Raw genomic sequence first — 48356 nt, 5'->3', positions numbered from 1 at the left:
TTGGTTGGGTTTTTTGTTTTTTTTTTCTCTCTCTTTCACCTCTATTGTGCGGGGGGGGGTCGGCCCCCACCCCGCGGGCGGCGGCCCCCCCCCCACCGCCATGTCATTGTCGACGAGCCGTCACCGACACGGACACGGAACGAATAGCGGCGCCTATGGAGAGCATCCAGACGGCAGCCCGGACGGTCGCCGTGATGCAGCAGGGGGCCTGCTCACCTCCAATGATCGACGGCCGCCCCGGTCTCGAATGTGATCCGGGTGCGTGAAGTCGAAAAGGCGGGGCAGGTGAATTCAAGGCGGTGCGCAGCACATCCGCCGAGCACGACGTACGGAACAAGGAGGATCGGCGGAGAAGTATTTCGCCGCCGATCCTCCATTGACCGGAGGAGTTGTTTTTCGCGTGACTGAGCATGCGTGGAGTTACAAGTCGACGTCGGGCTATCTGGCCGGCACCGATCTGACGGGCTACAAGGTCGAGGCGACCGACGGCAGCATCGGCAAGGTCGACAAGCACTCCGACGAGGTCGGTGACGCCTACCTGGTGGTCGACACCGGTGTCTGGATCTTCGGCAAGGAGGTCCTGCTGCCGGCGAGCACCGTGGTCAGCGTCGACTCGGAGGAGCGGAAGGTCTTCGTCGACCGGACCAGGGGCCAGATCAAGGACGCCCCCGAGTTCCACCGCGACAAGCACCTCGGCGACGCGGGCTACCGCGACGAACTGGGCACGTACTACGGCACCGGCGCCCCCTTCGGCGGCCGCCCCGCCTAATCCCGATCCCACACGACGACGCCGGTCCCGGCACCCCGAGGGGTGCCGGGACCGGCGTCTTGCGGGTCAGCCCTATTCGAGCTCGAAGACCTCCGCCAACGCGGTTTCCTGCGCCTCCACGTCGTCGGCACTCCTGGCGATCACCGCGTACCGCCAGGAACGGCCGTCGGGCGGCGCGTCCGCGTACAGGACCACGCCCTCGCCGCGATCCGGGTCGAACGCGAGGCGGGAAGCGCGCAGCCGGGCGAGCGCCTCGTCGAAGTCCATGGGAGTCCGCGTCCAACCCTTCGACACCGACCACGCCGGGTCGGCGTTGGCCGATCCCGCGGTCAGCCGAGTGACCATGGCGTGCGGAGTAGTGGTGGCCGTACGGCGGATGTTGCTCTCACTCGCGTACGCGACACCCTCGGTGTCCACCAGCGCGTCGAGCCCGAAGGGCCCGGCATAGCCGTGGTCGGCCAGGTGGCGGCCCAGGGCCGTCCCCCACTCCTCCAACTCGCTTGCCACGTGTGCGCAGGACAGTGGCAAGGGAGAGGCATATCCCGTGAAGGAACCCTGAACCGTACGCATCGCACCGCTGAAGAGCGGGCGTGTTCCGGAGCCGTTCACCTCCAGCTGGATACTGACCGACTGGGCCACGTCGAGGCACTCCTCCACCACCCAAAGGCCCTCGGGCCCACCCACCGTATCGAGCAGCAGGGCCGCCCCGCCCCTCAGGTCATCGCGGGACACGAAGCGCATTCCGTGTCCTCCGGCCGAACGGTCTGGCTTCACCACAACGCCTTCGTGGTCCCGCAGGAGCTCACGCGCCACACCTTCGGCTTCCGGGCGTCGGCACATCCGGCCCGTCGGCAGCCGCATGCCCAGCTGCTCGGCCGTCTCGCGGAAGCCGGTCTTCGTGTTGAGCAGCATGGTCATCTTCAGGGCGGCTTCCGCGGTCTCGACCGTGGGATACGGGTGGACGTCGATGCCGATGTCCCGGGCGAACGCGATCGCCGACGCGTCCAACGCCGTCGGCAGTAGCGCCGCACCCCGGTCCCCGGCGAGAGCCCGGACCTGCTGTAGGAGGCCAGCCTCGCGCACCGCCCGCGCCAGCGGGACGGCTCCGGCGGGGGGCACCTCGACGACCGCCACCGATTCCGGGGACACCCCGGTCAGGTCGTACACGTACCGCAGAAATTCCCGGCTCAACCGCACGGGAGTGACGAACACGTCGCCCGGGCGGAGCAGCCACGCCTTCCGCGGCGCCTGCTGGGCCCACGTCGTCAGGATCTGACCCTCATCGAGATCCACCGCCAAGTCCGAGAGGAAGTTCGCGAACACGACGATCGGGCCCGTCTCCGTCACCGCTCTGCTCCTCTGGTCGCCGCACGGCCGTCCACGGTCAGCAGCCTGAGATCCACCGCTCAGCCCATTCCGGGCGCGGCCGGGCCCAGGGGGGAGCCGCATACCCCGGCACATCCAAGCAGACCGGGGAGGCAGGTCAGGGAGGCATGTCAGGGGAACGGTTCCCACGCCTCGGGACCGGCCCCCCGCCACTCCACAAAGTCAGGGTCGGTGAGGTCGACATCCTCGGCGTTCTCCATACCGGCCGCGGCGAGAAAGGCGCGAACATCGGCAGGCCGATGAGCCACTCCGATGGCAACACCGTCGTAGCGGACACGTCGCCAGCCCTGCTGGTCGGGCGGGTAGATGATCAGCTTGGCGGCCATGAGCCAAGCCTCTGCCGCAGCAAGCTCATTAGCACCCCTTCACGTCCAAACGGGTGACCTTCACCGGGAAGCTGTCGCCCCGGCGCCGTCCGCGGTCGCTCCACGCCAAATCCCCACCTACAGGCTGGCCCCCGTCCACAAACTTCACGCATCTCATCCCGCTTGTGTATGCGTGAGGGCGGGTTGCCCCTCACTGCCGGCTGACCGATCAGCGGGTGACGAGCACAGAGTCGTCGAGGGCACCCGTGCCAGGCAGGTGGTGGCGGGCGGCGATCAGGGCGGCGTGCACGTCCGTCGTGCCGGTGGCCACACAGAGCGCCCGCTCGACGTCCTCGATCTCCCCGCGCACGGGAGAGTCGCCCTCCGCGGCGTCGAGGACGGACAGCGCCCAGTAACGGTCGACGAGGCCGGGGAGCACAGCCGGGTGAGCCATCAACATGGGTGGTTGCCTTTCGCCAGCAGATCCAACAGGTGGCCGTCGCCTACCCTCCCGATCACCGTTGAATCCCCGTCGCCGTCCGGCACGCTCCACTGCTGCGATCGCGATGCGTCAGGGGGCACCTCGCGGCTCCGTCAACATAAATCGGGCACGTACGTGACTCTGCGGCAGAGGCGCCGTTAAGGAGTCTGTCGTCGTCGGCCGACCCCCCGCTCGGCGCGCGACGGCTTCCCGGCGTTGGGGCCCTGCCCGGACACCCGCCGCCGGGACATCTCTCTCCAGCATTGCGCTGAAAACGCTGTCGAAGGGGTGGGCACTCGACGGCCACAGCCTGCCCCGAGACCGGGGTGGAAACGGCGCCCCGCATCCCGGTCGGGGCCCGTGGCGGCAGTCAGGTGGTCTGCGGCGCTCTGAGTGGGGCTCCGGCCGTGTGGAGGCTGGCGAGGGTCTGCCGGTAGGAATTGACCAGGCTGGTCTCCAGATTGCTGACGCCAAGCTCCTGGCAGCATCCGCGGACGATGATCTGGGCCCTGCGCAGGTGCGGGCTGGGCATGCTCGGGAAAAGGTGGTGCTCGATCTGGTAGTTGAGACCGCCCAGGACGATGTCCGTGAACCGGCCGCCGCGCACGTCCCGGGAGGTCAGGACCTGACGCCTGAGGAAGTCGGGCCGCTCCGAGCCCCGCAGGACCGGCATGCCCTTGTGGTTCGGGGCGAAGATCGAGCCGAGGTAGACGCCGAAGAGGCACTGGTGGACGAGGAGGAACACGACCGCCTTGCCCGGCGGCAGCACCAGGAACAGCGCGCCGAGGTAGGCGGCGATGTGAGCGGCGAGCAAGGCCCCCTCCCACACCCGGTGCCTGAGAGTACGGTCGAACAGCGACCGCACCCCGGACACGTGCAGGTTGAACCCTTCCAGCGTGAGCAGCGGGAAGAAGAGGAGCGCCTGCTACCGGCCGAGCAGCCGCGGCAGCCCCCTGGCCGTGCGGGCCTGGTCCTGCGTCCAGACGAGGATGTCCGGGTCGAGGTCGGGATCGAGGTCCTCGTGGTTGGGGTTGGCGTGGTGGCGGGTGTGCTTGTCCTGCCACCAGCCGTACCCCACGCCGATGTGCGCCCCGAGGGCGGCGGCGTCGAATGGGTCGTCGCCGACCACCAAGTCCTTCGCCAGGCCGACCCCCGCTGACCCCACTGGCGCTCCGCCTGTGCATCCAACAGCACCACTGCCTGGGCGGGACACACCGCCCGGACCCGATCGAGAGGAGCACGATGCAGAGTGCATTACGGCTCGCGGCCAGGCCCCGGTCTGTGATCATGCAGCCGACCACGAAGTGCCTGCCCATGGACTGCACGTACTGCTACCTGCCGTTCCGCAAGATGAACCACCTGATGCCGGTGACGGTTGCAGAGGCCGTGGCCGCGTCCGTCAATCCTTGGGCAGCCGACGATCCGGCGTTCGAGGTCGTGTGGCACGGCGGGGAGCCGCTGGCCACCGGCCGCAAGCACCTGGCCGCGCTCATGTCCCCCTTCAAGGGCGTGAAGCACAGCGTCCAGACGAACGCGGCTCTGGTGGATGACGCCTGGTGCGCGTTCCTGCTGGAGCGCGAGGTGCACGTCGGCGTCAGCGTCGACGGCCCCGAGGACATGAACACCCACCGCGTCACCCTCGCCGGCCACCCCGGATTCCGCGTCACCATGCGAGGCATCGAGCGCCTGCGTCGCCACGGCATCCCGTTCTCCGCCATCGCGGTCGTCTCCGACCCGGCCCCCGAGGACGCGGCCCGCTTCTACGACTTCTTCGCCGAGCTGGGCGTCACCACCCTCGGCGCTAACGTCGAAGAGGAAGAAGGGGTCAACCGCGGGACCAAGGATTCCGACCCCGTGCGCGCGACCGAGTTCTGGGCCGCCCTCGCGGATGCCTGGCGGGCCAATCCGGTGATCCGGCTGCGGGAGATCCAGCGCGTGCTCAACTTCGCCGGTGCCGTTCTCGGCAGCCACGACACCGCCCCCACGCCCACCTCTGCACCTTGGGATCCGATGCCCACCGTCGCCCACGACGGCGGGGTGGTCATGCTCTCCCCCGAGCTGGCGGGGTTCACCGACGCCCGGTTCGGCGACTTCACCACCGGCAACGTGCTCAAAGACGGCCTGGACGTCCTCGTGGCCGAGGCCGAGGAACGCACCTCCTGGATCACTGAGTTCTGGCAGGGCGTCGACGCGTGCCGCGCCACCTGCCCCGCCTTCGCCTTCTGTGGGGGCGCCCACGCCGCGAACCGGTATTTCGAGCACGCCGGCCGGTTCGACGGGACCAGGACCCGGTACTGCACCACCGCCAAGATCGCCCTACTCGAAGGAGTCACGCGGCATGTCCGTGCACACGCCCGCTGACGCCGCCACGCTCGTGATGGACTCGGCCAATGGATTTGAGTCCCTCCTGGAGGCCGCCGGCGCCGCCGCCGTCGCCCGCTGGGAGAACGCCTGGACCAACGCCACTTGGAGCAACCACCTCACCTCGGAAGCCGAGCACGCCAAGCCCCTCGCCACGTTCGACAACCGCCCGACCTGGGACAACCCCACGGCCACCTTCGACAACCGGCCCACCTGGGACAACTGGAAGAACAAGTAGCACCCCGCCGACAGCGGGCGGTCCCGCCGCCGCGCGGGGCCGCCCCGCCCCAACGACAAGGAGCACCATGGCCATCCGAACCTTCGGGCACACCACGATCACGCTGCCTGAACTGGACGAGCCCGGCCTCTACCTGAGCAACGTCGACAGCCTCGACAGCTCCCGCGGCACCGTCCAGGACTTCGCGTACGGGGACGTCGATCTCCGATCGCTCGACCTCGCGGAGACCCAGCTGGTCACCGGCCGAATCGCGGGCATCCGCGCGAAGCGGGCCGAGCTCGAGCAGGTCAACCTCCACGGTGTGGAGATCGGCGACAGCGAGCTCGGTTCGGCACACTGGACCGGCAGCAAGCTGACCCGCGTCCACTTCCGGGACTGCAAGCTGATGGGCATCTCCCTGGACGGTTTGGTCCTCGACGACGTGCTGTTCGAAGGTTGCAAGCTCGACTTCGCCACCTTCGAGAAGGTCCGCGTCACCGGCCCCGTGGCCTTCATCGGCTGCGTCCTCACAGAGGCCACGTTCACCGACTGTGAGCTGTCCGACGTCGTGTTCACCGATTGCACGCTCCGGCTCACCGAATTCGGCACGGGGCGCTACCGCAACACCGACCTTCGGGAGAACGACCTGTCGGCCATCCGCGGTGTCGCGAACCTCGCCAAGGTCCGCATCGACCCCGGGCAGCAGTCCGACCTTGCCGAGGCCTTGGTGCACGAACTCGACATCATCATCGGGGACGACTGACCGGGAGGACCTCGTGCCCCTGCACATCGCCTACGGCGCCCCGTCCGCCCTCCGTGCCCGCTGCGAGGTCGCCACCGTCCGGACCACCCGGCCCGACGAGGCCGCATACGAGCCCGGCGCGATCATCCCCGCCGGGCAGTGGCGCCCCATGAGGGAAGCGGACGTCAAGGCGGTCACGGCCCCTCGTCACCCCCTGGACAGCGCCCTCGTGGAGATCGTCCGGCCCACGTTTCAGGAAGGACTCCCGCTCGAAGACCTCACCGGCCGACTGGGCGACCCGGACGCGGTGTACCTCGGTCAAGCCCTCGCCAAGCCCGACATGACCACAACCACCGACAACTACGAGGACGGCCGACTGATCGGGCTGCACCTCGACAACTGGGACAAGCTCGCGTACGCCGACAGGCACACCGGACGCCGCAGGCTCTGCCTCAACCTCGGCCCCGGAGTGCGATACATCATTCTCGGTGCCATCGACGCCCAAGCGGTCTGCCGAGCCGTCCACCCCGACTACCACGCCGACCGCTACCCGCACACCCAGGACTACCGCGACTACGTCGCCAGCGGCCGCCCCATCCGCATCATCCGAATACGCCTCGCCCCGGGCGAAGGCTATGTGGCTCCCACCGAGTACCTGCTGCACGACGGCTCCACCGAGGCCCAGGACCGGCCCTCAGCCGCCGCATTCTGGCTCGGACACTGGCCCCGCGGCATCCTGCCCTCCCTCATCTGACCTCTCGTGCCGATGCCTTCCGTGGAACTCAGACTGATAGCAAGGCCACCCGGTAGGCCCTCGGCACCACGCGAACCGCATAGCTTCGCAGTCGTCAGGACATCCTCGGAAACAGCAGTGCGGGCCGCCGCTCCCCGGCAGCTGCGGCCCGCACTCCCCCATCGCCGGAGGCGGCCGAGAACGAATGCCCCTGCAAGCTGCGAGCGCTTGCGACAGCAGGTCGGCCAGGAAATCCGGAGAAGCCCAGGCCAAAGGTGCCGTATGGTGGAGGCATCGACGCGGGGTGGAGCAGCTCGGTAGCTCGCTGGGCTCATAACCCAGAGGTCGCAGGTTCAAATCCTGTCCCCGCTACTGCTCAGAAGGGCCCAGATCTCCGATAGAGATCTGGGCCCTTCTGCTGTAGTGACGTGCTGGCGTGGAACCGCCTGGGTCACAGGCTGTTCGCCGGGCACCTGGGCCGTGGCGCCCCGGACCTGCCGGCGCAGCGCCCCAACATGGCCAGACTGGTGTTCCTCGACAATCACACCCGCGGGACGACGTCCGTGGCCTGCAGGGCCGCCGCGAGGAACGAGGCCGACCCCGGCCCTGCCTTCTCCGGCCGCGGGGCAGAACTCGGTCGCTGATGTCGCGCCTCGTCCCACCCCCGCAGGCTGCCACCAGGGAGGAATCCCTCGTCCACCCGTTTGGCAGCACAGCGAGCCGCGCCCGCTGGCCTGGGGCGCCCCTAGGATGCCGACTGTGAGACCCAAACTCCCGAAGACCGAGGGCGGGGGCCGGGTACAGGGCCTCCTGCAACTCCTCGAGGACGGCATCCACCTCATTGTCGCGGCGCTCCTCGTACTGCTCGCGGGGATCCTGACCGTCGGGGTCGTCCACGACGTCGTCAGGTCGATCCAGGGGCCGTACGAGGAGGAGGCGGTCGTTCTGTCCGCCCTGGACAACAGCCTTGTGCTGTTCATCGTGGCCGAGCTGCTCCACACCGTCCGCCTGACCATCAGGAACCAGACCCTCGACGCGGAGCCGTTCCTCGTCGTCGGCCTGGTTGCCGGCATCCGCAAGGTGCTCATCGTGACGGCCGAGGCGGAGAAGTCCTTCCGGTGGAACGTCGAGGGTGTCGAACTGCTCGTCCTGGCAGGTCTGATCCTCGTGATGGCGACAGCGGGGTACGTGTGGCGTCGCTCGACGCGGCCGGGAGACTACTTCCCGCTCCAGGAGGCGCGGCGCGCTCCTCCGTCGCCGGAGCCGTCACCCACCCCGGTGGGCGGATCCTGATCCGTCACCTTCCGTCGCTGCGGCCGCCTGCACCCGTTGCTCTTCGCGAGCGGAGCCGACGTCCCGTTCCAGGGGTGTACGGCTCACGGCCGTCGCGAGGGCCTCCAAGGCCCGCTTCTGCATTGCCGCCCCGCGCCGCACCACCGGGCTCCCGTCCCCGGCGGCGGCGCCCTCCCACGCGTGGAGCGCCTCCTCCACGCGCGCCCAGTCCGGATTCCTGTGCTCGCGCACATCGACCGCCGCCTGCGCCGTGTCCGCCTCCAGAGCCTCGGCGAGCCGCTCCGCCTCGGGGACGGGACGGCTGTCGGCCCGCGGGACGTGGCTCTCCATGAGCATCGCCGCCCGGTCGAAGCCCTCGATCGCCTCCTGCGCCTCCTCCGCCTCGCGTGACGTCAGGCCCCTGGGGCGGACCGGTTCCTGCCTTGCCCGGTCGTACGCCTCCTGCCAGGCGGCGCGTGCCTCCCTGCTCGCCAGCAGTGCCCTGCGCAGGTCGGCGTGCTGTTCCCGGGTCGGTTCGGCGTAGCTGCGGAGCACAGCGGCCGCGTAACGGCCCTCGGCGGCGAGCCAGTCAGCAAGCCGGCCCGGCAGTCGGGGTGTCTCCCATGCGGGGAACACCACGTACGCCAGCATCGCGAGGGCCCCGCCGAGCAGGGTGAGCACCACCCGCTCGGGGACCGTCTGCTCCCACGCCTGGCCGCCCATGCCGAGCAGGAAGACGACGTATGCGGCAGTGAAGCACTGGGAGTAGGCGTAGCCGGTACGGTTCAGCATGAACGACAGGCCCGCCGAGACCACCGCCAGCAGGCCGAACACCTGGGCGTCCGGGCCCAGGGCCCGCACCATCCCGGTGGCGAGCGCGACCCCCGCCAGGGTCCCGGCGAGACGGGCCACCGCCCGCGCGTACGTCTGGTGGAAGTCCGGCCGCATCACCATCACCGAAGTGATGGGCACCCAATAGCCGTGGCCCACCGGAAGCCGGGCGGCGATCAGGTAGCCGAGCGTGGCCACCGCCGCCAGGCGGACGGCGTGCCGGAACACGGGCGAGTCCCGGCGGAGCTCACGTCGGACCGCCCGGACCACGACCGGGACCAGCCGGAACATGGTCGGGCGCACCAGGACCTGGGCGTCCTCGGGGACGGGCGGCGCGGGCGTCCTCCCGGGCGTGCCGCACCGGGCGATCTCCAAGGCCTCGCCAAGCAGTTCCACGAGCCGCTCGGCGGCCTGCCGCGCGGGGCCCTCCAGCACCTCGTGCTCCTCGTCGATGCACAGGGCGTCCGTGCTTCCGGGCGACACCTCGGCGGGAGTGCCGCGGCGGATCGAACGGGCGGCCGCATCCAGGACCTCGGCGGCGGCGTCGAGCAACTCCCTTGCCCGGTCCCGCCCGGGCCCCTCCGGCGGGGCGCCGACGCCCGGGTCGGCGAGTGCGGCGACGACGGGCCGAATGCGCTCGGCGAGTCCCCTGGGGCCGTGCAGGACGGAGGGACGGGTGCGGGCCTGCGACGGCGTCACGGCGGCCGCGTCCCGGGCCGTCATCAACGGTTCCGGGTCGAACGGGGCGGTCGGGTCGTGCCGCAGCCGGCGGGCGTAGTCCGCCACGGCGGCCAAGGCGTCGGCGAGCGCGTCACGATGCGCCCCCCAACGGCGGATCGGGAACAGCAGGATCAGCAGGGCCTGCGCCACGCCCCCGAGCGCGATGATCCCGGCGTGCTCCAGGGCCCGCCCGATGCTCGTGGGCAGGGTGACGGTCACCAGCATGCTGCCGACCGTCGTCGCCGCGACGATCCCGGCGGTCGATCCGACGGCCCACGCCATCCCTGCGGCAAAGGCCCATACGGCCAGCAGCGGGAGGAACGTCGCGAGTCGCCCGGCGGCCAGATACCCGAGGAAGGTGCCGAGTGCCAGACCTACGCCCGCGCCGAGCGCGATGACTTTGCGGGGACGCCAGGTGCGCTGGAACGTGGCTGCGCCCGCGGAGTAGGCGCCGAGGGCGGCGGACGCGGCGTACGCCGGGGAGGCCAGCCACAGCGCCGGCCCGATGACGAGCGCCACCCCCACAGCTGTGCGCAGCGCGAGCAGGGGCTCAAGTCGCGCCTCCTCGATCGTGAGCCCGGATCGCACGACTTCCCGGAGGGCCCGCAGCCACGTCACGGGCAGGAGCCTAGCCCGGCCCCGCTACCGGGTCGTGCCGGCCACGCCGCCGAGAACGTTGAGCGTGAGGCGGGGGTCTTCGTGGCCCTCGGGGGCCGCCGATCGACCGGCGATGTCGTCGGGCCCTGACGATCACCAACCAGCGACGCATCTCCGACTCAGGTCATCAGCTGGTCGCCTTGGAGCATGTGGCGACGTTGCTCTTCGCGCGTGGAGTAGGTGGCTGCGCGGATCGCCTCGTCGCTCTCCAAGCCCGATCCCAGCGCGCCGGCCACCGTGGCGACCGAAGCGACGAACCAGGACAACGTCAAGTACTCCGTGGCGTGCAGCGGGGTTCCTGTCGTGGAAGCGAACACCCGGTCGTTGAGGATGAACAGCGCCCACACCAAGTTGATGACCATCAATCCCACGTAGCAGACGAGCGCCCCGATACCGACGGTGAGGACCGTCGAGGTGTTGTAGAGCCGCGCCCTCTGCCTCGCCTCCGGCGATCCCTCCGTCGATCGGTGCCACAGCTCCCCGTCCACGATCAGCCAGCCGATCATGAGTCCGACGGACCCGACCATGGCGATCACGAGGCGTGGCGCGCTCAGGGCACCGGAGAGGCTCCAGGTGGTGGAGTCCAGGGTGGCGATGGCTCCCGTGGCGAGTGCGGCCGCCAGGGCTTTCGACAGGCCCGACACCAAGCGCCAAGGCCGGTTCGCGCGGACCATACCGACGAGCACCCGCAGGTAGCCGCGCGGCCCGCTGACGATGTACCGGAGATCGGCAGCCTCCTCGTCACCGACCTGGCCCCGGTGGACAGGCGCGAGACGACCGGCGAAAGGGCCCGGAAGCGGCTGACTGCGCGGAAGCCCCTCAGCCCCGGTGGACGGCGGACCGGCCAAGCCGAGCACGGCTTCTTCCACTGCCCGCCGGGCTCTCGTCTGCAGCCGCAAGCCCCCCAGGGAAGGAAAGGACAGCAGCGCCAAGCCGTGTTCGTGACTCAGATCCACAAGAATCCTGCGCCCGTGCGAGTGCAGCGGAAGGTCGGTGAGGGCCACCACGATGTCCCAGTTCTCCGCACTTGCGCGCTCCATGATCCGGCGCATCAAGGTGTGCGGGTCCTCGGTCCCCGAGGTGAAGGGCTCACTGACCACCTTGACGTCGAACCGACGCCCTTGGCCCGCCTTTTCAGCGAGCCGGTCAGGAAGCATCCGGGCGATGTGCCGCGCGACGTCCGTGGGCGCGTCCGGATCGGCCAGGAGAGCTACGACCGTGACGCCCTGCGACGACTCCCGCACGACCGGACCATCCTCCTCGGCTGTCCTCCGCGATTGCAAGGGTTCACAGGATGCCCCGGGGTGGAGGCGAAGCCGTGGTGACACGCTGTCCTTACGGGTGGGGCCATGTGTCGGGTCCGTCAGGGGCCGGGTCAGCGCGAGGACACGGGCCCGCCCGCTTCCGGCCGGCGTCCCTCGGGGCCGACGGTGACCAGGTTTCCCTTCCGTTCCCGGTGCTCGTGCACGAGGCGGATCGCCATGGCGCCTTCACCGGTCGCCGAGGCCACCCGTTTCACCGAGCCGCTCCTGACGTCGCCGGCGGCGAAGACCCCGGGCAGGGTGGTCTCCAGCAGCATCGGATCGCGGCCCAGCGAGGCCCACCGGTTCGTATCGGCCACCGCCCCGGCGTCGGCGCCGGTGAGGACGAAGCCCCTCTCGTCCAGGGCCAGCACGCCCCCCAGCCATTCCGTGCGGGGCCGGGCGCCGATGAACACGAACAGCGCCGCGGCCTGCAGCTCACGGCGCTCATGGCTTGCGTTGTCCTCCACCGTCAGCGACTCCAGCTTTTCCTTGCCGGCGACGCCCCGTACTTCGGTGTGGAGCAGCACCTCGATCTTGGGGTGCTGCTCCACCTGGTCCACCAGGTAGCGCGACATGTCCGCGTTGAGGTCGCTGCCCCGGACGAGGAGGTGGACCTCGGACGCGTGCTGGGCGAGGAACAGCGCCGCTTGTCCGGCGGAGTTCCCGCCGCCGACCACGGCGACCGGGTCGGCGCGGCAGAGGCCGGCCTCGTGGACCGTCGCCGCGTAGTAGACGCTGATCCCTTCCAGGAGGTCGATGCCGGGCACTTCGAGCCTGCGGTACCGCACGCCCGAGGCGAGCACCACGGCGCCGGCCCGGGCCCGGGAGCCGTCTGTGAACGTGACGATGTACTCATCGTCCTGCGGGGTGAGCGCGCTGACCTCCGCCGGCACCATCAGGCGGGCGCCGAACTTGTGCGCCTGGAGCACCGCACGCTCGATGAGTTCGCCCCCGGAGATGCCGGACGGGAAGCCGAGGTAGTTCTCGATGCGGGACGAGGTCGCTGCCTGGCCTCCCGTGGCCACGGCGTCGACGGTGACCGTGGTGAGGCCGTCGGAGGCGCCGTACACGGCGGCGGCGAGTCCTGCGGGGCCCGCACCGATCACCATGACCTCGCACCGTTCGTTCTCGGCCGAGGGGGCGGGGGCGGGCAGCCCGATGAGCCGGGCGAGTTCGGCGTTGCTCGGATTGCGCAGGAGCCGCTCGCCCTGCCACAGGACCACCGGTGTCTCCTCGGGACGGATGGCGAACCGGCGCAGCAGCGCCTCGGCCTCCTTGTCCCTCTCCAGATCCACCCAGCGGTGGGGCAGCCGGTTGCGGGCGGCGAACTCGCGCAGCCGCAGCGTGTCCCGTGAGTAGCACGACCCCAGGATCCGGAAGCCGGCGCCGAGGCCGATGAGCAGGTACCTGCGGCCCAGGTAGGCGCGGAGGATCAGGTCGCCGAGGACGGGGTCGCTGCCGACCAGGGCGCGTTGCCGCTCCACCGGTACGGCAAGGATCTCGCCGGCCTCGCGCACCACGGCGGTGTTGAACGCTGCCTGGCCTTCCAGCAGTCCGAGTTCGCCCAGGAACCTGCCGGGTCCGTGGACCGCGACCGTGCGCTCGTCGGGGCCGCCCTGGTCGCTGAGGATTTCGACGGTCCCGCTGAGGATCACGAGGAACTCCCGGAACGGCTCACCCTCGCGGTACAGCACCTCGCCCTCGGCGGTCCTGCGGCGCTCACCGTGCGCGCTCAGGTCCTCGAGCTGCTCCGGCGTGAGGCGCGGGAACGCCCCGTACCGGTCCGGTGTCTCGCGGACCGCACCCTTCTCGTGCTCGGCCGTGCTCATCAGACCAGCGCCTCGTGGACGAAGCACCAGCGCCAGTCCTCTCCCGGCTCGAAGGACTGCACGACGGGGTGACCGACGCTCCCCGCATGCCGCCTGGCGTGCTTGAGGGGGGAGGAATCGCAGCAGCCGACGTGCCCACAGGTGAGGCACAGGCGCAGGTGGAGCCATGGGGACTGCTCCCTGAGGCACTCCTCGCAGCCCTGCGGGGTACGCGGCGTCACTGGGCGAACCATCGCCAGGTGCGGGTCGGGAATCGTGGCCATGAGGGTTTTCCTTCCGTGAAGTGGGCCTGATCGGCCGCGGCCGGCGATGGTCTTCCTCAGCACCGTCGCCTTGACCCTCCCGCAGTGGTCTGCCGGCCCGCCACCGCCTGCTCGACCCAGGAGCGCAGGACGGGCGCGGGTGCCGCGCCGGCCTGCCGGGCGAGCGTCTCGCCCCGGTCCAGGACGAGCAGGGTCGGCACCGCCTGCACCTCGAACCGCCGACTGAGCCGTGGGTTCTGGTCGACGTCGACCTTGACGAGCTTGATCTGTCCGGCGAGGTCCCGGGCGACCTGTTCGAGGGCTGGGCTGACCATGCGGCAGGGGCCGCACCAGGTGGCCCAGAGGTCGACGACGACGGGCACCGTGGCGTTGTCGGCGACCTCGGCGAAGTCGCTGTCGCCCGCGTCGACGACCCAGGGCAGGGGCTGCTTGCAGTGGCCGCATCGGGGCCGTCCCTCGGCGGCCACGGGAATCCGGTTGCCGCGACCGCAGTTCGGGCAGGTCACCGTGGTCGTCCGGGTGGTGTTCACGCCGCCCTCGCTTCCCGGTCGTCCTCCTGCTGGTCGTAGGTGACCACCAGCTCTCCGTGCTCGGCGTCGACGCGCACCGTCGCACCGTCCTGGACGTCGCCGCGCAGGAGGGCGCGTCCGACCAGCGTCTCGACCTCGTGGGAGATGTAACGCCGCAGCGGCCGGGCCCCGTACACCGGGTCGTAGCCCTGATGGGCAATCACCACCCGTGCAGCGTCGGTGAGTTCGACGGTAATGCGGCGCTCGGCGAGCCGCCGCCGCAGCTCGTCGAATTGCAGCTCCACGATCCGCTCGATCTGCCGCTCACCGAGCGGCTTGAACAGCACGATGTCGTCGACGCGATTGAGGAACTCCGGGCGGAAGTGCCCGCGCAGCTCGCCCATCACCAGGGCGCGGGCATCGGGCTTGATCTCACCCTCGGCGGTGGCGCCGTCGAGGAGGTGCTCGGAGCCGATGTTGGACGTCATGATGATTACGGTGTTGCGGAAGTCGACGGTGCGGCCCTGCGCGTCGGTGATGCGACCGTCGTCGAGCATCTGGAGCAGCGTGTTGAAGACATCGGTGTGCGCCTTCTCGACCTCGTCGAACAGGACGACCGAGTACGGCTTGCGGCGCACGGCCTCGGTGAGCTGGCCGCCTTCCTCGTAGCCGACGTATCCGGGCGGTGCGCCCATGAGCCGGCTGACGGTGTGCCGCTCCTGGTACTCGCTCATGTCGAGGCGGACCATGTTGTCCTCGGAGTCGAACAGGGTCCGGGCGAGGGTCTTGGCCAGCTCGGTCTTCCCGACGCCGGTGGGGCCGAGGAAGATGAACGAGCCGATGGGACGGCGGGGGTCGCGGATGCCGGAGCGGGCACGGATGATGGCGTCGGTGACGAGCTTGACCGCCTCGTCCTGGCCGATGACGCGCTCGCGCAGGATCTCGTCGAGGCGCAGCAGCTTCTCGCGTTCGCCCTCCTGGAGGCGGGCGACCGGGACGCCGGTCCAGGCGGCGACGATCTCGGCGATCTCCTCCTCGGTGACGACCTCGCGCAGCAGCCGGTTCTGCCCTTGTTTGGCGGCCAGTTGCTCCTCCTCCGCGGCGAGTCGGCGCTCCAGGTCGCGGACGCGGCCGTAGCGCAGTTCGGCGGCGCGGTTGAGGTCGTAGGCGCGTTCGGCCTCCTCGGCCTCGTGGCGGACCTGTTCCAGTTCCTGGCGCAGTTCCTGCACGCGGCGGATCGCCTGCCGTTCGGCCTCCCACTGGGCGCGTTTGGCGTCGGCTTCACCGCGCAGGTCGCCCAGTTCCCTGCGCAGCTCCTCCAGGCGTGTTTTGCTGGCGGGGTCGGTCTCCTTGGACAGGGCGGCATCCTCGATCTCCAGCCGCGTGACACGACGGGTGATCTCGTCGAGTTCGGCGGGCATCGAGTCGATCTCGGTACGCAGCCTGGCGCACGCCTCGTCGACGAGGTCGATGGCCTTGTCGGGCAGGAACCGATCGGTGATGTAACGGTGGCTGAGGGTGGCCGCGGAGACCATCGCGGTGTCCTGAATCTTGACGCCGTGGAAGACCTCGAGGCGTTCGCGCAGTCCGCGCAGGATGGAGATGGTGTCCTCCACGCTGGGCTCCTCGACCAGGACCTGCTGGAAGCGGCGTTCGAGGGCGGCGTCCTTCTCGATGTGCTTGCGGTACTCGTCGAGGGTGGTGGCGCCGATCATGTGGAGTTCGCCGCGGGCCAGCATCGGCTTGAGCATGTTGCCCGCGTCCATGGCTCCTTCGGCGGCGCCTGCGCCGACGACGGTGTGGAGTTCGTCGACGAAGAGCAGGATGCGCCCTTCGGCGGCCTTCACCTCGGACAGTACGGCCTTCAGGCGTTCCTCGAACTCGCCGCGGTACTTGGCGCCGGCGACCAGGGAGCCCATGTCCAGGGCGAACACCGTCCTGTCGCGCAGGCCCTCGGGGACGTCGCCGCGAACGATGCGCTGGGCCAGGCCCTCGACGATGGCGGTCTTGCCGACGCCGGGGTCGCCGATGAGGACGGGGTTGTTCTTGGTCTTGCGGCTGAGGATCTGGGTGACGCGGCGGATCTCCGCGTCACGGCCGATGACCGGGTCCAGCCGACCGGACCGAGCCTCGAGGACGAGGTCGCGTCCGTACTTCTCCAGGGCCTCGTAGGCCACTTCGGGGTTCGCGGAGGTGACGCGCTGGTTGCCGCGGACCTGAGTGAGCGCGCTCAGGAACGAGTCCCTGGTGATGCCGGCCTGTTTGAGCAGTCGCCCGGCGGCGGTCGAAGAGCTCTCCTCGGCCAGGGCGAGCAGGAGGTGTTCCACGGACACGTACTCGTCCTTGAGGCGTTTGGCCTCCCGCTCGGCGGCGTCGAGCAGGTGGGCGAGGCGCTGGGTGACGAAGACCTGGCCGGGTGCCGCGCCGGGGCCGGTGACCTTCGGGCGGCGGGAGAGTTCCTCGCGCACGGCCTCGCGCAGTCCCTTCGGCTCCTTGCCGGCCTGCTCCAGCAACCGCGGGATCAGACCGTCCTCCTGATCGAGGAGTGCGAACAGCAGGTGTTCCCCGTCGACCTCGGTGTGCCCCATGCGGCCGGCCGCGGTCTGGGCCTCCTGGAGGGCTTCCTGGGACTTCTGGGTGAGACGGTTCATGTCCATGGGGGTGTTTCACTCCTCGTGCCGCGGCCGCGCAGGGCGGCTTCGAGCAGGCTGATGCGGTCGAGCAGATCGAGCACCAGGCCGATGGATGCGTAGTTGAGGCAGAGTCCGGTGCGCAGCCGCTGGATGCGGGCGAGGACCGCCGGGGCCGTGGGGTCGAACACCAGGTGTCCCGCGGCGTCGCGTCCGGCGTCGATCAGGCCGAGGGCGACGAACCGCCGGATCAGATCGGGGTGGAGGCCCGAGCGACGGGACACGGCGTCGAGGGAGAGCCTGGGGGCGGGCACGAGCGCGTACCGGACGGCCGTCGAGGCGGTGAGGTCGGCGCCCGTTCGTACCGGACGGTTGCCCGCGCCGGCCCGGCCGGGGCCTGACGCTCCCGCGGGTGGTTCGTTCATCACGTCCTCCTGGGGTCGTACGAGGAGGCGGCGGCGAGCTCCGCGAACAGTTCGCGCTCACGGTCGCCGAGAGTGGGTGGCACCACGATGCGGAGTTCGGCGTACAGGTCGCCGTTCGCGCCGCGCGGGTTCGGCATGCCCTCGCCGCGCAGCCGCAGCCGACGGCCGCTGGACGAGCCCGCGGGCACCGTGACCTTGGCCGTGCCGCCGCCGGGGGTGGGCACCGGCACGGTCGCACCCAGGGCCGCCTCCCAGGGGGCCACCGGGACCTGGACGTGCACGTCGCGGCCGTCCAACCGGAACCGGGGATGGGGCTGGATACGCACGCGCAGGTACAGGTCGCCCGCGGCGGCGTCACCACTGCCCCGGCCTCCCTCGCCCGCCAGTCGCAGGCGCTGCCCGTCGGTGACGCCCGGCGGCACGTCGACCTCGTACCGCCGCGGCTGCCCCGTGGGACCGGCGAGCGTGACGGTGCGACGGCCGCCTCGGTACGCCTCCTCGACGGTGAGCGACAGTTCGGCCTCCTGGTCCGCTCCGGGGACGCTCCCTCGGGCGGCTCCGGCTCCGAACATGGAGCCGAACAGGTCCTCGATGTCGATGCCCTCCGCTCCGAAGTCGTCTCCGAAGCCGGCGTACCGGACCCGAGGGCCGCCCCCGCCTGCGGTCGTCCGACCGCGGAAGCCGCCGCCCGCTCCCGCCGCGGCCCGTTCGTCGAAGTCCTCCGGGATCTTGCGGAAATCCTCGCCGAAGCGGTCGTAGCGGGCCCGGGTCTTGGGATCGGACAGGACGCTATATGCCTCGTTGAGGTCCTTGAAGCGCTCTTCCGCCCCGGGGTCCTTGTTGACGTCGGGGTGGTGCCTGCGGGCGAGCTTTCGATATGCCTGCTGGATCTCGTCCTGGCTCGCGGACCGCGACACCCCGAGCGCCTCGTAGTAGTCCTGCGCCATGACCGGTCACTCCCGCTTCGCTACGGTCACGGCGGCGGGCCTGAGCTGCCGCTCGCCGTCCCCGTAGCCGGGGCGCAGCACCTGGACGACCGTGCCCGGTGCGGCGTCGGGGTCCTGGACGACGCCGACCACCTCGTGCCGGGCGGGGTCGAAGGGGACGCCGGTCTCCGCGTGTCGCGGGTAGCCGAGCAGTTCGAGGACGTTCACCGCTTGGTCGCGTACGGCCAGGATGCCTTCCACGATCGCGCCCGGATCGGCGCCCGCGTGGGTCAGGGCGAGTTCGAGGTTGTCGAGGACGGGCAGGAACGCGGCCGCCGTGCGGGCGCGCTCCACCGCCCGTTCGCGCTCCAGTTCCCTGGCGTGACGCTTGCGGAGGTTGTCGAGGTCGGCGAGTGCGCGCCGCCAACGGTCCTCCAGTTCCTGGATCGCGGTCGTGTACTCGTCCTCGGCGGACGCGGGGCCGGCGGCATCGGGTCCCGGTTCGCCGTTCGCCGCTCCGTGCCGGGACGGGCCCGGTTGGGGCAGGTCCCCGCGAGGCGGGGGTCCGGCTCCTTCCGGGACCGGTTCGGCCGGATCCGGCGCGGCCCGGTCGGGTTCCTGGGGGTAGGTGGGCATGGCGCGCCTCAGCCCTTGTCGAACTCGGCGTCGATGACATCATCGTCACCGCCACCGCCACTCGTGGGACCGCCGGTGGCGGCGTCCTGGGCGGGACCTCCGCCCGTAGTGGCCGCGCCCTGGTGGGCCGCCAGCCCGGCGAGCACCTGCTGGAGTTCGGAGGTCAGGGGGCGCACACGTTCCACGCCCGCCTCGTCCTTGACCGCCGCCCGGGCGTCCGACACGAGCATCTCGCCGCGTGCCTTCTCGTGCGCGGGCGCTGCGTCGCCCAGTTCGGCGAGACGCTTCTCGACCTGGTACGCGACGGCGTCGAGTTCGTTGCGGGCGTCGACGGCCTCGCGAAGTGCCTTGTCCTGGCCCTGGTTGCTTTCGGCCTCCTGGACCATGCGTTCGACCTCGCTGCGGTCCAGGTTGGAGCTCTCGCTGATGGTGATGCCCTGTTCCTTGCCGGTGTCCCGGTCACGGGCCTTGACCTCGAGGATGCCGTTGGCGTCGATGTCGAAGGTGACCTCGATCTGTGCTTCGCCCCGCGGCGCCGGCCGGATGTCGGTGAGCTGGAACCGGCCCAGCACCCGGTTGTCGGCAGCCAGCTCGCGCTCGCCCTGGAGGACGACCACGTCGACGGCCGGCTGGTTGTCCTCGGCGGTGGAGAAAGTCTCGCTGCGGCGCACCGGGATGGTGGTGTTCCGCTCGATGATCTTCGTCATCACTCCGCCGCGTGTCTCCACGCCCAGCGACAAGGGGGTTACGTCGAGCAGCAGGACGTCCTTGACCTCACCCTTGAGCACACCTGCCTGGATCGCGGCACCGAGGGCCACGACCTCATCGGGGTTGACGCTCATGTTGGGTTCCTTGCCGCCGGTCAGTCGGCGGACCAGGGTCTGGACAGCGGGGATGCGGGTGGATCCGCCGACAAGGATGACCTCGTCGATGTCGCTCTCGCCGACCTTGGCGTCGGCGATGGCCTGCTGGACCGGTCCCAGGCAGCGTTCCACCAGGTCGCCGGTGATCTGCTCGAACGTGGACCGCATGATCGAGTCGGTGAGGTGCTTGGGCCCGGCGGCGTCGGCGGTGATGAACGGCAGGCTGACCTGCGTCTGCGTCACCGAACTCAGCTCGGTCTTGGCCTTCTCCGCCGCCTCGAACAAGCGTTGCAGCGCCTGCGCGTCCTGTCGCAGGTCGATGCCGTTCTCCTTCTGGAAGTCGTCCGCGAGGTGGTCCACCAGGCGCCGGTCGAAGTCGTCGCCGCCCAGGTGGCTGTCGCCTGCGGTGGAGCGCACCTCCACCACGCCGTCGCCGACGTCGAGGATGCTCACGTCGAAGGTGCCGCCGCCCAGGTCGAAGACGAGGACGGTCTCGTGCTCCTTCTTGTCCACGCCGTACGCGAGGGCAGCCGCCGTCGGCTCGTTGATGATCCGCAGCACTTCCAGTCCCGCGATCCGGCCTGCGTCCTTGGTGGCGGTGCGCTGGGCGTCGTTGAAGTAGGCGGGCACCGTGATGACCGCCTCCGTGACCCGCTCCCCGAGCTGCTTGGAGGCGTCGTCGGTGAGTTTGCGCAGCACCTGTGCGCTGATCTCCTCGGGCGCGTACAGCTTGTCGCGCACCTTGAAGCGGGCCGCCCCGCCGTCGCCCTCGACGACGTCGTACGCCACCGCCCTGGCCTCGTCGGAGATCTCGTCGAAATGCCGGCCGATGAACCGCTTGGCCGAGTAGATGGTGCCCTTGGGATTGAGGATCGCCTGGCGCCGGGCCAGCTGGCCCACCAGACGTTCCCCGGTATCGGTGAAGCCCACCACGGACGGTGTCGTGCGGTTGCCCTCGCTGTTGGGCACGACGGATGGCTCTCCGCCCTCCCACACGGCGATCACCGAGTTGGTGGTGCCCAGGTCGATGCCCACTGCCTTGGCCATGAGGAACTCCTCCCGGTACGGCGCCTGCGCCGACTGTCCGGATCACGTTCGTTCAGGTACGGGCGGGGACCTCTGCCAGTGGTCTGCAGCCCGCCGATCAGCCCTGCGGCCTCGTCGGAGACCTCCTCGACGAGGAGCAGGGCGGAGACGACGGGGTCGAGCCGGTTCACCGAGCCGAACAGCCGTCGAGCAGGACACCGGGGCCCTCTCCACGGGAAACCCGTGGCCCAAGAGGTGCTCAACGGCGTGTGCGGCTTCCCCGTACGTCGTGTACGAGGCAGCCGGCCTGCGGAGCTGCTCGGTCACCGCCCGGCGCTACCTACCGGTGCGCGGACGGTTTCGAACACTCCCCAGGGTGGCGTGCCCAGTGGCTCCGCGCCTGCGCCTGGCAAGTCGGAAAAGCACGGGTCCGGTCGCCCCGCGAGTACGAGAGGCAGAATCCGAACCTCTCGTATGAGCCGACCCGACCAGCACCGCCGCTCGGCTGTAGGCTCGAAGAGAACGGAGTGATCCCATGGCCAGCAGCCGGCCGCACCATCTGTACCGCCGCCGCTGCGACCGGGAGAGAAGCCTTCCGCGGGACAGCGGCGGGCAGCTCGCCATGGCCGCGCGGAGAGGGTCCGTCCCACCCCGCGGCAGCGGGTGGCGCCCCACCGCAGCGGGGCGAGGGCCCCGCCCGCCTGCTCCCACCCAGGCCGACCGTGTCCCCCACGCACTGATGAAGCTCTCCAGCGCCATGTTCGACACCCTGGACGAAGGCGAGATCCTGGGCCTGGCCATGGACCACGTAGCCGCCGCAGGGCCGTACGGCGCCGAGGCCGGATACCTCACGGTGGACGGCGCCCTGGTCCCCAGCCGGAGGAACGGGCAGGTCCACGCCCTGGCCGTGGACCGTAGGGTGCGGGAGCTGGCCGGGGAGGACGGCCCCGTGACCGTACCCGGCCTGCCCAGGGCCCGGGCCCTGGGGCTGCGCGGGCACGAGAGGCTCCACGGCTACCTCGTGGTGACGTCCCGCTCCCGGCCCACCGAGGCCGAGCGGTCCCTGCTCGCCACGCTGGTCCGGCACACCGCCGCCGCACTCTCGGTCGCCTTCGCACACCGGCGCCGACGCGAGGACGCACTGGAGCTGTACCGGCTCAGGAAGGAGCGGACAGCCCTCCAGGGGCAGCTGATCTCCGTCGTCGCCGAGCTGGGGTACCAGCGAGCCCTTCACGCGCTCATGGCCGACGTCGCCGCCTCGGGCGGCGGCGAGGAAGCCATCACGCGCGCACTGCACAGGCTCACCGGACTCCCCGCGCTGGTCGAGGACCGCTTCGGTCGGCTGCGGTCCTGGACCGGTCCCGATCGCCCCGACCCCTATCCCGAACCGGACCCCGTGCGCCAGGACGCAATGCTGTACGCCGTCGGCCGTCAGGCCGGGCCGGTGCGCGTGAAGGACCGGCTGGTCACCCTGGTCCGCCCGCACGGCGAGATCCTGGGCGTGCTGGCCCTGGTCGACGTCCGGCGCGAGGCCGACGATCACACCCTGCGCGCGCTGGAGGACGGCGCCGCGTCACTCGCCCCGGAGCTGGCGCACTCGCGCAATCTGGCCGAAGTGGAGTCGAAGCTGCACCGCGAGCTGGCCGACGACCTCCTGACAGGGACGGACGAGGCGAGCGCCTACGCCCGTTCCGAGGCAGTCGGACACGACCTGCACCGCCGCCACTACGTCGTCGTGGTGCAGTGGTCGAACCGGACCGCGGACGGTCCCTTCGCGCAGACGGTGGGCCGGGCGGCCTCTGCCGTGGGCATGCACTCGCTGCTGACCCGGCGTTCCGATCACGTGGTCCTGGTCACCGACGACAGGCCGCACGCCCGCGCGCTGTACGAGGCGCTCGCCCGGGAGACCGGGACACGGTCCGGGACCATCGGGGTGAGCGCCCCTTGCGACTCCCTGGCCGACATCCCCCACCGCTACCAGGAGGCGCAGCGCGCCCTGGAAGTGCGCCGCCACTCCCGCGGCGAGCACTACGGCACGACGTTCTTCGACGAACTGGGCCTCTACCGCATCCTGGGACCCGGCAACGACTACCGGGAACTGGAGACGTTCGTCCACGAGTGGCTCGGGCAGCTGATCGACTACGACTCCCGGCACCACACGGCCATGGTGGAGACGCTGTCGCAGTACTTCGACTGCGGCGGCAACTACGACGAGACCGCCGAATCCCTCGCGATCCACCGCAGCACGCTGCGCTATCGGCTCCAGCGCATCCGCGACATCAGCGGCAACGACCTCGCGGACGTCGAGGACCGGCTCAACCTCCAGGTGGCGACCCGAGTGTGGAAGATCGTGCTGGGCGAACAAGCAGGAGAACGGCGTCGTTGAACGCGATGCGGCAGATCGATCACCCGCGCGCGAGCCGGGCCGCGAGGTAGGGCGCGGTGATGCTGCGGCGGGATTTCGCCACCTTGGCCGGCGGGCCCGCCGCGACCACCCGCCCGCCCGCGTCGCCGCCGCCCGGCCCGAGGTCGATGACCCAGTCGGCGGTGGTGATCGTGTCCAGGTCGTGCTCGACGAGGACGACCGTATTGCCGGCGTCGACGAGCCGGTGCAGCTGTCGCAGCAGCAGCGCGACGTCCGCGGGGTGCAGCCCCGCCGTCGGCTCGTCGAGCAGGTAGAGCGCGTGGCCGCGGCGGGCCCGCTGCAGCTCGGTGGCCAGCTTGATGCGTTGCGCCTCACCACCGCTGAGCTCCGTCGCGGGCTGTCCCAGCCGCAGGTACCCCAGTCCCACCTCGCGCAACGTCTCCAGACTGCGGGAGGCGGCCGGGACGGCGGACAGGAACGTGGCGGCGGCATCGACGGAGAGCCCCAGCACCTCCGCGATGTTCTTGCCGCGGTAGGTGACCTCCAGCGTTTCGGCGTTGTACCGGGCTCCCCGGCAGGTCGGGCACGGTGCGTAGGTGCCGGGCAGGAAGAGCAGTTCCACCGAGACGAATCCCTCGCCCTGGCAGGTCTCGCACCGTCCTTCGGGCACGTTGAAGGAGAACCGCCCGGCCGAGTAGCCACGCGCCTTGGCCTCGTCCGTCGACGCGTACAGCTTGCGCACCGCGTCGAACATCCCCGTGTACGTGGCCAGGTTGGAACGGGGAGTCCGGCCGATGGGCCGTTGGTCGACCCGGACCATCCGGTCGAACGACTCGACCCCCGACGCGTCCTGGACGTCAACGATCAGCTGCGCCTCATCGGGCTCCTCGGGTACGAGTCCGAGGTGGCCGCGGACGACCTCGGCGAGCACCTGCGTCACCAGTGTCGACTTTCCGGAACCGGACACGCCCGTCACCGCCGTCAGTACGCACAGCGGTACGTCGACGGACACGTCGTGCAGATTGTGGCGGGAGACGCCCCTCAGGTGCAGCCAGCCCTGCGGGGTGCGCGGCCGGTGGTCGAGCGGCTGGGCGCGCCCGAACAGGTACTGGCTCGTGGCCGACTCCGCGACCCGCTCGAGACCGGCGACGGGGCCGCTGTACAGCACGCGGCCGCCGCCCTCGCCCGCGCCGGGGCCGATGTCGACCACCCAGTCGGCCCGCCGTACGACGTCCATGTCGTGCTCCACGACGAACAGCGAGTTGCCCGCCGCCTTGAGGCGCTCCAGCACGTCCAGCAGCGGTTCCGCGTCAGCCGGGTGCAGGCCCGCCGAGGGTTCGTCGAGGACGTAGACGACCCCGAACAGCCCCGAGCGCAGCTGGGTGGCGATCCGCAGGCGCTGCGCCTCGCCGGGCGACAGGGTCGTCGAGCGGCGCCCGAGGCCGAGATACCCGAGGCCCAGGTCGAGCAGGACGTCGATCCGCGCGACCAGATCGCCGCAGATCCGGACCGCGACCTCGGTGGTCTCCCCGGATCGGGCGGTCGAGGTGGTGGCGTCGGCCTCGGACCGCTGCGCGACGGGCCGCAGCAGCGCCACGACCTCGGTCAGCGGCATCGCGTTGATTTCGGCGATGGAACGTCCGGAGAAGGTCACGGCGAGCGCCTCGGGTCGCAGTCCGCTGCCGTGACACTCCGGGCAGGGCACGCTCCTGACGAACCGGAGCGCCCGTTCGCGCATCTTCTCGCTCTTGGAGTCGGTGAGGACGTGCATGACGTGCTTGCGGGCGCTCCAGAACTTGCCCTGGTAGCCGTAGTCGACGCGGTCCTCCTCCGGCTCGATGTACACGGAGGGCTGCTCGTCGGTGTACAGCAGCCAGTTCCGGTCCTTCTTCCTGAGCCTGCGCCACGGTCGGTCGATGTCGATCCCCAGGCCGCTCACGACACTGCGCAGGTTGGCTCCCTGCCAAGCGCCCGGCCAGGCGGCGATCGCCCCCTCGCGGATGCTCAGCGAGGGGTCCGGGACGAGCAGGTCCTCGGCGACGTCGTGCACGACGCCCAGTCCGTGGCATTCGGGGCAGGCACCGGCCGTGGTGTTGGGTGAGAACGACTCGGCTTCCAGCCGTGCCGCCCCGGGGGGATAGGTGCCGGCGCGGGAGTACAGCATGCGCAGCAGATTCGACAGCGTGGTGAGGGTGCCAACCGTCGAGCGCGAGCTGGGCGACCCGCGTCGCTGCTGCAGGGCCACGGCCGGTGGCAGTCCGGTGATTTCCTCCACGTGCGGTGCACCGACCTGCTGCAGCAGCCTTCGGGCGTACGGTGCCACGGACTCGAAATAGCGCCGCTGGGCCTCCGCGTAGAGCGTGCCGAACGCGAGCGAGGACTTGCCCGAACCGGAGACGCCGGTGAAGGCGACCATCGCGTCCCGCGGAACGTCGACGTCGATGTTCCGCAGGTTGTTCTCACTGGCGCCCCGGACATGCACGAAGGGGTCGGTCGCGTCCTTGTCCACCGTTCCTGGTTACCTGATCGCGCCGGGAACCGCGCGACAGGCGCCGTCACCGGGGCCCGCTCATACGAGCGTCCGGGGTCGTTGGCTCCATTCGAATGGACCCAACAGCCGCGTGCGGACCTGACCGGCCCCACCGGCATGACGTCGGGGATACCGGCGCCCTGGATGGACGGGCGGGCGGGCAGGCAATGCGTCTGGCACGACAGGGCCGGCGCCTACTGGCGCGCGTACCGCCTTCGCATGGCGCTCGGCATGCTGCACGCGCGCATCGTCTCGTATGCGCGATCCGAGGCCGACGACCACACTCGATAGACACTGACAGCGGCATGAATGTCGGAGCGGCCTACCCGAGTGACCAGTCGAACGCCGCAGGCAGCCGCTGCATCCAGGCCGTGCGACGAAACCTCTGACGACTACGCTCCGTACAACCCGTCGCACAGCGTCCGAGGCCCCCGCCCAGGACTCCTTCACGACCCCCGGAAACGATCAAGCGAGCTGACGAACTGTCACCAAAGTCAGCATTGGGTCAGCATTGGTCCTGGCAAAGCTGACCCCAGCTGGTCATACCTGGGAAACGTCGAGGGCACTGCGTGGGCCTTCCGGAGCCTCCCGTCGCCCGCCCCGCGGGAACGATCTCCGCGCGGGATGCGGCATCTTCTCGGCTGATCCCGACTGATCGACCTACTCCATAAAGGTGCAGGTCAGCGCAACCGACCGCGTGCTTTCAGGGGTACCGGCGGGAGCTGCGGAGCGGGGATCGGAGGGCCGTCGTAGCCCTTCACTTCGCCGTACCTCGTGCCTTCCATCCAGTCCCTGCGCGCCTGTACGATCTCCTCGTTGGAGCGTCCGATCCAGTTCCAGAACAATTGGGTCGGAAATCAACATCAGCGATTCGTTTGCGAGTTCGCTCCGTTGAGGGCAAGGGTGGTCCGGAGGAGGCCTGTGATGGCGGGCTCCGCTGTGTTTTCGGCGAGCTCGATTCGGGTCTGTGTCGTGGCTGCTGCGAGTGAGCGACACGCGGTGGCGAAATGGGTGGGGGTGTCGGGCCCGGTTCCGGGCTCGAAGCTGACCTTCAGAATCGTCAGGGTTCCCGCACTTCGGGCGAAGTCTGCTCGGCCTATCAGACGGCCTTCGGCGAGGAGGGGGCACACGTAGTAGCCGTGGATGCGTCGGGCGGCGGGTTTGTAGGCCTCGAACGTCTGGGTGAATCCGAACAGTCGCTGGACCCGTGGTCGGTGCCAGATCAGGTTGTCGAATGGCCCCAGGAATACGGGCTCCGGGAAGCGCCGTGTCGGCCTGGTGAGCGCCTCGCCGGCGGCCCATGCCGTTCCCCAGTCCTGTACCCGTACGGGGGTGAGGTCGGTGCCCGGGAGGAGTCGGGCGGCGAGGGAAGTAGGGATGCGAATGTAGTCGCCGAGGTCATCGACGGTGGCCACCCCGAGAGCGGTCCCCGCGTGGGTGAGGAGTTGGGTCAGGCATTCGTCGTCGGTGAGGTCGTCGTTGAGGTGTTCGTCGGGGATGCAGCGCTCGGCGAGGTCGAACAACCTCTGTCCACCGATTCGGCGATGGGAGGCGAGGTCTCCGGACCAGAGGAGGAACTCGACCGCGGTCTTGACGGGGCCCCAGGTCCAGCCGGCGCCCGCCGCGGTGCCTTCGCGTAGACGGCGCAGGGGAAGCGGACCCTCTGTGGTGATCCGGTCCAGGAGGGCGGCGCGGGTTTGCTGGTCGGGGTATTGGGGTCGGCGGCGCGATGCTCGGCGGCGGAACGCCCACAGGGGCCAGTCGGCGAGCGGTACGAGGGCGAGAGCGTGGGCGGGGTAGTCGAACGCGACCGGTTCGGTGCCGTCGTAGAGGGTTTGGTCGATGGTGGTCGTGGTCGTGTCGGGGATGCGGGTGGTGAGGGTGAGTTGGTGGGCGCGGGCCAGGGTGCTGATGCTGTCGAGTTGGACGATGTGCATGTGGGCCAGGGCGGCTGTGACGTCGGGAAATCCATCGGCGGGCAGGGACGCGGCGATCGCCAGGTCTCGGGCCTCCGCGAGGGACAACTCCACCTGGGGGTCCGGTCCGGCGGTCATGTGCGCGGCTCCGTCACGGACCCCGTGACGGGCTCGGGCTCCGAGGCGCTGTCGGATTCATTCGCCGGGGTGGGGCGCGGAACGGGTGCGGTCGGGGTGCGGGTCGCGGGTGGGGTGGCCACCGGCTCGGCGGGGCCGGTCGGAGGCCTGGGCGTGGGGTGGGCGGGAGTGAGGAGCGGGCTCATGGCTCCGGCGGCCGCACAGCAGGTGAGAGCGAGCAGGGCTGTGTCCCATCGTTGGTGTTCGGCGAGTGCACCGATGACGACGGCCATGATGCCGTTCGCGATGTCGGTGGAGGCGCCGACCCACGTGTTGGCCTCGACGCGGGTGTCGTCGGCGGCGGTGGTGTCGACGAGGAGGAAGGCGTTGATGAACAGGGGGGTGACGAACAGGCCTGCCACGAGGAGCAGGGTGGCGAGGAGCCAGAGTGGGCGTGCGAGGAAGAGGAGCAGGGTGGGGAGGGTGAAGCCGAGGGTCAGGAGCTGGTACTTGCGCCAGAGGTCGGTTTTCCAGTCGAGGGTGGCGTAGAGGATACCGCCGATGACGCCTCCGATGCTGATCGCGGCAAGGAAGGGGCCGAGCCATGCGGTGGCGTGCTGGTTCTGGAGGTAGGCGGGGATGAGGATCGCGGTGCCTCCGAAGATGGCGCCCATGGCGAACAGGGGTAGCAGGATCGCTGGCATGCCCGGGGTGCCGAGCGGGCCGATCCAGCGCCGGGACCTGCGGGCTCGGCGACTGAGAGTGGGCGCCGGGGTGGGATTGGTCGGTGTGGGGCGTGTGGTGCCGAGTTGGTGGCGGCGGGCTGCGGTCAGGTAGAGGAGGGTGACCGTGATGAAACAGGCGGCGGCCGTCTCGTAGGCGTGCCGGGGTCCCAGGAGGGCGACAGCGGCTCCGGCCGTGAGTGGGGCGAGGACGAAGCCGGTCTCCTCCAGGATCGAGTCGGCGCTGTGCACCGCTTTGAGTTGTGCTTCGTCGACGGCCAGGCGACGCCAGGAGGCGCGGAGCGCGGAGTTCAGCGGTGGGCTGGACAGGGTTGCGGCGATGACGAGGGGCAGGGTGGTCCACCAGGGCCATTCGAACTCGATGCTGCACGTCACCAGGGCGAGGAGGGTCGCGGTGGTGATGCCCATGAGGGTGAGGACGCGATGGACGCCGTGGCGGTCGAGGAGTCGGCCGCGGAGTGGGGCGCAGAGGGCGAGGACGAAGGTGTAGCCGCCGCCGACGGTGGCCGCGCGGGCGTAGCCGTGGGTTTGGGCGAGGGCGAGGAGGAGGGTGATGGGCAGGACGGCGGCGGTGGTGCGGGCGAGAAGGGCGAGGGTGAGCAGGCCCCGTACGGGTGGGCGGGTCAGCAGTCGGAGCGTGCTGGGGGGTGCCTTGTGGTGTCCGCGGGCGGTGGGGGCGTTCATCCTCCGGTCTCCGGGCCGGTCGTGGCGTCGTGATCGACGGTCGCCGAGCGGCCGTGAGGCAATGGGTCGGTTCCTGGTGGCCCGGTGCTGCCGGATTCGCCGAGGGGGGCGTCGGCCTTGACGTCGGGCTCGGTGTCCTGGTGGGCGGTGGCGCGTAGGGAGTCGGGGTGGAGGAGTACGAGTCGGGCGATGTCCTGGCCGCGGTGGACGGTGACGTCCTGGTCGGGTCGGATGGCGATGCTCATGCCCCCGCGGCCGGCCATGGCGTTGACGGCTTTCGCGGGGATCACTCCGAGTGGGATCGTCAGGCCGGGCGGGGGGCCGTTGGGTGGGGGCATGACCATGAGGAAGGTCCCGGGTGGGAGGGTGGCCGCCCAGCCCAGTCGCCATTCGACGGTGCCCGAACCGTTGGGCAGGAACATGCCTTCCCAGTTGCCGCCTGGGGTGCGGTGGTCGCCGAGGTGAAGCCAGGCGGTGTTGCCGGTGGCGATCCAGTCCTTGCCTCGCTGCCACATCCCCTGACCGCCCAGGCGTCGACCGACCTGCTGGGGCTCCTCGCTGTCGGGGACGGCGAGCCCGATGTCGTCGAGGGGCTTCATCGTGAGGGTGAGGGGGGAACGCACGGCCCAGCCGAGTTCTTGGCCCAGGATCCAGGGCGGGCAGTCCATGGGCAGTCGTGCGATCCGCAGGTAGCGAAACGAGCCCTCGTACAGATCTCGTTCGGTTCGGGCTTCGGCCCGGTCGACGTGAGGCTTGTCGGGCAGGACTGCCCAGGGGTGGAGGGGGCGGAAGGTGACCTCGGGCATGCGGTCTGCTCTCTGTCGGCGGATGCGGGCCCGACCGGTTGCGCGGTTCGCGGCCGGCGGCGTTCTTGAACGGTGCGGCTGTCGTGCTGGTCCGGGCTCGGCTCAGCGGGGCCGTGACGGTTGATTCCCGGGCTGGGCACTTTGCTCGGACTCCGTCTCGACCCCGTTGTGGAAGCGTGGAGTTGCAACGACTGCGGTTGTAGGGGGTCTCGGTCCGCGGTCCGGGCTTCGGTCGGGGTTGCCCGGGAAAGTCCTTCACCGTCCCGGGCCCCTTGTCTGCGGAGAGGGCCCGGGACGGCGAAGGAGGGGTGCCGTCCGGGGCCGGCGGCGGCTGGCACGGCGCGGCCTCCGGGCGGCGGGGGCGGGGCCCCGAGGGTGGTGGCACCTCCATCCCTCGGGGTCCTGCGGTTCAGGCGATCGTGTCGGAGCGGGTGAGGCGGCGTGTGCGCTCGGTCTCGGGGAGGGTGTCGAGGTCGAACATCACGACGCTGCAGGGGCCGTAGCCGACGGTGATCTCGTCGTAGGTGAAGACGCCTTCGTCTCGGTCGAGGGGGGCGGAGGTCAGGTCGACCATCGTGAGGCTGTTCGGGGCGAAGTTGGGGTGGGCGGCGGACATCATGCCAGCGCGGGCGAAGTTGGTGATGTAGACGGTCTGGTCGCCCTGGTCGACGACCAGGCCGCGGGGGCCGGAGCCGGTGGGGATCTGCCGGGTGACCTGGAGGGTGTCGATGTCGATGACGGCGATGGTCGAGGAGTTTTCGACGGTGACCAGGGCGTGGCGGCCGTCGGGGCTGAAGGCGACGCCGCGTCCGCCGGTGGAGGCGACGTCGACGCGGTGGGTTTCGTCGGTGGTGACGTCGATGACGGTCACGTAGGAGGCCTGGGTGTTCGCGACGAATACGCGGCGGCCGGAGGGGTCGATGCCGAGGCTGTAGGGGTGGGCTTCGCGGTCGACGGGGATCTGGGTGAGTTCGGTGATGCCTTGGGGGTTGCCTTCGGCGAGGGGGCTGATGTCGAGCTTGCTGATGTAACCCTCGCCCCACACGCAGACGTAGGCGATGGTGCCGGCCTTGTTGATGCCCATGTGGCGGGGGTCTCGGCCGGTCGGGATCTGGTGGACCTCAAGGTTGAATTCGAGGTCGACGACGGAGACGGTGTCGCTTCCGCTGTTGGAGACCAGGAGGTACTTGTCGCCGGGGAGGAGGCCTTGGCCGCGGGGGCCGTGGCCGACCTCGATGCGGCGGACCTCGTTCAACGCGACCGCGTCGATCTCGGAGATCGTGTTCTGGCTGGTGTTGCAGACGAAGCCGCGTCCGTCCTTGGTGAACTTGACGCCGCCGCGGGGGGCGTTGCCGATGGGGATCTGGGCGATGGTGCGGTGCTCGCCGGGTCCGGTTTTCGCGACGACGGACACGACTCCGTCGTCGGTGTCGGTGGAGAAGAACTGGATATTGCGCATGGCGATGTTTCCTTTTCTTCATTTCGGGCGGGGACAGCAGGCCGACCCTTCGGGATAAAGGGCGGCCGATGGCCGAAAATTTCAGGTGGGACGAGTATTTTCAGCCGTGGGTGTAGTTCAGGTTCCAGGCGATGGAGATCCGCGGATTCGCGTCCTGGAATTCGGGTACGGCGTGCTTGAGCCAGCCGGGGAAGACGATCAGTTCCCCGGGTGGGCAGGACAGGCGCACCCGGTGGCTCTCTCCCGCGAGGGTGATGCCGGGGTCGTAGTAGTCGACGGCGGGACGGGGATCGAGGAGGTCGATCTCGCACGGTCCGGGCGCGGCAAGGTAGTAGACGGCCGAGAGGGCCGTATTGGGGTGGAAGTGCGGTTCGTGCCGGTCACCGGCCCGGTAGAGGGAGGCCCAACTTCGGGTCACCCCCACCACCACCCTTCCGTCTTCGCTTTGCGTCTGCTCGCCTTCGCGTTGCCGCGAACGGTTGAATGCCTCTCCCAGGGGCGCTCCGGTCAGGGATTCGGTGAAGCGGCCCGCGACCGCGCACACCCACCGCGACAGGCGAACGGCGTCGGGGCCGGCCCACGCGGTGAGTTCGCCTGTCGTCTCCTGTTTGTAGCCGAACTCCTTCGCACCGGCGCCGGCTTCGTCCAGGATTCGGTCGGTGAGACGGTCGTTGATCTCGGCGGCGAACGGGCACCGGGTGCGGGCCACGGGGGTGGCGAACAGCTGGGCAATCGTGGCTTTCGTCCCTGGCAGGGGTTGTGACGGGCCCGGCACGGTGTCCGATTGTGCAGTGGTCCGGGCAGTCCGGGAGACGGACATGATTCGGCTACCTCCACAGAATATGGAGTCGATTTCGCCGGCCTCGAATGGTCGACGATATCGGGGAGCAGCCATCAGTCTGTTCCCAGGATTTAGAAGCCGGCAAGCTTTTCGATCCTGCTCTAAAAGGGCGCATGCTCCTTTCGCGCGCCACCCCGGAGTGTTAATCGGATCGCGCTCGGGGCGTTGCCGCGTGGTGGGATGCCACCGAAGCCTCACTCGCGGCACAGGTGTCGCACGACATCACTCCGTTCCCCCTGGGGGCGGTTTCGGGTGGGGCGTGCGCGGGTGCCACGGCACGAGCCGACGGCGCGCCGGGCGCCGAAGTCAGGAGTGGCGGGGTGCGCCGGGCAGGCCGTGGGCGCGCAGGAGGGTGTCCCCGAGTGGGGTGAGGTCGTGGTGGACGCTGACACCGTCGCGGCGGGTGGTGATGAGCGCCGAGTGCCGCAGCACGCTCGTGTGATGGGAGACGGTGGCGGCACTCACCGAGAGTTCGTCGACGAGGTCGTTGGTCGTCGCCTTGGCGTGGATGGCGATCAGCAGGAGGACCTGGGCACGGGTCGCGCCGAGGAGGGCTGCCAGCGCACGATGGCGGGGCGGTGGTCTGCGATCCGAACCGGGCGCGCCGGAGTTGATGGTGGCCATGGTCGCTCTGCTCTCGGAAGGGGATGGGGGTTCTGGTCGTCGCGGTCATCGAGTCGGTCGGGAGACCGGCGTCGACGGCGCCGCGGTCGGCCTGGGTCAGAGGTCGGGAAGGTGTCTTTGGGCGATGGTGACGGTGCTGGGGCGGGAGCCCGCCCGGATGGCTTCGTATTGGGGGTGGCCGTCGGTGTTGGAGAGGTCGACGCCGTCCAGGTGAACCACGGCCACCGATCCGGTGTGGGCGAGAGCGCAGTAGACGGACTGGTCGGCCGGGTCGATGGTGATCCCGCGTGGGCCCGCGCCGACGGGAATCCGACGGGTGAGCCTCCACTCCAGCAGATCCACCACGGCCAGGGACCCGGCTCGCTCCATGGTGACCAGCGCGTACTGTCCGTCCCCCGTGACCGCGACACCCGCCGGACCCGCTGCGGTGGGCAGCCGTACCGTTGCCTCGATGTGACCGTCGCCCAGGGCCAGAACAGTGAGATCCTGCGCGCGAGCGGCGGCCACGAGAGCCAGGTCCCCGCACAGCGCTGCCGCCCGCGGCTGAACGTGATCGCCGATCCGCGTCCGGGAAGCGACCGTGATGCTGCCGGTCCGGCCCTGCGCGAGGCCGGAAAGGTCGAGGATCGCGACCGCGCCGTCGCCGCGCTCGCAGACGACCGCGAGAGCGCCGTCGGCAGAGACAGCGATCTGACCCGGTTCGCGCCCCACCGCAATCCGGGCCGCCTCCGCTCTCGCCCGGGTGTCGATGACCGAGACACTGTCGGAGCCCGCGTTGGCGACCAGAAGGTAGGGCGTGCCGGATACCGGCGTCAGACTCCTGGGCGCCCAGCCCACCCGCACACGCGCTCGGATCCGGCCCGAGACCAAGTCCACGACGAGAACCTCGTCGGAGACGGACAGAGCAACGAAGACATCCTCCCCGGGCACACACTGAGCCACGCCCAACGGCCCTCTACCCGTGACCACCGATCCGAGCGGTAGGTAGGAGGAAGGGCCGACCTTCACCGTCAGGGTGAGCCTTCCTGCCACCGTGTCACTGGAGATCAGCACCACTTCCACCAGCTCACCCCGCTCCGGGCCCGGGCGGAGGCCCCCTTCCGGGGTCCCGACTTCGCACACGCGCGTCGAACCCGCCCCTACCGTGATACCGGCACCGCCCCGCCAAAGGGCACCAAAGGCTGTCAACTGTCCGTAACTGGATGGCATATGACCGGCACTGCCGTCTGGTAGCAAACCGGATGATCCGGTATAGGATGCCGCCCCGACCTTCCCCAAGGAGTGCACCCTCCGTGACAGACACACCGGACGCGCCGACCCCCGGCACGCTCCATCACGTCGAGATCTGGGTCCCCGATCTGACCCGTGCGATCGCCGACTGGGCCTGGCTCCTCGAAGACCTCGGCTACACCCTCCACCAGAGCTGGGAAGCGGGCCGCAGCTGGAAACTCGGCCACACCTACCTCGTCCTCGAAGAGTCCTCCGCCCTCACCACCAGCCGACACGACCGATGCGCACCCGGCCTGAACCACCTCGCCTTCCACGCCGGTACCCCCGAACGAATCGACCTCCTCACCGCGAAGGCCCGCGAGAACGGCTGGACCTTGCTGTTCCCCGACCGCCACCCCCACGCCGGCGGCACCCACCAACACGCCGCCTACCTCGAATCCCGCGACGGCTTCGAAATCGAACTCGTCGCCTCTGGCTCGGCGTAGAGCCGATTGCGGTGAAGCGTCCACGGCCGACCCCAGCAGCCACCTGCAAGCACCTCAGGGAGCATCACTTCCGACCGTCACATGACATGGCGCACGCCGTCTGACACGAGCCGGACTCCTCGCTATCGAACAGCAAGGCAGCGCTCGGCATGGCTTCCCAAGACCTGTGCCGGAACCGAGACGTTCTCATGGACAAAGCTACTCCGGGGTACACGCAGCACTACGGTTCCGCCGCGGCAGGGAGTAACGCTTCTCGACAAAAGACCAACCATCGAACGGTGCCGGCCGTCGTCGACCGGCCGGCCTCGATCGGGGCCCTGTCGCTAGCAGTCGCGTAGGACATGGACCACGCACTCATGCACTCGCCCATCCCGACGATGGGGCGGATCGCCGGCCCCTACCCCGGCCGTCGAAGAGGGAGCGGGGGACGCGTTCATGATCACGGAGGCCGCCCGCGCGATGCCCTGCCTCCCTTCGACGTCCCAGATGATCCGTCGACGCAGCGATGGTCCCGAGGTCAGGCGGCGTCCGGCGGACAACCTCCGCAATCCGGTTCCCCACCGGTGGCCAGAGTGTCGATCAGGCGGCGCAGCGAGTGCAACGCGGGGTCGGTCGATGGGGGCATGTCGAGGATGCTGAGCGTCTGGGACAACAACCCCGACCTCCCCTCCATCTGGCCACACGACCCCTACCGGATCGGCCGGCAAGGCCTGTCCATAGTCGTGGCCGTCAGCGACAGCGTTCGGATCCACCCCGCCGGCATCGGCAAACGCATCACCGCCTCCGTTGCCCTCGCCCACGACCCGCACCCCGAAATCATCCGATCGTAAGGACCCCGGCACAGGCCCATCCCGCCAACGGCGAGCGGATCAAATCAGAAGCGGCCGCCGGCATCACATCCGAGAAGGGCAGCCGCAGGCGGCCACGTGCAGCAACCGACCACTCCGGCCCGCCCATGTCGGCCCTTCAGGTGCCAGTCTCATCACGCGTCGAGGGACCAGAGCGCGGAGGGCCCGGTATTTTGCCGCTGAACTGCATGCTCGCCCTGCACCTCGCCCACCACCGGGTCCCGAAGCCGCCGGACCCAGCATCCCTGGCTGCCGCAGACACAGCGGCGCAGCACCGAGGGCAGCGGAACGAACCTGCGGTGCAGGACCACCACAGGAGCAGCTCGTACCGGCGCCGGATCGACTCTTGACAAGGAGGTAACGATGTCGTTGTGCGCCGACTCGGCCGCAGCGCCGGTTCGCGCGCACGACATTCCTGTCCGTAGCCGCACCCACCCATGTCGCAGCACCTCGACCACACGGACCCGCCAAACGCTTCACGCGACCGGCTCCTCGGCCAACAGGCCAACGGTGAGCGGGGCGTTAAGACGTCACTTCGGAACATCCCCGCAGGCGCGGGGTCGACGACGGCCGTCACCGGCCCCGCCAACGCGAGACCGGAACATCCCCGCAGGCGCGGGGTCGACACTTTCTGAGCTGGGACTCTGGCGGCCAAGGGAGCCATTTTAGTTCGGTTCTTTTTCAGGGGAGGGTGGACATTCAAGACCTTCGATGTGCCCATTTCGCTTCCAGCAGCACCCCCGACACCTCATCTGCTCGTCCCAAGTCTTCCGGAGTCCGGTCCCCACCCGCAACCCGCGTGTCCCGTGCACGGTTCGCCCGGCCCGTGACGGCAGAACCAACGGTGCGACTGGGTTCTCGGCTCCCACCTGATCGACGGCGCCCTCCAGGCCCTCGGACTCATTTCGACTGATGTTCCGGGCCGCCGAAGTCCGGGCTCGTGAAGTCCGGAGGCGCGTAATCGGGACGGGGACCCTGAGGAGGGGCCCCCGGGCTGGTGAAGTCGGGCCGGGTGTACCCCAGGCTGGGGATGCGCCCGGCCCCCGGCGTCCGGGGGGACGGGTACGAGCTCGGTTCGGCCAGCGCGTCTCGGAGAAACGGTACGATTCCGCGCTCCAGCAGGGCGTTGCGCCACGCATCCCGGGCCAGTGACACCTCGTCGGGCACCGCCTCGGTCTCGTCCGCCGCCACCTCCGTCGGGCTGTTGCGGACGGCCGTGACCAGCAGTCCGATCACGGCGAAGAGCAGCGCGGCGGCTGTGAGGCCGCCCAACAGCCAGCCTGCCGTCACCATTGTTTCAGCGAAGGCCGGTTCGGGTTCGATCATCTTCAGGATGTAGCCCACGAGCAGGAGGATCAGCATGACTGTGCCGGCCAGGGCCGGCGCGAGGACGGCGAAGACGGCGAACGCCCCGGTTCCCGCGGCCTCGGTCGCGTCCGGCGTCGGTGATTGGCGTCCGACCGGGCGGGTGCGGGTGGCCGGCGGCGGTGCCGGTGGGCGTACGTGCAGGCCCAGCAGCGCTGCCAGCAGGCGGCGGCCGTAGGACATCCCGGCCCACCGCGGCGGAGCGACCGCGTCGCTGGTCCGGCGGGCGCCGGGCGCTCCGGCACCCAGGACGGCCGCGCCGAGCCGCCGTCCTACGGACGGGGCCGGGGCGGACGTCGAACGCGAGGACGAGTAAGCCGTGTCCGAGGGCGTGCGCGGGAACTTCGCCTCACGGCGTTCTCTGCGGGCCTTCACATAGTGGTCGTACTCGGCCGCTGCGGCCGCTGTGAGGAGTGCGGAGGCGTTGAGCGCCATGGTGCGCAGTTGCTCCTCGTTGAGCCGTTGTCCCAGGGAGGCCAGTTCCGGGCGCTCGTGGGCGGTGCGCAATGCCTCGTCGAGGATCCGCTCGTACTCCTGACGGTCCTCGCTGAGTAGGTGTGGCGCGTTGTTCACAGCCCCTCCTCCCCGATCGCCGGCCTCTGCCGCCACCGTGGCGCGCCTCGGCCGTCGAGGCCAGGGATCGTTCCGTCGGCGGGGTCTGCGGGGACGGGAGTGCCCCCGGGGCGCGCGGGATCCGGGAGCTGTGTCCCGCCCGCGGGAATATCGCCGGACGGGGAATCCGGCGTGCGGGCATCCGCGTGCGCGACGGCCGGCCTGGAGGGAGGCGTCGGTCTCGCCCGGAACGGGGGACCTTCCGCAGGGAGTGGCGGCCGGGACGGGTCGGCGGGGGGCGCGGCGGGCGAGGGCGAGGGCGGGGGCTCCGTTCGGGACGGGGCCGCGGCAGCTGCGGCACGGGGGGCTTCTGCGGTGCCCCGGGGTTCTGCGGTGCCGGGGCCGTCCGCACCGCCCCCGCCCACGACACCGATGGCCGGAGGCGCCCCGGGCTCCGCGACCGCCTCCGCCGCTCCTGCCGGCTGCCGGTCGCCCGTCAGCGCCTCGTTCACCGTCTGGATGCGACTGAGTTGGGTGAGCAGGATGGGCGCCGACATTCCGACGACGAGGGCGGCGTACTCGCCGCTGATCTGTCCCGTGGTGCCGAACAGCACGGCGGCCCCCGCGCCCAGCACGCTGTGCAGGGCAGCCGCGACGATGTCGACGGCGGGGTCGAAGTACGCCCCGAACCGCGGGGGCGCCCCTTGCACCACCCCTTCGGCGGTGGACTGCCGGTGGACGCGGCGGTCGGCCTGCCACGACACGAACCGGGTGTACAGGTCCAAGACCCCGCGCAGCAGACCACCCGCCGTCCCCAACAGGATCAGGGTCGGGATGTCCACGATCTCCCCCGGTCGACAGCGCCAAGGCCCGGCTTCGATTATCCGGCCATCTGACGAGCGTAGAGCCGCGCGCGAGCCACGGGGAAGGAACTGACCCGATTCAGCCAACTCGCTGTCCGGTCAGCCGTCGAAGTGAGCCTCAGGTCCCCCTCTAACCGGAGCGCAGCTGAGTACGCGTACGGATGGTGCCCGGCCGACCCCCGGGCCAGGATCGCCGCGTGACCAACTCCCCCGCGCCGACGACCGGCGACGCAGGCAACGCGCACAGCCGGCGCACGGCCGTCTTGCTCCTCGTCCTCACGGTCGTGCTCCTGCTGCCCCCAGTGCTCTTCTGGTGCCACAGCGCGCAGAGCGCCCTCGCGAACAAGAGCGGCTCCGACTGGCGGGGCAATCACTCGACGAAGCTGGGCCTGGAGCGCGCGGCCATGGTCATCGCCGGAGTGCCCGCCCTCGGGGCGCTGATCGGCGGCGTCATCGGAAGTGCGAAGGGCCGCCCCGGGACCTGGACGGCGGGCGGGGCGCTCTTCGGCACCTTGGCGCTGTGGGTCATCGCCGTCGTCGCCTTGTTCGTCTCCCTCAGCCGCATTGAGTTCGCCGCCTGAGACATCCGGGACAGGGCACCCGGCCGGCGGCGTAAGACGTCATTTCATTTGGTGAGGCGGCGATGGCAGATGAAGGCCGCGGCTATGCCGAAGAAGACGAGGAAGTATTCGGCCTTGAGCTCGTATCGGCGGTGCAGTCGGCAGCAGCCGGCGAGCCAGGACACGGTCCGTTCGACGACCCAGCGGTGACGGTTGAGACGCTTCGACGACTCGATGCCGCGGCGGGCAATACGGTGGCGGATCCCGCGTTCGCGAAGCCACCAGCGGCCGATTCACCGCTGACGCGGCGATCTGGGCAGAGCGGCACAACGCCGAAGGCACGGTGCCCTACATCGCCCTGTGGCCCAACAGCCGGCTCGAAACGCCGCACACGGCCTCCGGCAACGGTTCGCGCTGTCCCCGCCGTGGGCTCCGCGCCGGTGCGGGCGGGACCCGGCCCGCACCGGCGGCCTCACACAGCAGCAGACCGGCCTCTTGTCGGAAGCCGCCACCCGGGCACGACACCAGTCCAGCGCGCGGCGCTGCTGCTCCTCGCGGGTGATCTGCTGCGCGAGGACGTCGCGGTATGTACGGGTCGACAGCGGCGAGGACCAGGCGCTGGAGTTCGTGCGGCTCCAGCGCCTCCACTGGTTTTGTCGCTGCGGCCGAAGTACTTGTTGTCGACCATGTGCGGGCGACGGGGCTGGCGGGGATGTGCACGATCACGTAGCCGGTTCCGTTGCCGGCCTCGGACTTGAGTACGTCGGTAATGACGGGCAGCGGTGGGTCAGGGATCGTCCGGGCGACGGGTTCGATCTTCTCCGGCAGTCCGTTCAATGGCTGCGGAGCGGGCTCGAAGGTCTGGGTCTCCTTGTTTTCCTGTACTCCGATGATCAGGGTGCCGCCGTCGACGGCGAAGGACGCCAGGTCGCGTGCCAGCTCACGGTTGTCGCCCTTGCTGCTCGGCGCCTTCTCCAGGTCCAGGTGGTGGTTTTCCTCGAACAGGCCGCTGTTGATGGCGGCCTGCAGGTCCGCTTCGGTCTTCGGTACCCATCGGGGGTTGTCGGACGAGAGGTAGATCGACGTCATTGTGCGGTCCCGCTTCCCGTAGTCATCGGCCCGCAGGGGCATGACCGAAGTATGACTTTCAGCCACTGGCCGATGTGCGGCATTTTGCAGGCTCGTCCGTTCTGGTGTCCTGGGCGGCTGTTCCAGAATCCGGAACCGCGACCCGGGCCGGCTCCGCAGGACTCCCGGGCAACCGGCCACCTGCGGGTCTGGTGGGAGGGGTTTCAGCCGTAGGGGCTCCAGCCGGCGAAGCGTGGTGCAATCAGTTGGCGTGCCGCGTGCTCGTCCAGGCCGAGCGCGGTCGCAGCCTGTTCAGCGCTCAGGTCGGCGCGGGTTCCGCGGGCAGCCCAGTAGCCGATCCGCGCGGCGGTCACCTCCATCCGCCGGGCCGCCCTTACCCCCGCGACCGGGGACGTCTTCGTTAGCTCTCGATCTCTTCCTCCAGCCGCTCCAGCAGACAAGTAACCGTCTCCGGCAGGGGAACGGTTGTCTCTTCAACGTGGACGGTGTGACCGTCCCAGTCCCGCACGCAGGCGTCCGCCTGCTCGTCACCAGCCTCCGCCAGGTCTTGGTCCCCGATCAGCGTCCCGTCCAGGCGGTGTTCCGGGCCGGTCCAGCCGCAGGATCAGACCGCGCGCAGCACGGCCGCCCGCGGGATGCGCGGGCTATGGCCGTCGTAGACGGGCCAGTGCGACACCGATTGCCCGCCCGGACCTGGGCCCGAATCGAAGAACACCGGGCCCGGGACGCTGCCGTCGGCCAGGAGCACGCCGACCGTGCCCTCGTGGGACGTGCCGAACTCGTCCGTCGTCCATGTCTCCCGCTCGCTCACAGCACCCCTCCAGCAGCCCGCCCCGCGTACGCCGGCGCCCCGGCAGGGACCGTCGGAGAACGACGATGCCTCAGCTGGTATCGCGGGCGAGGACGAACCCACGAAGAGGTGACGCGAAGCTCGGTGTTCTGGGTGCGCTCGCATGGGGCAGCCGGAGGGAGGGGAACGTCCACGCCAGGGTGGCGCACGAGAGCCTGCCGCGGCGCGGTGGTGGTTGAAGTGGTGTTGGCGGGCAGGGAGTGCTGTTCGGGGCGGGATGTGTTAGTGGCGGCACCCCGCGATACGGACGTCGCCGTGTGCGGGTTGGGTGCGGCCCGCTGGGGAGCGGTGGGGCGAGGTTGCGGAGCCCGGATCTCCGCTTGATCGATTCTGATCAGGCTTGGATCGATCTGATGTTCGCTCATCGCTTTATCTGCGAAATGCGCCGGAGCTGCGGGTTTCTTGCAACGGCCGGGCAGAAGTGCGGGCATGGCGGGGTTAGGGTCGGCGTTGCACGGGCGCGGCGCCGGTGCGGGTCGTCGACGTCGCAGGAAGGTGGTAGAGCGGGTGTAGCGGTGGCGCTGCCAGAACGGGTACGTCCCGCCGATGGTGCCGCGGGCTCCTTCCCAGACGCGGTGCCCGGCGTAGCGCTCGTAGTCCCAGACCTCGTTCGCGAGGCTGGCCTGGGACATGGTGCCGTTGTCGAGTTCGAAGAGGCGGACCTCGCTGGTCTTCGTGGGCACGGCGAGGACGGCGTCGGTGTTGAAGGACAGGCCGGTCTGCTTGATGGCGTGGTTGACCTCCACCTGCCAGTCGGTCAGGTACTCCCGGCGGCCGCGCAAGACGGTGTCGGTGTAGGCGAGGATCGTGTCGGTCACCGCGAGACCATGCGGGCCGAACCCGGCGCGTACGGCCTTCGCTCCGGTGCCGGCCTTCGGGCGTGCCGGTAGTTCGTTGCCGTCGGCCAGAGCCTTCTGTCCTGCCGGGGTGAGGTTCCAGATCTGGTGCTTGCCGTCCTTGCCGTTCGTCTCCGCCAGCCCGAGCTTCTCCAGTTCCACCATGGCCCTGCGCACGTACGACCGGCCGTCCGACTCCTTCTCCGTGATCACCTGAGCCATCTGCTGAACCGTGGCTATCCGTACGCACCCCAGCATCCGCAGCGCATGGGCCCGTACCTTCCCTGCCGTCGGAGTGGACATCTTCCCCTTCGCTGCTGTCTCAGGGTTAGGGAGAGAGGTGTCAGCGTGCCGGGCAGCCCCCTGACGGGCGGTATGAGCTGCGGTGATGGGCACGACGTTGAAATCGTTCACGGCACTGGACGCGGCATCGGCTTCCGGGCCGGCTGCTGGGCTCTCAGCACCCCTTGACCAGGTCGGGTGCGGCTCCGGCTCGGGCTGCCGGGCGCTGCTGGCGTACGTCATCGTTCAGGCTCCTCACGCGGGTGGCGCGGGACTCCGGGCAGAGTTCCGCATTCACCTGCTACAGGTGCCGCCGAAGCCGACCGTGTGACGCCCGTTATCGAGCCGTGATCATTTGGTGGGTGCGGTGCAGAGCTCGGTAATGATCGTGAACGAGGTCGTGACCATCGGCACGGCCATGGCCGGCGGCATCGCCGCGTGCGTGGTCTTGCCGTGAGCCATGCCGTTGCGGATCTGGCGGCCGTAGTCGAGGTATTCCGCCTGCCGGGCGGTCAGGACGTCGGTCTCGGCACCCTGCTTGATGAGCTGGTGCAGCGGCTTCTTGCCCGCGCCCGGGATGCGGTCGCGCAGCACGATCTCCACCGCGATCAGGGAGTGCATGACCGCCACGGTGGAGAATTCGTAGCAGTAGTAGGACTGGCGCAGCAGCTCCCTGGCCGTGCGCAGGACGGTCGCGGCGGCCTCGGGGACGCCGTCGGGCACGACCAGGTCCTTCACGAGGTCGTGCATGTCGGCGTACTGGCCGACGAAGTAGTGGGCGCGTTCGTCGGGCACGGGGAACGGGAGGCGCTGCGTGGTCATCCCCGGAGTCTCCCAGTGGTGTACCAGGTCCGGCAGCGGCTTTTCCTCCGCCGTCGCTCAGGGTGCTGGGAAGGAGATGTCTCCCCTCCCGGGGTGGGTGGTTTGTCGCACCTGGCGGACCCGGTCAAGGAGAAAAGCGCGGCCGTTGGAACCCGGACCAGGGGGGTGGGTGGTCACCGTCGGTGCGCGGACTCTGTCCACAGGGCGGCTCCCCGAGGCTCTGAACAAGGCCGTCGCGATCCGCGCGGAGGTCCGTACCTAAGGAGCCGCCATGCACTACACCACCACCCTGCCGCTCGCCCCGATGACTCCGCACACCGCGATCAGCGCCTTCGGATACCTCCGGGCCATCGAGGCCGATGACACCGAGGACGCCCGGGAGTTCGCCGGCACCGAGCCGCGGATGGCCGAACTGCTCGTCGACGCCGTCGAGCGAATCGTCGTCCCCGTCACCGCCCTCCCCGGCCCCGAGGCCGGCGAACCGACCACGGAGATGTTCGCCCTGGAAGCCCTCGGACGGGTCCTGGTGACCTCCCTGCGGAAGTGGGCGCAGACCGGTCCGGACTCGGCGGAAGGCACCGCCCGCTCCGTCGCCGAGTTCGTCCCGCGGTTCCTCACCGACGACCACGAGGATCTCGCCGAGGTCCTGCGCCAGCTGGAGGTGGTGGGAGTGGGCCAGGCTCTCGCTGCCCATCCCGCACCCACCGATGCCCACCCGGTGCGCCTCTCCATCGTGTAGTTCGCGTCGGGGACGGTGGTGGTGCGCACCGCACCCATCGGGTGGGCTCACCACCGCACCGCACCGGGCGTTATCACACACACCCTTGACCACGCCCTGGTCAGGGGCCGGAAGGGGCTGTGCCAAGGGGAAACGCGCGGAGTGGCCAACCTGGTCAAGGGGGGGTGCGCTCTCGGCTGCGCAACCTGGTCAAGGGGCGCAGTCGGAGAGGGAGTCCGGGACGAGCTCCTCGCGGAAGATCCGCCGGTTCTCCTCCTCGGGCAGTTGTCCCTCGGTGGTGGGTGCGGAGCTCACCGGCCGCCGCCGGACATCTCGTCGAGGACCTGCCGGCACAGGGTGTGGGCCTGTGCGACGGCGTCGCCGTCGTCGGGCCGCAGCTGCGTCTGGAGCCGGTTGAGTTCGCGTCGACGCGTGGTCAGTCGGCTCGCGGTGGCCTCGTCGGCGTCGACCAAGGCCGCCGAGAGCTTTGCGACGGTCAGCTGGATGTCGCCGAGGACGGCCTCGTAGGCCGCGTCGCCGTACAGGCCGCCGGGCACCGGTGGGACCTGGGGGAGGACGGGTTCGTAGGGCTGCTTGTTGTCGGTCATGAAGGATCCGTTCGTCATGAGGAGGTCGTGCCGAGGTGGGCGGTGTCGCCCCAGTTCAGGAGACGCAGGTTCTTGCCGTCGCCTCGCCAGGAGGAGACGGAGGCGTTCGGGACGGGGGGCAGGTGCTCGGGGGAGGCCGCGCCGATGCCGTCGAGCACGAACCGCACGGCGATCACGACCGCGTCGTGGGCGACCACGAGGACGCGCCGTCCGGGAGCGGCCCGGTCCAGCTCGGCCACGAGGTCCCGCACCCGCAGTGCCACGTCCGCCAAGGCCTCCCCGCCCGGGGGCCGGTAGAACCACTCGCCCAGCAGGGAGCGCCGAGCGGCTTCCTCGGGGCGCGAGCGCCCAGCGCGGCTGGCGGGTGCAGTTCGAAGACGCCCATCTCCCGGTCCCGGAGCCGCTCGTCGACCAGCACGGGCAACGGCGCAAGACCGGCGGCGGCCGCATGTTCGGCCATGGCCTGCCAGGTCTGCCGGGCTCGTACGTAGGGGGAGCAGAGGACCAGATCCGGGCCGTCGCCGTGCTCGGTCAACCACGAGCCCAGCGCTCGCGCTTGTTCGCGGCCCATCTCCGACAGCGGCACGTCGACATCACGGCCGGCCACCGGCAGCGCCGTCGATCCGGTCCGCTCCACCTCCGCGAACGCGACGTTGGCTGGGCTCTGCCCATGCCGGACCGCCCACAGCGCGGCGAGAGAGTTCGGTGTCGCCAACCCGCCACCAAGCGACACGACACCGGGGGCCCGCTCGGGCGCGGGCCTGGGGAACGGGAGCAAGGGTAAGACCATGAGGTTCCCTTCCAGGTATGGGGTGTGCGGCCAGACTCAGGGCGGCCTCGTTCGAGCCGATGATCAATGCCTCGACCTCGGCGGCGCAAGAGGAGCGGGTCATCCGGCGCGCGGCACCGGATGCCGCCGACTTACGGCTGCTGCGCGACCTGGAAGGATCTGTCTGGCCAGACCGTCGGTGGACGCGGGGCCGTCTCGCGGCGCTTCACATGCCGCCCGACCTGGCAGCGTTGGAGCCGCCCGCCACTGCTGGCCCTCCCGCACGTCGTCCGCCCCGACACCGCTTTCCACATCGATCTGCCGAAAGCTGCCCGCGCGTGGGCCTCCCCCGCGAGTGGACTCACCGCTACGGCGTGCGCCGTGCCCCTATCGGCGCGCCGGGAAGACGACGGGGTCGGGATGTGGGTGAGGAGGTCGGCGCCGTAGGTCCAGCGGACGGTGGCGTGCAGGCGGGGCTGCGGTACGACATCCGAGATGTGCGCGACGTCGGAGATATCCTCGTGTGGTTGGCGAGCGGTGCTGATCCGGTCGTCGATGGTGGCTTCGAGCGGAGCCAGTGGTCGGTGCCCGCGCGGTGCTGATGCTGTGGCCGTTCCCGCCGGCCAGCGATCCCTTCGCGGTCTGTGTCAGGGCGAAATCGGCTTGCGAATGGCTTCGCGTATCTTGCGCGTCTCGGCCGCGGCCGCATCGAGCGAATCTGCCGCCGGCGTGAAGCCGATGGCGACGGTGGTGCTGTCGTCGCCCCATCCGCAGACGGTTCTGTCGTTGGCCGTGGTGCAGCGGAAGGCAACGTCCGATCCGGGAACGCGAATCGTTTTGGGCGGTTCGACGACGTTCTCGCTGCCCGTGATGGTCATGGCGTCGATCAGTCGGTTTCGCTTGTCCCCCGGATTTTTGAACCGACCGGACGAGCCGTACACCTCCACCTTTTCAAACGCCGGGTCCTGACCGGTGCCGTCGTACGTGGCGGAGTGGTGCAGCACGTCTTTCTGGTACCACGTGTTCGGCTGCGGGTCCGTGAAGTTCGTTCCTTCGGCATTGCGCCGGTACGCGCCATCCGCCATCGTTTCGGGCGGGGCCAGCTCGTGCGTGGCCTTGGGGAAGGCCACGTCCGAGTAGCCATAGGCGCCGTAGCCTCCGCCAACGAGCAGTACCAGACCTGCGGCCACTCCGAGGAGGCGTCGACGGGTCCGCCTCCCGCGCGGGGGAACCACCTTCGTCGGCTGCTGGGGAAGGGCGGGAGCAGGCTCACTACGCGGGGACGCAGAGACGGTGGCGGCGCCGGCGATCTGCCCGACGGCCGGCGCATCGGGGGACCCGGAAACCGCTGTCGGCGGCCGTGGCACTGCCCGGGCGGGCAAGGTCGGCGGGTGCGCGGCCGTGCCCACCGCCCCCTGCGAGGGGACGCTTGGGGCGAGCTGGTCCAACACCCGCTCGGGCGTCGGCCTGTCCGTAGGATCCTTCGCCAGGCAGGCCGCGACCACAGGACGTACGCCCTCGGGCACCGCCGACAGGTCCGGCGACTCGTGCACGGCCCTGTACATCAGTCCCATGGGGGTGCCCTCCCCGAACGCGTGCCCACCGGCCGCAGTGACCAGCACCGCGCCCAGCGCGAACACATCGGCGGGCCGGCCGACCTCGAACCCCTGGGCCTGTTCGGGAGCCAGGAAGCCGGGAGTGCCGAACGTCGCTCCGGTCGATGTCAGCCGGGTCGACTCCACGGCCCGGGCTATACCGAAGTCGAGCACCCGCGGGCCGTCGGCGGCCATGATGATGTTGCCCGGCTTCAGGTCACGGTGGACCAGACCGCAGGCATGAATGGCCTGCAGGGCCTCCGCCAATGCCGCGCCGAGTGCGCGCAGCCGGGCTTCATCCATGGGGCCCTGCTCGGCGATCAGACGCGAGAGCGTCGGCCCCGCGACGTAGGCGGTCGCCAGCCAGGGAGCCACCGCGTCGGGGTCGGCGTCCACCACCTGCGCGGTGTGGAACCCGCCGACTCGGCGGGCGGCTTCGACCTCCGCGCGGAAACGCGCACGGAAGTGCGGATCCGCGGCCAACTCGGGACGAGCCACCTTGACGGCCACGGTACGCCCGCCCCGGGACCGGGCCAGGTACACCGTCCCCATACCTCCCGCCCCGAGCTCCCGCTCCACGGTGTATCCGCCGATGTACTGCGGAAGGTCCACGCCGACCACTCCCCAACCCACTGATCAAGCACCCCCGTTGGACTGTCCCGGGCAAGTATGTCCGCCCCTGCCAGCAGGCACCACGCCCGGCCCCACTGCCCCGGAGCCCCGGCGCTGACGCGACATCCCGTTGACGCGTACCGACGCCGCGCGCTGGTCGCATCGCGACTCGGTGCACCAGGACCACACACCCGTGTGCCGCGCCCCGCTCGGGCCCTTCGTCGTGGCGCAGCCGCCGGGGCGGAAGACGCTGGGGACTCGAGCCCTGCGCCTGCATCGCGCAGATCCCCCTGGGCGGACCGGATCGGCTTGGAGGAGGTGACCGGATGCAGCTGCGACTGCCAACCCTGAATTCGGCCATGATCAAGATGGGAATGAGACCCGAACGCAGGTGGTCCGCACGGGTCGTCGATCACAGCCGCGACTGTGCCTGCTCGACTACGGAGTGGCTCGCCGAGCTGTCGCCCCGACGGGGCCACCGGCGCGGCGTCCGAGGAACCGGTAGTGCGGTGGGTAGCGGGGAGCTGGCACAGCCGCCGGCGGGTGATCCGGCCGAGCCTGGACGCCTTCCGCGGGCACACCTATCCGAACTACGACCTCGACTTCGGCCTGGTGGCCAAGGACCCGCTGCTGGACAGGTTCCACGCCACGGTCGAAGCCTCCGACGCGCCCCCGGCGGCCCGGCGCACCGCGCTGTTCGACGTCGCCTGCGCCTCCGGTCTTTAACGTCGCTGGGCACAGCTGCTGGGCAGTGCAGCCTCCAACCGGATCGGACAACGGCATGGGACGACGGCGCGGCCCGGCACCCGTGTCCGGGGTGCCGGGCCGCGCCAGAATGAAGAGTGGTGTCAGGCGGGGCGGCCGCCGAAGGGGGCGCCGGTGCCGTAGTAGGTGCCCAGTTCCTCGCGGTAGCCGGCGTCACCGATGTGCTTGTCGCGGTGGAACTCAGGGGCGTCCTTGATCTGCTCCTTCGTCCGGTCGACAAAGACCTTCTCCTCCGCCGCGTCGATCCGCACCACGGTGCTCGCCGGGAGGAGAACCTCCTTGCCGAAGATCCACACCCCGGTGTCCACGACCAGGTAGGCGTCACCGACCTCGTCGGAGTGCTTGTCGACCTTGCCGATGCTTCCGTCGGTCGCCTCGACCTTGAACCCGGTCAGGTCGGTACCGGCCAGATGGCCCGCAGTCTGCTGGTAGCTCCACATAGCGCCTCGTTTTGCTGGTTGAAGACCTTGGACCGCCTTGAGCGGGCCGAGGCGGTCGACCCGCTCGTCAGGGTTCTGCAGCGAGGCATCCGATCCT

Annotated in this window: 43 protein-coding genes, 1 tRNA gene and 5 pseudogenes; 14 read left to right on the top strand and 35 right to left on the bottom strand. The window is 70.1% G+C overall.

Features of this window, described 5'->3' with window-relative positions; genetic code table 11:
* The first annotated feature begins 400 nt into the window (after positions 1-400).
* On the top strand, positions 401-769 hold the full coding sequence (locus ACFVS6_RS37925; protein WP_389711086.1) for a PRC-barrel domain-containing protein: 369 nt from the start codon (positions 401-403) through the stop codon (positions 767-769).
* Between the two features lie 72 nt (positions 770-841).
* Here the strand turns inward: ACFVS6_RS37925 and ACFVS6_RS37920 are convergent, their stop codons facing one another.
* From ACFVS6_RS37920 to ACFVS6_RS37905, 4 genes and pseudogenes are all read right to left on the bottom strand, one after another.
* Entirely contained in the window at positions 842-2116 is a 1275-nt protein-coding gene (locus ACFVS6_RS37920; protein ID WP_389711085.1) for a peptide ligase PGM1-related protein, read from the bottom strand.
* Positions 2117-2265: 149 nt separating this feature from the next.
* Positions 2266-2481, bottom strand: a complete 216-nt coding sequence (locus ACFVS6_RS37915; protein ID WP_125539589.1) for a hypothetical protein — start codon at positions 2479-2481, stop codon at positions 2266-2268.
* A gap of 208 nt (positions 2482-2689) precedes the next feature.
* Positions 2690-2920 carry a DUF5133 domain-containing protein gene (locus ACFVS6_RS37910; RefSeq protein ID WP_389711084.1) on the bottom strand — a complete coding sequence of 77 codons (231 nt, stop codon included), beginning with the start codon at positions 2918-2920 and terminating at the stop codon, positions 2690-2692.
* A gap of 391 nt (positions 2921-3311) precedes the next feature.
* Positions 3312-4034, bottom strand: a pseudogene (locus ACFVS6_RS37905) (fatty acid desaturase family protein); the annotation flags it as partial.
* Positions 4035-4228: 194 nt separating this feature from the next.
* On the opposite strand from ACFVS6_RS37905, the gene amcB reads away from it, so the two are divergent.
* The 7 genes and pseudogenes from amcB (at position 4229) to ACFVS6_RS37870 (ending at position 8287) form a co-directional block, all read left to right on the top strand.
* Positions 4229-5302 carry a cyclophane-forming radical SAM peptide maturase AmcB gene (amcB, locus tag ACFVS6_RS37900; RefSeq protein WP_389711083.1) on the top strand — a complete coding sequence of 358 codons (1074 nt, stop codon included), beginning with the start codon at positions 4229-4231 and terminating at the stop codon, positions 5300-5302.
* The gene (amcA, locus tag ACFVS6_RS37895) at positions 5280-5540 is read left to right on the top strand and encodes a multiple cyclophane-containing RiPP AmcA (RefSeq protein ID WP_389711082.1); all 261 of its coding nucleotides are present in this window, start codon (positions 5280-5282) and stop codon (positions 5538-5540) included. Before amcB ends, amcA begins: the two co-directional genes overlap by 23 nt.
* 67 nt (positions 5541-5607) lie before the next feature.
* Positions 5608-6282, top strand: coding sequence for a pentapeptide repeat-containing protein (locus ACFVS6_RS37890; protein WP_389711081.1), 675 nt, complete (start codon positions 5608-5610; stop codon positions 6280-6282).
* 13 nt (positions 6283-6295) lie between these two features.
* Positions 6296-7015: a hypothetical protein gene (locus ACFVS6_RS37885; RefSeq protein ID WP_375971012.1), complete on the top strand. Its 720-nt coding sequence runs from the start codon at positions 6296-6298 to the stop codon at positions 7013-7015.
* A gap of 277 nt (positions 7016-7292) precedes the next feature.
* A tRNA-Met gene (locus ACFVS6_RS37880) sits at positions 7293-7366 on the top strand.
* 50 nt (positions 7367-7416) lie between these two features.
* Positions 7417-7545, top strand: a pseudogene (locus ACFVS6_RS37875) (transcriptional regulator); the annotation flags it as partial.
* A gap of 199 nt (positions 7546-7744) precedes the next feature.
* On the top strand, positions 7745-8287 hold the full coding sequence (locus ACFVS6_RS37870; RefSeq protein WP_356878949.1) for a phosphate-starvation-inducible PsiE family protein: 543 nt from the start codon (positions 7745-7747) through the stop codon (positions 8285-8287).
* Here the strand turns inward: ACFVS6_RS37870 and ACFVS6_RS37865 are convergent.
* The 10 genes from ACFVS6_RS37865 to dnaK form a co-directional block, all read right to left on the bottom strand.
* The gene (locus ACFVS6_RS37865; protein ID WP_389711080.1) at positions 8261-10435 is read right to left on the bottom strand and encodes an FUSC family protein; all 2175 of its coding nucleotides are present in this window, start codon (positions 10433-10435) and stop codon (positions 8261-8263) included. The two genes, ACFVS6_RS37870 and ACFVS6_RS37865, sit on opposite strands and share 27 nt — an antisense overlap.
* Before the next feature lie 158 nt (positions 10436-10593).
* Positions 10594-11718 carry a hypothetical protein gene (locus ACFVS6_RS37860; protein WP_389711079.1) on the bottom strand — a complete coding sequence of 375 codons (1125 nt, stop codon included), beginning with the start codon at positions 11716-11718 and terminating at the stop codon, positions 10594-10596.
* Between the two features lie 131 nt (positions 11719-11849).
* Positions 11850-13607 carry an FAD-dependent oxidoreductase gene (locus ACFVS6_RS37855; protein ID WP_389711078.1) on the bottom strand — a complete coding sequence of 586 codons (1758 nt, stop codon included), beginning with the start codon at positions 13605-13607 and terminating at the stop codon, positions 11850-11852.
* Positions 13607-13870 carry a UBP-type zinc finger domain-containing protein gene (locus ACFVS6_RS37850; protein WP_031147460.1) on the bottom strand — a complete coding sequence of 88 codons (264 nt, stop codon included), beginning with the start codon at positions 13868-13870 and terminating at the stop codon, positions 13607-13609. The genes ACFVS6_RS37855 and ACFVS6_RS37850 overlap by 1 nt, the downstream gene beginning before the upstream one ends.
* 56 nt (positions 13871-13926) lie before the next feature.
* Entirely contained in the window at positions 13927-14400 is a 474-nt protein-coding gene (gene trxA / locus ACFVS6_RS37845; protein WP_389711077.1) for a thioredoxin, read from the bottom strand.
* Complete coding sequence (clpB, locus tag ACFVS6_RS37840) at positions 14397-17036, bottom strand: ATP-dependent chaperone ClpB (protein ID WP_081521730.1); 2640 nt, start codon at positions 17034-17036, stop codon at positions 14397-14399. Before clpB ends, trxA begins: the two co-directional genes overlap by 4 nt.
* On the bottom strand, positions 17027-17434 hold the full coding sequence (locus tag ACFVS6_RS37835; RefSeq protein WP_202198228.1) for a chaperone modulator CbpM: 408 nt from the start codon (positions 17432-17434) through the stop codon (positions 17027-17029). The genes clpB and ACFVS6_RS37835 overlap by 10 nt, the downstream gene beginning before the upstream one ends.
* Positions 17434-18381 (bottom strand): DnaJ C-terminal domain-containing protein, encoded by a 948-nt coding sequence (locus tag ACFVS6_RS37830; protein ID WP_381339973.1) that lies wholly within the window; start codon positions 18379-18381, stop codon positions 17434-17436. Before ACFVS6_RS37830 ends, ACFVS6_RS37835 begins: the two co-directional genes overlap by 1 nt.
* 6 nt (positions 18382-18387) lie before the next feature.
* Positions 18388-18996, bottom strand: coding sequence for a nucleotide exchange factor GrpE (locus ACFVS6_RS37825; RefSeq protein ID WP_266494792.1), 609 nt, complete (start codon positions 18994-18996; stop codon positions 18388-18390).
* An 8-nt stretch (positions 18997-19004) separates the two neighbouring features.
* Entirely contained in the window at positions 19005-20906 is a 1902-nt protein-coding gene (dnaK, locus tag ACFVS6_RS37820; protein WP_389711076.1) for a molecular chaperone DnaK, read from the bottom strand.
* Between the two features lie 718 nt (positions 20907-21624).
* Between dnaK and ACFVS6_RS37815 the strand changes: the two genes are divergently transcribed.
* A complete protein-coding gene (locus ACFVS6_RS37815; protein ID WP_389711075.1) occupies positions 21625-23271 on the top strand; it encodes a PucR family transcriptional regulator in 1647 nt (548 codons plus the stop codon).
* A 19-nt stretch (positions 23272-23290) separates the two neighbouring features.
* Here ACFVS6_RS37815 and uvrA read toward each other — a convergent pair whose 3' ends face one another.
* The 9 genes and pseudogenes from uvrA to ACFVS6_RS37770 form a co-directional block, all read right to left on the bottom strand.
* Entirely contained in the window at positions 23291-25759 is a 2469-nt protein-coding gene (uvrA, locus tag ACFVS6_RS37810) for an excinuclease ABC subunit UvrA (RefSeq protein ID WP_389711074.1), read from the bottom strand.
* 701 nt (positions 25760-26460) lie between these two features.
* Positions 26461-26625 (bottom strand): annotated as a pseudogene (locus ACFVS6_RS37805) (pirin); the annotation flags it as partial.
* Positions 26626-26643: 18 nt separating this feature from the next.
* Complete coding sequence (locus tag ACFVS6_RS37800) at positions 26644-27834, bottom strand: DNA glycosylase AlkZ-like family protein (protein ID WP_389711073.1); 1191 nt, start codon at positions 27832-27834, stop codon at positions 26644-26646.
* Positions 27831-29240 (bottom strand): MFS transporter, encoded by a 1410-nt coding sequence (locus ACFVS6_RS37795; protein WP_389711072.1) that lies wholly within the window; start codon positions 29238-29240, stop codon positions 27831-27833. The genes ACFVS6_RS37800 and ACFVS6_RS37795 overlap by 4 nt, the downstream gene beginning before the upstream one ends.
* Positions 29237-30046, bottom strand: coding sequence for a hypothetical protein (locus ACFVS6_RS37790; RefSeq protein WP_389711071.1), 810 nt, complete (start codon positions 30044-30046; stop codon positions 29237-29239). The genes ACFVS6_RS37795 and ACFVS6_RS37790 overlap by 4 nt, the downstream gene beginning before the upstream one ends.
* 409 nt (positions 30047-30455) lie before the next feature.
* On the bottom strand, positions 30456-31505 hold the full coding sequence (locus ACFVS6_RS37785) for a YncE family protein (RefSeq protein ID WP_389711070.1): 1050 nt from the start codon (positions 31503-31505) through the stop codon (positions 30456-30458).
* A 100-nt stretch (positions 31506-31605) separates the two neighbouring features.
* Positions 31606-32214 carry a putative 2OG-Fe(II) oxygenase gene (locus tag ACFVS6_RS37780; protein WP_389711069.1) on the bottom strand — a complete coding sequence of 203 codons (609 nt, stop codon included), beginning with the start codon at positions 32212-32214 and terminating at the stop codon, positions 31606-31608.
* Positions 32215-32652: 438 nt separating this feature from the next.
* Entirely contained in the window at positions 32653-32970 is a 318-nt protein-coding gene (locus tag ACFVS6_RS37775) for an ArsR/SmtB family transcription factor (protein ID WP_389711068.1), read from the bottom strand.
* 96 nt (positions 32971-33066) lie between these two features.
* A complete protein-coding gene (locus ACFVS6_RS37770) occupies positions 33067-33846 on the bottom strand; it encodes a YncE family protein (RefSeq protein WP_389711067.1) in 780 nt (259 codons plus the stop codon).
* Between the two features lie 416 nt (positions 33847-34262).
* Here ACFVS6_RS37770 and ACFVS6_RS37765 point away from each other — a divergent pair, with 416 nt between their 5' ends.
* Together ACFVS6_RS37765 and ACFVS6_RS37760 are read left to right on the top strand one after the other, a co-directional pair.
* The gene (locus ACFVS6_RS37765; protein WP_389711066.1) at positions 34263-34685 is read left to right on the top strand and encodes a VOC family protein; all 423 of its coding nucleotides are present in this window, start codon (positions 34263-34265) and stop codon (positions 34683-34685) included.
* Positions 34686-35308: 623 nt separating this feature from the next.
* Positions 35309-35515, top strand: a complete 207-nt coding sequence (locus ACFVS6_RS37760) for a hypothetical protein (protein ID WP_389711065.1) — start codon at positions 35309-35311, stop codon at positions 35513-35515.
* A gap of 918 nt (positions 35516-36433) precedes the next feature.
* Here the strand turns inward: ACFVS6_RS37760 and ACFVS6_RS37755 are convergent.
* Both ACFVS6_RS37755 and ACFVS6_RS37750 read right to left on the bottom strand, forming a co-directional pair.
* Positions 36434-37471, bottom strand: coding sequence for a hypothetical protein (locus tag ACFVS6_RS37755; protein WP_389711064.1), 1038 nt, complete (start codon positions 37469-37471; stop codon positions 36434-36436).
* Positions 37468-38292: a hypothetical protein gene (locus tag ACFVS6_RS37750; protein ID WP_389711063.1), complete on the bottom strand. Its 825-nt coding sequence runs from the start codon at positions 38290-38292 to the stop codon at positions 37468-37470. The genes ACFVS6_RS37755 and ACFVS6_RS37750 overlap by 4 nt, the downstream gene beginning before the upstream one ends.
* Positions 38293-38510: 218 nt before the next feature.
* Here ACFVS6_RS37750 and ACFVS6_RS37745 point away from each other — a divergent pair, with 218 nt between their 5' ends.
* The gene (locus tag ACFVS6_RS37745; RefSeq protein WP_389711062.1) at positions 38511-38894 is read left to right on the top strand and encodes a hypothetical protein; all 384 of its coding nucleotides are present in this window, start codon (positions 38511-38513) and stop codon (positions 38892-38894) included.
* 44 nt (positions 38895-38938) lie between these two features.
* Here the strand turns inward: ACFVS6_RS37745 and ACFVS6_RS37740 are convergent.
* From ACFVS6_RS37740 to ACFVS6_RS37715, 6 genes and pseudogenes are all read right to left on the bottom strand, one after another.
* Positions 38939-39160, bottom strand: a pseudogene (locus ACFVS6_RS37740) (IS5/IS1182 family transposase); the annotation flags it as partial.
* 61 nt (positions 39161-39221) lie between these two features.
* Entirely contained in the window at positions 39222-40004 is a 783-nt protein-coding gene (locus tag ACFVS6_RS37735) for a helix-turn-helix domain-containing protein (protein WP_389711061.1), read from the bottom strand.
* Between the two features lie 161 nt (positions 40005-40165).
* On the bottom strand, positions 40166-40321 hold the full coding sequence (locus ACFVS6_RS37730; protein WP_389711060.1) for a hypothetical protein: 156 nt from the start codon (positions 40319-40321) through the stop codon (positions 40166-40168).
* 245 nt (positions 40322-40566) lie between these two features.
* Positions 40567-40773, bottom strand: coding sequence for a hypothetical protein (locus ACFVS6_RS37725; protein WP_389711059.1), 207 nt, complete (start codon positions 40771-40773; stop codon positions 40567-40569).
* Positions 40770-42173, bottom strand: a complete 1404-nt coding sequence (locus ACFVS6_RS37720) for a replication-relaxation family protein (RefSeq protein ID WP_389711058.1) — start codon at positions 42171-42173, stop codon at positions 40770-40772. Before ACFVS6_RS37720 ends, ACFVS6_RS37725 begins: the two co-directional genes overlap by 4 nt.
* A gap of 108 nt (positions 42174-42281) precedes the next feature.
* Positions 42282-42752: a hypothetical protein gene (locus tag ACFVS6_RS37715; protein ID WP_389711057.1), complete on the bottom strand. Its 471-nt coding sequence runs from the start codon at positions 42750-42752 to the stop codon at positions 42282-42284.
* A gap of 271 nt (positions 42753-43023) precedes the next feature.
* Here ACFVS6_RS37715 and ACFVS6_RS37710 point away from each other — a divergent pair, with 271 nt between their 5' ends.
* Complete coding sequence (locus ACFVS6_RS37710) at positions 43024-43491, top strand: hypothetical protein (protein WP_389711056.1); 468 nt, start codon at positions 43024-43026, stop codon at positions 43489-43491.
* A 290-nt stretch (positions 43492-43781) separates the two neighbouring features.
* Here the strand turns inward: ACFVS6_RS37710 and ACFVS6_RS37705 are convergent, their stop codons facing one another.
* The 3 genes and pseudogenes from ACFVS6_RS37705 to ACFVS6_RS37695 all read right to left on the bottom strand — a co-directional run bounded on the left by ACFVS6_RS37705 (position 43782) and on the right by ACFVS6_RS37695 (position 47054).
* On the bottom strand, positions 43782-44096 hold the full coding sequence (locus ACFVS6_RS37705; protein ID WP_389711055.1) for a hypothetical protein: 315 nt from the start codon (positions 44094-44096) through the stop codon (positions 43782-43784).
* Positions 44093-44868, bottom strand: a pseudogene (locus ACFVS6_RS37700) (histidine phosphatase family protein). The gene ACFVS6_RS37705 and the pseudogene ACFVS6_RS37700 overlap by 4 nt, the downstream one beginning before the upstream one ends.
* 626 nt (positions 44869-45494) lie before the next feature.
* Positions 45495-47054 (bottom strand): protein kinase, encoded by a 1560-nt coding sequence (locus tag ACFVS6_RS37695; RefSeq protein ID WP_389711054.1) that lies wholly within the window; start codon positions 47052-47054, stop codon positions 45495-45497.
* Between the two features lie 504 nt (positions 47055-47558).
* Between ACFVS6_RS37695 and ACFVS6_RS37690 the strand changes: the two genes are divergently transcribed.
* Positions 47559-47780, top strand: a complete 222-nt coding sequence (locus ACFVS6_RS37690) for a hypothetical protein (protein ID WP_389711053.1) — start codon at positions 47559-47561, stop codon at positions 47778-47780.
* 122 nt (positions 47781-47902) lie between these two features.
* Here ACFVS6_RS37690 and ACFVS6_RS37685 read toward each other — a convergent pair whose 3' ends face one another.
* Positions 47903-48259 carry a PRC-barrel domain-containing protein gene (locus tag ACFVS6_RS37685; RefSeq protein WP_389711052.1) on the bottom strand — a complete coding sequence of 119 codons (357 nt, stop codon included), beginning with the start codon at positions 48257-48259 and terminating at the stop codon, positions 47903-47905.
* Positions 48260-48356 lie beyond the last annotated feature (97 nt).

It is taken from the genome of Streptomyces sp. NPDC057939, from assembly GCF_042887545.1.
In the GTDB taxonomy this organism is placed as follows: domain Bacteria; phylum Actinomycetota; class Actinomycetes; order Streptomycetales; family Streptomycetaceae; genus Streptomyces.
This window is presented reverse-complemented; position numbering and strand designations above follow the sequence as displayed.

What these genes read in the sequence shown, in the direction of transcription:
- ACFVS6_RS37915 (WP_125539589.1), bottom strand. Translation starts at nt 2,481, where the DNA reads ATGGCCGCCAAGCTGATCATCTACCCGCCCGACCAGCAGGGCTGGCGA.
- ACFVS6_RS37910 (WP_389711084.1), bottom strand. Translation starts at nt 2,920, where the DNA reads ATGTTGATGGCTCACCCGGCTGTGCTCCCCGGCCTCGTCGACCGTTAC.
- amcB (WP_389711083.1), top strand. Translation starts at nt 4,229, where the DNA reads ATGCAGCCGACCACGAAGTGCCTGCCCATGGACTGCACGTACTGCTAC.
- amcA (WP_389711082.1), top strand. Translation starts at nt 5,280, where the DNA reads ATGTCCGTGCACACGCCCGCTGACGCCGCCACGCTCGTGATGGACTCG.
- ACFVS6_RS37890 (WP_389711081.1), top strand. Translation starts at nt 5,608, where the DNA reads ATGGCCATCCGAACCTTCGGGCACACCACGATCACGCTGCCTGAACTG.
- ACFVS6_RS37870 (WP_356878949.1), top strand. Translation starts at nt 7,745, where the DNA reads ATGCCGACTGTGAGACCCAAACTCCCGAAGACCGAGGGCGGGGGCCGG.
- ACFVS6_RS37855 (WP_389711078.1), bottom strand. Translation starts at nt 13,607, where the DNA reads ATGAGCACGGCCGAGCACGAGAAGGGTGCGGTCCGCGAGACACCGGAC.
- ACFVS6_RS37850 (WP_031147460.1), bottom strand. Translation starts at nt 13,870, where the DNA reads ATGGCCACGATTCCCGACCCGCACCTGGCGATGGTTCGCCCAGTGACG.
- clpB (WP_081521730.1), bottom strand. Translation starts at nt 17,036, where the DNA reads ATGGACATGAACCGTCTCACCCAGAAGTCCCAGGAAGCCCTCCAGGAG.
- ACFVS6_RS37835 (WP_202198228.1), bottom strand. Translation starts at nt 17,434, where the DNA reads ATGAACGAACCACCCGCGGGAGCGTCAGGCCCCGGCCGGGCCGGCGCG.
- ACFVS6_RS37830 (WP_381339973.1), bottom strand. Translation starts at nt 18,381, where the DNA reads ATGGCGCAGGACTACTACGAGGCGCTCGGGGTGTCGCGGTCCGCGAGC.
- ACFVS6_RS37825 (WP_266494792.1), bottom strand. Translation starts at nt 18,996, where the DNA reads ATGCCCACCTACCCCCAGGAACCCGACCGGGCCGCGCCGGATCCGGCC.
- dnaK (WP_389711076.1), bottom strand. Translation starts at nt 20,906, where the DNA reads ATGGCCAAGGCAGTGGGCATCGACCTGGGCACCACCAACTCGGTGATC.
- ACFVS6_RS37815 (WP_389711075.1), top strand. Translation starts at nt 21,625, where the DNA reads ATGAAGCTCTCCAGCGCCATGTTCGACACCCTGGACGAAGGCGAGATC.
- ACFVS6_RS37800 (WP_389711073.1), bottom strand. Translation starts at nt 27,834, where the DNA reads ATGACCGCCGGACCGGACCCCCAGGTGGAGTTGTCCCTCGCGGAGGCC.
- ACFVS6_RS37795 (WP_389711072.1), bottom strand. Translation starts at nt 29,240, where the DNA reads ATGAACGCCCCCACCGCCCGCGGACACCACAAGGCACCCCCCAGCACG.
- ACFVS6_RS37790 (WP_389711071.1), bottom strand. Translation starts at nt 30,046, where the DNA reads ATGCCCGAGGTCACCTTCCGCCCCCTCCACCCCTGGGCAGTCCTGCCC.
- ACFVS6_RS37785 (WP_389711070.1), bottom strand. Translation starts at nt 31,505, where the DNA reads ATGCGCAATATCCAGTTCTTCTCCACCGACACCGACGACGGAGTCGTG.
- ACFVS6_RS37775 (WP_389711068.1), bottom strand. Translation starts at nt 32,970, where the DNA reads ATGGCCACCATCAACTCCGGCGCGCCCGGTTCGGATCGCAGACCACCG.
- ACFVS6_RS37760 (WP_389711065.1), top strand. Translation starts at nt 35,309, where the DNA reads ATGTCGAGGATGCTGAGCGTCTGGGACAACAACCCCGACCTCCCCTCC.
- ACFVS6_RS37735 (WP_389711061.1), bottom strand. Translation starts at nt 40,004, where the DNA reads ATGCCCCTGCGGGCCGATGACTACGGGAAGCGGGACCGCACAATGACG.
- ACFVS6_RS37730 (WP_389711060.1), bottom strand. Translation starts at nt 40,321, where the DNA reads ATGGAGGTGACCGCCGCGCGGATCGGCTACTGGGCTGCCCGCGGAACC.
- ACFVS6_RS37720 (WP_389711058.1), bottom strand. Translation starts at nt 42,173, where the DNA reads ATGACGTACGCCAGCAGCGCCCGGCAGCCCGAGCCGGAGCCGCACCCG.
- ACFVS6_RS37715 (WP_389711057.1), bottom strand. Translation starts at nt 42,752, where the DNA reads ATGACCACGCAGCGCCTCCCGTTCCCCGTGCCCGACGAACGCGCCCAC.
- ACFVS6_RS37710 (WP_389711056.1), top strand. Translation starts at nt 43,024, where the DNA reads ATGCACTACACCACCACCCTGCCGCTCGCCCCGATGACTCCGCACACC.
- ACFVS6_RS37705 (WP_389711055.1), bottom strand. Translation starts at nt 44,096, where the DNA reads ATGACGAACGGATCCTTCATGACCGACAACAAGCAGCCCTACGAACCC.
- ACFVS6_RS37685 (WP_389711052.1), bottom strand. Translation starts at nt 48,259, where the DNA reads ATGTGGAGCTACCAGCAGACTGCGGGCCATCTGGCCGGTACCGACCTG.